General features: G+C 73.6%; 21 protein-coding genes and 1 pseudogene (2 of these 22 running past the window's edge). 4 read left to right on the top strand and 18 right to left on the bottom strand.

Annotated elements, in window-relative coordinates; translation table 11 throughout:
* The 6 genes and pseudogenes from MUY22_RS28230 to MUY22_RS28205 all read right to left on the bottom strand — a co-directional run.
* Positions 1 to 349 (bottom strand): annotated as a pseudogene (locus MUY22_RS28230) (type I polyketide synthase) (its annotated part extends 10,124 nt beyond the left edge of the window); the annotation flags it as partial.
* 48 nt (positions 350 to 397) lie between these two features.
* Positions 398 to 5,308 carry a type I polyketide synthase gene (locus MUY22_RS28225; protein WP_371827694.1) on the bottom strand — a complete coding sequence of 1,637 codons (4,911 nt, stop codon included), beginning with the start codon at positions 5,306 to 5,308 and terminating at the stop codon, positions 398 to 400.
* Between the two features lie 168 nt (positions 5,309 to 5,476).
* Entirely contained in the window at positions 5,477 to 10,912 is a 5,436-nt protein-coding gene (locus MUY22_RS28220) for a type I polyketide synthase (RefSeq protein ID WP_247049461.1), read from the bottom strand.
* Positions 10,909 to 17,118: a type I polyketide synthase gene (locus MUY22_RS28215; RefSeq protein WP_371827693.1), complete on the bottom strand. Its 6,210-nt coding sequence runs from the start codon at positions 17,116 to 17,118 to the stop codon at positions 10,909 to 10,911. The genes MUY22_RS28220 and MUY22_RS28215 overlap by 4 nt, the downstream gene beginning before the upstream one ends.
* A gap of 74 nt (positions 17,119 to 17,192) precedes the next feature.
* The gene (locus MUY22_RS28210) at positions 17,193 to 32,639 is read right to left on the bottom strand and encodes a type I polyketide synthase (RefSeq protein ID WP_247049457.1); all 15,447 of its coding nucleotides are present in this window, start codon (positions 32,637 to 32,639) and stop codon (positions 17,193 to 17,195) included.
* Positions 32,640 to 32,915: 276 nt separating this feature from the next.
* Positions 32,916 to 33,485: a YceI family protein gene (locus tag MUY22_RS28205; protein ID WP_247049455.1), complete on the bottom strand. Its 570-nt coding sequence runs from the start codon at positions 33,483 to 33,485 to the stop codon at positions 32,916 to 32,918.
* 354 nt (positions 33,486 to 33,839) lie between these two features.
* Here MUY22_RS28205 and MUY22_RS28200 point away from each other — a divergent pair, with 354 nt between their 5' ends.
* Positions 33,840 to 34,685, top strand: a complete 846-nt coding sequence (locus MUY22_RS28200) for a hypothetical protein (protein WP_247049453.1) — start codon at positions 33,840 to 33,842, stop codon at positions 34,683 to 34,685.
* Here the strand turns inward: MUY22_RS28200 and MUY22_RS28195 are convergent.
* Positions 34,621 to 36,270, bottom strand: coding sequence for a bifunctional 3-(3-hydroxy-phenyl)propionate/3-hydroxycinnamic acid hydroxylase (locus MUY22_RS28195; RefSeq protein ID WP_247049451.1), 1,650 nt, complete (start codon positions 36,268 to 36,270; stop codon positions 34,621 to 34,623). The two genes, MUY22_RS28200 and MUY22_RS28195, sit on opposite strands and share 65 nt — an antisense overlap.
* Positions 36,248 to 39,193, bottom strand: a complete 2,946-nt coding sequence (locus MUY22_RS28190) for an AMP-binding protein (RefSeq protein ID WP_247049449.1) — start codon at positions 39,191 to 39,193, stop codon at positions 36,248 to 36,250. The genes MUY22_RS28195 and MUY22_RS28190 overlap by 23 nt, the downstream gene beginning before the upstream one ends.
* Positions 39,194 to 39,355: 162 nt before the next feature.
* Here MUY22_RS28190 and MUY22_RS28185 point away from each other — a divergent pair, with 162 nt between their 5' ends.
* A complete protein-coding gene (locus tag MUY22_RS28185; RefSeq protein WP_247049447.1) occupies positions 39,356 to 40,378 on the top strand; it encodes a 3-dehydroquinate synthase in 1,023 nt (340 codons plus the stop codon).
* 43 nt (positions 40,379 to 40,421) lie between these two features.
* On the opposite strand, the gene MUY22_RS28180 is transcribed toward MUY22_RS28185, so the two are convergent.
* The 4 genes from MUY22_RS28180 to MUY22_RS28165 all read right to left on the bottom strand — a co-directional run bounded on the left by MUY22_RS28180 (position 40,422) and on the right by MUY22_RS28165 (position 44,459).
* Positions 40,422 to 41,399: a bifunctional 2-polyprenyl-6-hydroxyphenol methylase/3-demethylubiquinol 3-O-methyltransferase UbiG gene (locus MUY22_RS28180; RefSeq protein ID WP_247049445.1), complete on the bottom strand. Its 978-nt coding sequence runs from the start codon at positions 41,397 to 41,399 to the stop codon at positions 40,422 to 40,424.
* Positions 41,400 to 41,461: 62 nt separating this feature from the next.
* Positions 41,462 to 42,175, bottom strand: a complete 714-nt coding sequence (locus tag MUY22_RS28175) for an HAD-IA family hydrolase (protein ID WP_247049443.1) — start codon at positions 42,173 to 42,175, stop codon at positions 41,462 to 41,464.
* A gap of 14 nt (positions 42,176 to 42,189) precedes the next feature.
* Positions 42,190 to 43,299 (bottom strand): Gfo/Idh/MocA family protein, encoded by a 1,110-nt coding sequence (locus tag MUY22_RS28170; protein WP_247049441.1) that lies wholly within the window; start codon positions 43,297 to 43,299, stop codon positions 42,190 to 42,192.
* Complete coding sequence (locus MUY22_RS28165; protein WP_247049439.1) at positions 43,296 to 44,459, bottom strand: DegT/DnrJ/EryC1/StrS family aminotransferase; 1,164 nt, start codon at positions 44,457 to 44,459, stop codon at positions 43,296 to 43,298. Before MUY22_RS28165 ends, MUY22_RS28170 begins: the two co-directional genes overlap by 4 nt.
* A 236-nt stretch (positions 44,460 to 44,695) precedes the next feature.
* Between MUY22_RS28165 and MUY22_RS28160 the strand changes: the two genes are divergently transcribed.
* Positions 44,696 to 45,130 carry a type II 3-dehydroquinate dehydratase gene (locus MUY22_RS28160; protein ID WP_247049436.1) on the top strand — a complete coding sequence of 145 codons (435 nt, stop codon included), beginning with the start codon at positions 44,696 to 44,698 and terminating at the stop codon, positions 45,128 to 45,130.
* Here the strand turns inward: MUY22_RS28160 and MUY22_RS28155 are convergent.
* From MUY22_RS28155 to MUY22_RS28135, 5 genes are all read right to left on the bottom strand, one after another.
* Positions 45,085 to 46,008, bottom strand: coding sequence for an ROK family protein (locus MUY22_RS28155; protein WP_247049435.1), 924 nt, complete (start codon positions 46,006 to 46,008; stop codon positions 45,085 to 45,087). The two genes, MUY22_RS28160 and MUY22_RS28155, sit on opposite strands and share 46 nt — an antisense overlap.
* 21 nt (positions 46,009 to 46,029) lie before the next feature.
* A complete protein-coding gene (locus MUY22_RS28150; protein ID WP_247049433.1) occupies positions 46,030 to 46,353 on the bottom strand; it encodes an O-linked N-acetylglucosamine transferase in 324 nt (107 codons plus the stop codon).
* Between the two features lie 47 nt (positions 46,354 to 46,400).
* Positions 46,401 to 48,350, bottom strand: coding sequence for a carbamoyltransferase C-terminal domain-containing protein (locus tag MUY22_RS28145; RefSeq protein WP_247049431.1), 1,950 nt, complete (start codon positions 48,348 to 48,350; stop codon positions 46,401 to 46,403).
* A gap of 242 nt (positions 48,351 to 48,592) precedes the next feature.
* Complete coding sequence (locus tag MUY22_RS28140; protein WP_247049429.1) at positions 48,593 to 51,295, bottom strand: AAA family ATPase; 2,703 nt, start codon at positions 51,293 to 51,295, stop codon at positions 48,593 to 48,595.
* A gap of 915 nt (positions 51,296 to 52,210) precedes the next feature.
* Positions 52,211 to 55,228, bottom strand: a complete 3,018-nt coding sequence (locus MUY22_RS28135) for a BTAD domain-containing putative transcriptional regulator (protein WP_247049427.1) — start codon at positions 55,226 to 55,228, stop codon at positions 52,211 to 52,213.
* Positions 55,229 to 55,403: 175 nt separating this feature from the next.
* On the opposite strand from MUY22_RS28135, the gene MUY22_RS28130 reads away from it, so the two are divergent.
* Positions 55,404 to 56,372 (top strand): DUF5937 family protein, encoded by a 969-nt coding sequence (locus tag MUY22_RS28130; RefSeq protein ID WP_247049425.1) that lies wholly within the window; start codon positions 55,404 to 55,406, stop codon positions 56,370 to 56,372.
* An 18-nt stretch (positions 56,373 to 56,390) separates the two neighbouring features.
* On the opposite strand, the gene MUY22_RS28125 is transcribed toward MUY22_RS28130, so the two are convergent.
* Positions 56,391 to 57,671 carry the 3' portion of a KamA family radical SAM protein gene (locus MUY22_RS28125; RefSeq protein WP_247049423.1) on the bottom strand. Its footprint extends 60 nt past the window's final position, so only the last 1,281 of its 1,341 coding nucleotides appear in the window; the start codon falls outside the window, past its right edge; the stop codon is at positions 56,391 to 56,393.

Below are 57,671 nucleotides of genomic sequence, written 5' to 3'. Positions count from 1 at the left end.
TCGCCAGCGCTTCGCGCGGGCTGATCCCGAAGAAGGCCGCGTCGAAGTCCGCCATGTCGTGCAGGAAAGCGCTTTCGCGCACGTACGACGCGCCGTCGCGGTCCGGGTCCGGATCGCCCAGCGCGGCCAGGTCCCAGCCGCGGTTGCCGGGGAACGCGCCGACGGTGTCGACGCCGTCGGCGACCACCCGCCAGAGGTCTTCGGGCGAGGCGACCCCGCCGGGGTAGCGGCAGCCCATTCCCACGATGGCGATGGGCTCCGACTCGATCTCCCGCAGGCGCTTCTGGGTCCGGCGGGCGTCGGCGACCACGCGCTTGAGGTAGTCGCGCAGCTTGTCGTCATCTGCCATGGCAGGAAGGCTCCTTAAGAGTGGCTCGCTCGAGTCGGCCCGGCTTCGTCACGCGGTGCCGAACTCGTTGTCGATCAGCTCGAACATCTGGTCGTCGGTCGCCAGGTCGAAGTCCAGGTCTTCGCCGTCGGCCGGGTCGCCCGCGCTCTCCCACACGGCGGTGAGCGCCCGCATCCGGGCGACGACCTGCGTCCGCACCCCGCGGTCCGCGGCCGCCGCCTGGTAGGCCGTCTCCAGCCGGGCCAGCTCCGCCAGGATCGACGGCGCCGCGCCGTCGCCGAGCGCGGACAGCTCGCCGCGGAGGAACTCCGCCACCGCGGCCGGGGTCGGGTGGTCGAACACCAGGGCCGCCGGCAGCCGCACCCCGGTGACGGCGCTCAGGCGGTTGCGCAGGTCGACCGCCGTCAGCGAGTCGAACCCGACCTCGCGGAAGGCCTGGCCGGAGCCGATGCCGTCCGCGGACAGCCCGAGCACGGTCACGGCCTCGGTGCGCACCACGTCCGTCAGCGCGCGCACCCGGTCCTCTTCGGACAGTCCACTGAGCTGCTGCAGCAGCTGCGAAAGCGTTTCTTCACCGCCGCCGTCCGCGCTGTCCTCGTCGCCGCGCAGGGCCTTCCGCACCTGCGCGAGCTCACCGAGCAGCGGGCTGGGCCGGCGGGCCGTGAAGCCGGGGGCGAACCGTTCCCAGTCGACGTCGGTGATCACGACGTAGGGCTCCCGCCGCGCGACCGCCTGCTCGAGCGCGAGCAGCGCCGGTTCGACGTCCATGGTGCGCAGGCCGGTCCGCCGCAGCTGGTCCTCGACCTCGGCCGAGTCCGACGACATCCCGCCGCCGCCCCACGCACCCCAGGCGATCGACGTCGCCGCCAGACCGCGGGAGTGCCGCTGCGCGGCGAGTGCGTCGAGGTAGGCGTTGGCGGCGGCGTACGCGCCCTGGCCGCCGCTTCCCCACAGGGCGGCGTTGGACGAGAACAGCACGAAGGCGTCCAACGGCCGGTCGCCGAGGAGCTCGTCCAGGTTTGCCGCGCCCGCGACCTTGCCGGACAGCACCGCCGCGAACCCGGCCAGGGTGGTGTCCTGCACCGCGGCGGTGGTCGCCACCCCGGCGGCGTGCACGACCGCGGTCAGCGGCGCGTCCGCGGGCACGCCGTCGAGCAGCCGCCGCAGGCTGTCGCGGTCCGCGACGTCGCATTCCGCGATGGTGACCCGGGTGCCCGTCGCCTCGATCTCGGCGGCCAGCTCCGGGGCTCCCGGGGTGCCCGGCCCGCGCCGGGCGGCCAGGATCAGGTGGTCGGCGCCGGTGGCGGCCAGCCGGCGCGCCACCTGGGCGCCGACGCCGCTGAGCCCGCCGGTCACCAGCACCGTGCCGTGCGGCTCCCACGGCCGCACCGCGGGGGCGTCGGCGAGCGGGGCCGGCACCAGCCGCCGCACCAGCACACCGGACGGCCGCACCGCGAGCTGATCCTCCTCACCCGCGCCGGCGAGCACGGCCAGGACGCGCCGGACCGCGTCCCCGTCCACGACGGCGGGCAGGTCGACCAGCCCGGCCCAGCGCTCGGGCTGCTCCAGGGCCGCCACCCGGCCGAGGCCCCACACCATCGCCTGGGCGGGGTCGCCCGGCGGGTCGGCGGCGCCGGCCGACACGGCCCCCTGGGTGAGGACCCACAGGGGCGCGTCCAGCTCGGCGTCACCGAGCGCCTGCACCAGCGTCACGGCGGCGGCGACACCGGCCGGCAGCACCGGGAGCCCCGGGTGCGCGCCCCGCGTCGCGCCGAGGAACGACACCACGCCCCGCACGTCGCCGATCCCGGTGGCGATCTCCCGCAGCCGGTCGGCCACGACGAGGCGGTCGACGTCGGCCGGGCCGAGGACCAGCCGGGCCACCCAGGCGCCCTGGGCGGTCAGCCCGTCGGTCACCGCGATGACCTGCTCCTGGTCGAGGGCGTCCTCGGGCAGCACGGCGATCCAGGTTCCCGGGAGGGCGCGCGGCTCGGGTTCGGCGAGCGGCCGCCAGCCGACGCCGTAGCGCCAGCCGTCCACAACGGACTCACTGCGGCGCTGCCGGTACCAGGAGGACAGCACCGGCGCCAGCACGTGCAGCGACGACTGTTCTTCGGACGACTCCAGCTCCAGCAGGCGGGCCAGGCCGTCGAAGTCGCGCTGCTCCATCGCGGTCCAGAGGTCCGCGTCGAACCCGGTCCCGCTCCCGCTGGTCTCGCCGGCCGGAGCGTCCAGTTCTTCGAGCCAGTAGCGCTCGCGCTGGAAGGCGTAGGTGGGCAGGTCGAGGTGCGCCGCGGGCCGGTGGGTGGTCCAGGTGACGGGGACGCCCCGGACGTGGACTTCGGCGAGGCTGGTCAGCAGCCGCCGGATCCCGCCGTCGTCGCGGCGGAGGGTGCCGGCGACGACGGTGGGGACCTGCTCACGCGCGTCGAGGACGTCCTGGACGCCGGTGGTCAGCACCGGGTGCGAGCTGACTTCGATGAACGCGCGATGTCCTTGGTCCAGCAGGGTTTCGACCGCGGGGCCGAAGCCGACCTGGTGCCGGAGGTTGCGGTACCAGTACCCGGCGTCCAGCTCCGCGCCCTGAACCCACTCCTGGGTGACGGTCGACCACATCGGGATCTCGGCCGGGGCGGGCTCGATACCGGCCAGCGTCCGCAGCAGCCGCTCCTGGAGGACTTCGACGTGGCGGGTGTGAGAGGCGTAGTCGACCGGGATCATCCGGGCCCGTACTCCGGCACTCTCACACCCGACCTGCACCTCGGCCAGCGCGCCGGGATCACCGGCGACCACCACCGAGGCGGGACCGTTGACCGCCGCGATCTCCACCCGCCCGTCCCAGGCCAGCAGCCGTTCGGCGGCCTGTTCGACCGGCAGCGCCAGCGACAGCATGCCGCCGCGGCCGGCCAGCTCGGTCGCGATGGCCTGGCTGCGCAGGGCGACCACCTTGGCCGCGTCCTCCAGGGAGAGCACGCCGGCCACGCACGCCGCGGCGATCTCGCCCTGGGAGTGTCCGACGACCGCGTCCGGCACGACACCCCAGGATCGCCAGACTGCGGCCAGGCCCAGCATCACGGTGAACGACGCGGGCTGCACGACGTCGACCCGGTCCAGCTCCGGTGCGCCCGGCGCGCCCTGCAGGACTTCGGTCACCGACCAGTCCAGCCAGGGCGCCAGCGCCTTCTCGCACTCCGCGACCACGGCGGCGAACACCGGCGACACCGCCAGCAGCTCCCGGCCCATGCCCGGCCACTGCGCGCCCTGGCCGGGGAAGACGAACACCCGCTTGCCTTCGACGTCCGCCACACCCGAGACCGTCGCGGCGCCGTCGGCCAGTGCGCGCAGCCCGGCCACCGCTTCCGCGTCGTCGGCCGCCAGGACCACCGCGCGGTCGGGCAGCATCGCCCGGGTCGTCGCCAGGGACGTCCCGACGTCCGCCAGCGACACCGCGTTCTCGTCCACAAAGGACGCCAGTTGCGCGGCCTGGGCACGCAGCCCGCCGGCCCCGCGGCCCGAGACCACCAGCGGCACCACGCCTCCCGCGAACGGCGCCGGTCCTTCGGCGACGGGGTGCTCGGGTGCTTGTTCGAGGACGAGGTGGGCGTTGGTGCCACTGATCCCGAACGACGACACCGCCGCCCGGCGGGGACGGTCCACGCCGGGCCAGTCACGGGCCTGCGTCAGCAACCGCACCCCGCCGGCGGACCAGTCCACATTCGGGGTCGGCTCGTCCACGTGCAACGTCGCCGGCAACACGCCGTGGCGCATCGCCTCGACCATCTTGATCACGCCCGCCACGCCCGCCGCACCCTGCGTGTGCCCGATGTTGGACTTCACCGAACCCAGCCACAACGGCTCGACCCGATCCTGACCATAAGTCGCCAGCAACGCCTGCGCCTCGATCGGATCACCCAGCGACGTCCCGGTACCGTGCGCCTCGACGACGTCCACATCGGACGCGGACAGGCCCGCACTGGCCAGCGCCGCCCGGATCACCCGCTGCTGCGACGGACCGTTCGGCGCCGTCAAACCATTCGACGCACCATCCTGGTTCACCGCCGAACCACGCACCACCGCCAGCACCCGGTGCCCCGCGGCCTGCGCCACCGAAAGCCGCTCCAGCAACACCAATCCGACACCCTCGCCCCAGCCGGCACCGTCGGCCGACGCGGCGAAGGACTTGCAGCGGCCGTCCGGGGACAACGCACCCTGACGGCTGAACTCGACGAACGTGCCGGCCGCCGACAGGATGGTCACCCCGCCGGCGAGCGCCATCGAACACTCGTCGCGGCGCAACGCCTGTGCCGCAAGGTGGATCGCCACCAGCGACGACGAACACGCCGTGTCCACCGTCAGCGCCGGGCCCTCGAAACCCAGCGAATAGGCCACCCGGCCCGTCGCGATGCTGCCGGCGCTGCCCGCACCGAGATAGCCCTCGTACTCGTCGGCGACGCGGTTCAGCCGCATCGCGTAGTCGTGGTAGGCCATGCCCGCGAAGACGCCGACACCGGCGCCACGCAAGGACAACGGGTCGATGCCGGCCCGTTCGAAGGTCTCCCACGACGTCTCCAGCAGCAACCGCTGCTGCGGGTCCATCGTCACGGCCTCGCGGGGACTGATCCCGAAGAACGCGGCGTCGAAGTCCGCGGCGTCGTGCACGAAACCGCCCTCGCGGACGTAGGACTTCCCGTAGCGGGCGCGATCCGGGTCGAACAGGTTCCGCACGTCCCAGCCGCGGTCCTCGGGGAACGGCGAGATCGCGTCGACGCCGTCGGCGACCAGCCGCCACAGGTCCGCCGGCGACCGCACCCCGCCGGGGAACCGGCAGGCCATCCCGACGATCGCGATGGGTTCGGTCGTGGCCGCTTCGAGCTCGTCGGCCCGGCGGCGAGCCCGCTGTAGATCCGCGGTGACCCACTTGAGGTAGTCGACGAGCTTCTCTTCATCCGTCATGTCGATGCAACCTTCTCCGTAACGAACCCCGCGCGGGCCGACCGCGGCCGGACGGCGGTCACCGTGAAGTCATCGGGCCACTTCGAGTCTCGCCCGGCCGCGTCACCCCGGACCCCTTGGGCCACCCCCTACGGCTCCCCTGTCCTGCCGGGCCGGGGCGACGCGCGCCGGGGATCACTTCTCGACGCGGCCGAGCTGGTTGTCGATGAAGTCGAAGATCGCGGCCGTCGAAGCCGTCCGCAGCTCCGTCGCGGCGTCGGCGTCCCCGGCGGTCGCCGGACGCTCCTTCCACCGCGACAGCATGGCTTGCAGCCGGGCGGCCACCTCGCCTTCGAGCGCGCTGTCCAGCGGAATCGCCGACAGGGTCTCGGAAAGCCGGTCGAGGTCCGCCAGGGTCGACCGGGTGCTGTCGACGGGCCGGAACAGCTCGGCTTGCAGCAGGCGCGCCAGGGCGGCCGGGTTCGGGTGGTCGAAGATCAGCGTCGGCGGCAGGAGCACCCCGGTGACGGCCGTCAGCCGGTTGCGCAGCTGCACGGCGGTGAGCGAATCGAAGCCGAGCTCGCTGAACGCCCGCTCGGCGGACACCGCGTCGCCGGGCGCGTGCCCGAGGATCGCCGCGGCCTCTTTCCTCACCAGGTCCAGTAGTTCGCGTTCCTGGTCCGCCGGGGGCAGTCCGCCGAGCCGCTCGGCCACCGCGCCCCGGGTCGCCGCGATCGCCTGCACGACCCGCCGGCCCGGTCGCACCAGACCGCGCAGCAACGCCGGCACCGAGCCGGACATGGCTTGCGCGCGCAGTTCGGCGAAGTCCAGCTCGGCCGGCATCAGCACGGGATCGCCGTGGCCGAGCGCGGCGTCGAACAACCGCATGCCTTCCGCCGCCGTCATCGACCGGATGCCGTTGCCGGGCCGCGCCCACGCCGTCCAGGCCAGCGACACGGCGGGCAGCCCCTGCGCGCGTCGCCGCCGCGCCAGCGCGTCCAGGCAGGCGCCGGCCGCGCCGAAGGCACTGTGGCCCGGGTTCCCGGCGATGCCGGAGGCCGAGGAGAACAGGATGAAGGCCGCCAGGTCGCGCTCCCGGGTCAGTTCGTGCAGGTTCAGCGCACCGTCGACCTGGGGCCGGAGCACCGCGTCGAGGCGCTCGGCCGAGAGCTCGGTGATCCCGCAGTCGTCCGGTGTTCCCGCGATGTGCAGCACCGCGGTCAACGGGTGCTCGGCCGGGATCCCGGCCAGGAGCCGGTTCACCGCGTCGCGATCGGTGACGTCGCAGGCCTCGACCCGCACGTCCGCGCCCAGCGCCGCGAGGCCGGCCGCGCCGGCGGCGTCCGGTCCGCTCCGGCCGGCCAGCAGGAGGTGCCGCACGCCGTGTTCGGCCACCAGGTGCCGGGCGACGGTGCCGCCGACCACGCCGGTGCCGCCGGTGATCAGCACCGTGCCGGCCGGGTCCCAAGGCCGGGATGCTCCCCCGGCGCCGGCGCGCGCCAGTCGGGGCACCAGCGGCGAGCCGCCACGGATGGCGAGTTCGGGCTCTCCGGTCGCGACGGCGGCGGGCAACGCCCGCAGTGAGCGCTCGTCGTCGACGTCGACGAGGACGAACCGGCCGGGGTGCTCCCACTGCGCGGAGCGGGCCATCGCGCGGACGGCGGCGCCGGCGGCGTCCGGGACATCGGTGCCGCCGGCGGCGACCGCGCCCGTGGTCAGGACGGCCAGCCGCGCCGTGCTCCAGCGTGGCTCGGCGAGCCAGGCTTGGTAGAGCCGCAGGGCTTCGCGGGCCGCGGCGTGCACCTCGGTCGCCTCGATCTCCGCCACCACCAGGTCCGGCACCGGCCCGGCCGACTCGGCCAGGGACCGGAGGTCGGCGTGCGCGACCGCGTCGACACCGGCGGCCGCCAGGCGAGCGGCCAGCCGCGGGCTCGACACCACCGAGGGCGACGCGTCGCTCTCGGCCCCGGCGTCGGCGGGGACCCAGTCGACCCGGTACAGCGATTCCGTGACGCGCGAAGCGCCGAGTTCCGCGGGATCGAGTGGCTGGTGGGTGATGGTGCCGACGCCGAAGACCGGGGTGCCCTCGGTGTCGGTGGCATGAAGGGAGAACGTGCCCGGGCCGGTCGGGACGAGGTGGACGCGCAGCGTCGTGGCGCCCGTGGCGTGCAGGGTGACGCCGTGCCAGGCGACGGCCGACTGCGGCGTGTCCGGTGCCGCCGAGGTGACGACGTGGGCGTGCAGGGCCGCGTCGAGCAGCGCGGGGTGGAGGCCGAAACCGCCGTCCCCACCGGCGATGGGGAGCGAGACCTCGGCGTAGACGCGGTCGTCGTCGGTCCAGGCGGCGGTCAAGCCCCGGAAGGCCGGGCCGTAGTGGTGACCGCTCTCGGCGAGGGTGTCGTAGCAGCCTTCCACCTCCACCGGCCGGGCGCCCGCCGGCGGCCACGTGGGCCGGTCACCCGCTTCCGGCCGCGCCGCGGTGGGGTCGAGGACGCCGGAAGCGTGTCGGGTCCACCCGCCGCCGTCCTCGTCGTCGGCGGGTTCGGGACGGGCGTGGATGGTCAGCGCCCGGCTCCCGGTGGGGCCGGGCTCGGCGATGGACACCTGGACCTGGACCGCGTCCTGGCCGGTAAGGGTCAAGGGATGCGTCAGGACGAGTTCCTCGACCACCGGGCAGCCCACCTCGTCCCCGGCCCGCACGGCCAGCTCCACGAACAGGGTCTCCGGCACCAGCACCACCCCGGCCACCACGTGATCGGCGAGCCACGGGTGCGTCCGCACCGACAACCGGCCCGTCAGCACCACGCCGCCGCCCTCGGCCATCGCCAAGGCCGCTCCCAGCAACGGATGGCCCGGCGAGCCCAGTCCCGCCGCGGACACATCCCCCGAACCCGGCGGCGCGTCCAGCCAGAACCTCTCGTGCTGGAACGCGTACGTCGGCAGCTCCACCGGCTCACCGCCGCCGAGGTGAACGGACCAGTCCACCGGCACACCGCGCACGGACAACTCGGCCAGCGCGGTCAGCACACCGCGGGTCTCGGAGACGTTCTTCCGGGCGGTGGCCACGAACCCGACGCGGGTCTCCGGCAGCAGCGCGTCCGGGCCCATGCCGGTCAGCACCCCGGCCGGGCCTGCCTCCAGCACCGTGGACACCCCGAGGGCGGGCAGCGCCGCGAGCCCGTCACCGAACCGCACCGTGGCCCGGACGTGCTCCACCCAGTACTTCGGGTCCGACACCTGTCCCGGCTCGACGACCGCGCCGGTCACGTTCGACACCAGCGTGAGCACCGGCTCCCGCAGCGTGATCTGCTCGACCACCGCGCGGAACTCGTCCAGCATCGGCTCCATCAGCACCGAGTGGAACGCGTGCGAGACCCGCAGCCGCCGCACCCGGCAGCCCGCCTCCCGCAGCTCGTCCGTCACCGCGGTGAGCGCGTCCTGCTCGCCGGACAGCACCACGGACTCGGGGCCGTTGACCGCCGCCACCGACACCACGGCACCGGCCTGTTCCAGCACCTCCCGCACGCGCTGCTCGGTCGCACCGGCGACCGAGGCCATCGCCCCGCCCGCCGGCAACCGCTGCATCAACCCGGCCCGGGCCGCCACCAGCCGCGCCGCCCCGGCCAGGTCGAGCACGCCCGCGACGAACGCCGCGGTCACCTCGCCCAGGGAATGCCCGCCGACCACATCCACCTGCACGCCCCACGAGCGGAGCAGCCGGAACAACGCCACCTCGAAGACGAACAACGCCGGCTGTGCCCACCCGGTCTCATCGACGCTGTTTCCCCGGGCACCGTCGGCGGTACCGGTGAACATCACCGAACGCAGCGCGGTCGCATCGAGCCACCGCCCCAGCTCCGCGCACACCTCGTCGACCGCCTCCCGGAACACCGGGAACCGCTCGTACAGCTCGTGTCCCATCCCGGCGCGTTGGCTGCCCTGGCCGGAGAACATCACCGCCACGCCACCCGGACTCGCCACGCCCGAAACCACCCCGGGCGCACCTTCGGCCAGCGCGCGCAACCCCGCGACGGCCTCATCGCGGTCGGCGGCCAGGACCACGGCGCGATCCGGCAGCAGCGCCCGCGTCGTCACCAAGGACGTCGCCACGTCCGCGAGCGACACGTCGTCGTTGTCCACAAAGGACGCCAATCGGGCGGCCTGACCCCGCAGTCCCGCCGCGCCGCGGCCCGACACCACCAACGGCACCACACCGCCCGGCGCCGGTTCCCGAGCAGGAACCTCGACCTCGGGTGCCTGTTCGAGAATCACGTGGGCGTTGGTGCCGCTGATCCCGAACGACGACACCCCCGCCCGCCGCGGACGACCCACGTCCGGCCACGCACGAGCTTCGGTCAGCAACCGCACCGCACCCGCGGACCAGTCCACCTTCGGTGACGGCTCGTCGACGTGCAACGTCGCGGGCAGGACTCCCCGCCGCATCGCCTCCACCATCTTGATCACACCCGCGACACCCGCAGCACCTTGGGTGTGACCGATGTTGGACTTCACCGAACCCAGCCACAACGGCTCGACCCGATCCTGACCGTAGGTAGCCAGCAACGCCTGCGCCTCGATCGGGTCACCCAAAGACGTGCCCGTACCGTGCGCCTCAACAGCGTCCACATCGGACACCGACAGACCCGCACCGGCAAGAGCCGCCCGGATCACCCGCTGCTGCGACGGACCGTTCGGCGCCGTCAAACCATTCGACGCACCGTCCTGGTTCACCGCCGAACCCGCCACCACAGCCAACACCCGGTGCCCGGCGGCCTGCGCCACGGACAACCGTTCCAGCAGCATCAACCCGACACCCTCGCCCCAGCCCGTACCGTCCGCGGCACCCGCGAACGGCTTGCACCGGCCGTCCACCGCCAACCCACGCTGACGGCTGAACTCCACGAACGACACCGGCGACGCCATCACCGTCACACCACCAGCAAGAGCCAGCGAACACTCACCACGACGCAACGCCTGCGCCGCAAGATGAATCGCCACCAGCGACGACGAACACGCCGTGTCCACCGTCAACGCCGGACCCTCGAACCCCAGCGAATACGACACCCGGCCCGACGCCACGCTCCCGGCCGAACCCGAGCCCAGGTAGCCTTCGACGTCTTCCCGCGCGCCGCGAAAACGAGAGCCGTATTCCTGGTTGAACAAGCCCGCGAAGACCCCTACATTGCCGCCCCGCAAGGAAATCGGGTCGATTCCCGCGTTCTCGAACGTCTCCCACGACGTCTCCAGCAGCACCCGCTGCTGCGGATCCATGGCGAGGGCCTCACGGGGGCTGATGCCGAAGAACCCCGCGTCGAAGCCGGTGGCGTCGTCGAGGAAGCCCCCTTCACGGACGTACGACTTGCCCGCCCGGTCCGGGTCGGGATCGAACAGGCCGGCGAGGTCCCAGCCGCGGTCGTCCGGGAACGCCGAGACGGCGTCACTCCCGCCGGACACCAGGTCCCACAGCCCGGTCGGGGACGAGACGCCGCCGGGGAAGCGGCACGCCATGCCGACGATCGCGATCGGTTCGCCGGCCCGGGCCTCCAGGTCCCGCACTCGCCGCCGCGTCGCCAGCAGGTCGGTCGTCGCCTGCTTGAGGTAGTCGCGGAGCCTGTCTTCGCTGGTGGTCACGCGTCTCGCCTTCCCGGGGCATCGCCCAACTCGTCGAGCAGTGCGAACAGTTCGTCGTCGGTCGCCGCGCCCGGATCGATGGCCGCCGGTTCCGCCGGGCTCTCCAGCTTGCGCACGAGCTCACGCAGCCGGCCCAGCACGGTCCCGGCCTCGCCGTCGCCGAGCAGCGCGGGAATCGCCTGTTCCACCTTGTCCAGTTCGGACAGTGCCGAACCGGCGGCGGTCACGGGTGCGGGCGCGGCCTTGGCGGTGAGCTCCCGGGCCAGCTCGACCGGGGTCGGGTGGTCGAACACCAGCGTGGCCGGCAGGCGCGAGCCGGTGGCGTTGGCCAGCCGGTTGCGGAGCTCGACGGCCGTCAGCGAGTCGAAGCCCAGGTCCTTGAACTGCTGGTCCGGGTCGATGGCGTCCCGGCCGCCGTGCCCGAGCACGGCGGCGGCCTCGACGCGCACCAGGTCCAGCACGACGCGCTGCTGGTCGGCGACGCCGAGCCCGGTCAGCCGCCGGACCAGCTCGCTCGCCGGCTCGGCCGCCGCCGCGCTCTGCCGGGGTGCCTGGCGCACCAGGCCGGTCATGATCGCGGGCGCGGTGCCCGCCTGGAGCGAGCCGGTGTCCAGCACCGCGGGAACCACCACGGCGGCGGGGGTGGCGAGCGCGGAGTCGAGCCGCCGCAGCGCCTCGTCGTCGCTCATCGGCACCGCGCCACCGCGGGCGATCCGGGCGAGGTCGGTCTGCCCGAGACCGCCGCTCATCCCGCTCGCCCGGCCCCACAGGCCCCAGGCCAGCGAGACCGCCGGCAGGCCGCGGCGCCGGCGGTGCTCGGCGAGGCCGTCCAGATAGGCGTTGGCCGCCGCGTAGACGCCCTGGCCGGGACTGCCCACGACGCCGGCCAGCGACGAGAAGAGGACGAACGACGCCAGGTCGGCCTCCTGGGTGAGCAGGTGCAGGTTCCACGCGCCGAGCACCTTCGGGGCCAGCACGGCGGCCACCTGGTCCGGCCGGATCGCCGCGATCGGCGCGTCCGCCAGCACCCCCGCGGTGTGCACCACGGCCTGCAGCCGATGGCCCCGGACCACCGCGCGCAGCGCGTCGAGGTCGGTCACGTCGCACGCCGAGACGGTCACGTCGGCGCCCAGTCCGGTCAGCTCCTCGCGGAGGGCCTGCGCGCCTTCGGCGCCGGGGCCCCGGCGGCTGATCAGCAGCAGGCGCCGCACGCCCCGGTCGGCGACCAGGTGCCGGGCGACGAGGCCGCCGAGGGTGCCGGTGCCGCCGGTGACGAGGACGGTGCCGTCCGGGCCGAGCCCGGCCGGGAGGGTCAGGACGACCTTCCCGGTGTGCTTGGCCTGGCTCATGTACCGGTACGCGCCGGCGGCGTGCCGGACGTCCCACGCGGTCACCGGCAGCGGCCGCAGGTCGCAGCGGGCGAACAGCGCCAGCAGCGCTTCGAGCATCTCGGCGATGGTGTCCAGGCCCGCGTCCATCAGGTCGAACGCCCGGTACCGCAGGCCGGGGTGGTCCGCGGGGTCACGGACGTCGGTCTTGCCCATCTCGATGAACCGGCCACCCGGCTTCAGCAGGCCCAGTGACGCGTCCGCCTGCGCCCCGGCCAGCGAGTTCAGCACGACGTCGACGCCGGCGCCGGCGAACCGGCCGGCGAACTCGGTGGTCCGCGAGGAAGCGATGGCCGCTTCGTCGATCCCCAGCCCGGCCAGCACCGGCCACTTCGCCGGGTTCGCCGTCGCCAGGACCTTCGCCCCCCACAGCCGGGCGAGCTGGATCGCCGCCATCCCGACGCCGCCGGCGCCGGCGTGCACCAGCACCGTCTCCCCGGACCGCAGGCCGGCCAGCTCACGCAGCCCGTACCAGGCCGTCAGGAACACGATGGGGACCGTGGCCGCCTGGGCGAACGACCAGCCCGCCGGCACCGGGGCCACCGACCGCCGGTCGGTCACGACCACCGGGCCCGCGGCCGGCAGCAGGCCGAGGACGCGGTCCCCGGCCGCCAGGCCGGTCACGCCGGGCCCGACCTCGAGCACCACGCCGGCGCCCTCGCCGCCGAGGGCGCGCTGGTCGGCCACCATGCCCAGCGCGGTGACGACGTCGCGGAAGTTCACCCCCGCCGCGCGGACCGCGATCCGGACCTCGCCGGTCTCCAGCGGCCGCGTGCCCTCGTCCCAGGGCCGCAGCAGCAGGTCCGACACGCTGCCCGTACCGCGGGTCTCGAGCCGCCACGGGCCCGGGGGCGGCGTCAGCGGGTCGCCGGGGTGCCGCCGCACCAGCCGGGGCACCAGCGGCCGGCCGGCCCGGATCGCCACCTGGTCCGCACCGGTGCCGGCCACGCCGGGCACCGCGGCCCGCGACGCGGGGTCGTCGTCGACGTCGACCAGCACGAACCGGCCGGGGTGCTCGTTCTGCGCGGTGCGCACCAGGCCCCACACCGGCGCCAGGGCCAGGTCGACGGCGTCCCCGGACGCCGCCGCGACCGCGTGCGTCGTGGCCACCACCAGCGGGGTCTCGCGATCCCCGGTCAGCCACCGCTGGAGCACGCCGACCGTCTCGGCGACCACCGTCGCGGGATCGTGCCCGGTCACCCACACGACGTCGGTGCTCGGGGCGTCGGCTGCGGCACTCTCGGCGGAAACCGGTTGCCAGTCCACGAAGTACAGGCCGCCGGACTGCTCGCGGACGCCGTCCGCGGTGACCGGCCGCGTGGTGACGCTGTCGATCGTCGCGACCGGCGCGCCGGAGGCGTCGGCCACGTCCAGCCGGAACTCGTGCGCGCCGAGCGGCCGCCACCGGACCCGCACCGCCGTCGCCCCGGTGGCGTACACCCGTGCGCCGCGCCAGGCGAACGGCATCGCGGCGCTCGCACCGTTCGCCACCGCGTCGACCGCGCCCACGTGCATGGCGGCGTCCAGCAACGCCGGGTGGAGCGGGAAACCGGCCGCGGAGCCGGGGAGCTCCACTTCGGCGTAGCGGTCGTTGCCGAGCCGCCACGCGCGGCGCAGCCCGCGGAAACCGGGACCGTAGCCGAACCCGGCTTCCTCGAGGGTGTCGTACGCCCGCGACAGGTCGAGGCCTTGCGCGCCTTCGGGAAGCCACTCGCCGAGGGCCTCGCCGGTGACCCCGCGGGCCGTCGGCCCGGCCACCGCGGTGGCGTGGCACACCCACTCCGCGCCGTCACCGCCGGCCCGCGAATGCACGGTCACGGCCCGGTTCCCGTCCTCGCCGGGGGCCGCCACGCGCACCTGCACCTGCCGGGGCGAGCGGTCGGCCAGCACCAGCGGGGCCTCGAGGACCAGCTCCTTGATCTCCGGGCAGTCCACCTGGGCGCCGGCGTGCCAGACCCAGTCCGCGACGCCGGTGCCGGGCACCACGACCGTGCCGAACACGGTGTGCTCGGACCACCACGGCTGCAGGCCGGTGCCGACGCGGCCGGTCAGCACCAGGCCGGCGTCCTGCGTGAGGTCCACCACGGCCCCCAGCACGGGGTGAGCGGCGGTTCGCTGGCCCAGCGACGCGGCGTCGGAGACCGTCGCCGAGGTGAACCAGAACCGCTCGTGTTCGAAGGGGTAGGCCGGCAGCGGGACCCGCGGGCCCGGCCCGCCGAGCACCGCGGGCCAGTCCACCGCCAGCCCCGTGGTGAACGCGGCGGCGAGGCCGGCGAGCACCCGTTGCGGGCTGTCGTCGTCGCGGCGCAGGGTGCCGTTGACCGCGGCGTCGACCCCGGCCGCCTGCGCGGTTTCGGTGATCGCCATGGCCAGCGCGCTGTGCGGGCCGACCTCGAGGAAGTTCCGGACGCCCTGGTCGAGGGCGAACCGGACGCCCTGGTCGAACCGGACGCTTTCGCGCACCTGGCGGACCCAGTAGCCGGCATCCGGTTCGACCGGCCGTCCGGTCACCGTCGACACGACCGGGATCACCGGCTTCCGGTACATCAGCCCGCGCGCGACCCGGTCGAACTCCGCCAGCATCGGCTCCATCAACGGGGAGTGGAAGGCGTGGCTCACCCGCAGCCGGTTGACCCGCCAGCCCTGGGCGCGCAGCTCGTCCGCCAGCGCGTGCACGGCGGTGACCTCGCCGGACAGCACGGCCGAGGACGGGCTGTTCACCGCCGACACGACGACGCCGGTGCCGGCCAGCACCGACGTCAGCCGGTCGGCCGCGTCCAGTCCGGCCGGCGCGGCCACGGCCGCCATCCCGCCGCCCGGCGGGAGGGCCTGCATCAGGCTCGCCCGCGCCGAGACCAGCTTCGCGGCGTCCGGCAGGTCCAGGACGCCGGCCACGTACGCGGCGGTGATCTCCCCGACCGAATGGCCCAGCACGTAGTCCGGGCGCACGCCCGCCGCGGACAGCAGGTCCCACAGCGCCACCTCGACCGCGAACAGCATCGGCTGGGTGTAACCCGTTTCGTCGAGGGCGGCGGCGTCGCTGCGCATCACCTCCGCGAGGCCCGGGCAGTCCAGCTCGGCCACGACGGCCTCCAGGGACCGGGCGAACACCGAGTCCGCCGGCCACGACCGGCCCACGCCCGCCCATTGCGAGCCCTGGCCCGCGAAGACGATCGCCGACCGGCCCGGCAGGGCGGTGCCGCGCACGACGGCGGGCGAGGCCGCACCCGAGGCCACGGCCCGCAGGCCGGCGACGCCCGCGTCGCTGTCCGTCGCCAGGACGACCGCCCGGCGGGTCATCGCCGCCCGTCCGGTCAGCGACCCGGCCATGCCGGTGACGCCCGCGCTCGCGGCGTCGGCGAGCCGGGCCGCATGCGCGGACAGCGCCGGCTCGGTGCGCGCCGAGAGCACCCACGGGACCACACCGCCCGGGAACAGCGGCGGCGCGGGCTCTTCGCCGACGGTGTGCTCGGGTGCTTGTTCGAGGATCAGGTGGGCGTTGGTGCCGCTGATCCCGAACGACGACACCCCCGCCCGCCGCGGCCGACCTGCTTCCGGCCAGTCCCGCGACTCCGTCAGCAACCGCACCGCACCGGCGGACCAATCCACTTTGGACGTCGGCTCGTCCACGTGCAACGTCCGCGGCAACACGCCTCTGCGCATGGCTTCGATCATCTTGATCACACCCGCGACACCCGCAGCACCTTGGGTGTGACCGATGTTGGACTTCACCGAACCCAGCCACAACGGCTCGTCCCGGCCTTGCCCGTACGTCGCCAGCAACGCCTGCGCCTCGATCGGATCACCCAGCGACGTCCCGGTTCCGTGGGCCTCCACCGCATCGATGTCCACTGTGGACAGATCAGCGCTGGCCAGCGCCGCCCGGATCACCCGCTGCTGCGACGGACCGTTCGGCGCCGTCAAACCATTCGACGCACCATCCTGGTTCACCGCCGAACCACGCACCACCGCCAGCACCCGGTGCCCCGCGGCCTGCGCCACCGAAAGCCGCTCCAGCAAGACCAGCCCGACACCCTCGCTGAAACTGGTGCCATCCGCCGCACCCGCAAACGCCTTGCACCGCGCGTCACCGGCCAAACCACGCTGACGCGAGAAATCCACGAACAGACTCGGCGTCGCCATCACCGTCACACCACCAGCGAGGGCCATCGAGCACTCACCACGACGCAACGCCTGTGCCGCAAGGTGAATCGCCACCAGCGACGACGAACACGCCGTGTCCACCGTCAACGCCGGACCCTCGAACCCCAAGGAGTACGACACCCGGCCCGACGCGACGCTGCCCGCGTTCCCGGTCAGCCGGTAACCTTCGAGTTCGTCCAGCCCGGGCTGGGTGCTGACGGCGTACTCCTGGTTGATGACGCCGGCGTAGCACCCGACCGCGGTTCCCGCGAGGGTGCCCGGGTCGATTCCCGCGTCTTCGAAGGTCTCCCACGAGGCTTCCAGCAGCACCCGCTGCTGCGGGTCCATGGCGAGGGCCTCGCGCGGGCTGATCCCGAAGAACCCCGGGTCGAAACCCGCCACGTCCTCGAGGAAGCCGCCTTCCCGCACGTACGACGTGCCGGCCTTGCCGGGGTCCGGGTCGAACAGCCGGTCCAGGTCCCAGCCGCGGTCGTCCGGGAACGCGCCGATCGCGTCGACCCCACCGGCGACCAGGTCCCACAGCTGTGCGGGCGAGGAGACCCCGCCCGGGAACCGGCAAGCCATGCCGATGACGGCGATCGGCTCGGTCGCTTCGGCGAGGATTTCCGTGGTGCGCGCGCGGAGCCGTTCGTTCTCCTTCAGGGAAACACGCAGAGCGTCGACGAGTTGTTCTGGGGACGTGGCCATGTGCGTTCTCCGTACTCCGCTTCCGTTCCGGGGCTTGCCGCCTACTGGCCGGCGCTGCGCAGTGCCTGCTTCACGAGATCGCCCGCGTCCATGTCGTCGATGGCGTCGATCTCACTTGCTTCGTGCCCGCCGGTTTCGGGCTCGGCCGAGCCGGCGAGCCGGAGCAGCGTGTCCAGCACCCCGGCATCTCGGAACCGGCTCAGCGGCGTCGCGGACAGCACCCGGCGGAGTTCGTCCTCACGGGACTCGCCGGTGGTGCCGCTGGTGTCGCTCCGGTCGGGAAACAGTTCCGTGCGCAGGTGTTTCGCCAGTACCGCCGGCTTCGGGTAGTCGAAGACCACGGTCGCGGGCAGGCGCAGGCCGGTGACCCTGGTCAGCCGGTTGCGCAGTTCGACCGCGGTCAGCGAGTCGAACCCCAGCTCCTTGAACGCCGTCTCCGCGTCGAGAGTCTCCTTCGTCGTGTGGCCCAGCACGGCCGCCACGCCGGTGAGCACCAGGTCCACGAGCGCGCTTTCCTGCTCGATCGCGGTGACCTCGGCCAGCCGCCGCGCCCAGGACTCCCCGGACACCGCGGCCGACTCCGCTGTCCGCCGCGTCGCGCGGACGAGACCCCGCATGATCGCCGGGACCGTGCCGTCCGACGCGCGGACCGCGGCCGGGTCGAAGTGCATCGGCACCAGCGCGGCCTCGGTGCTCCCCAGCGCGGCGTCGAACAACGCCATCCCGTCGTCGGTGGACAGCGGCCGCACGCCGCCGCGGCCGATCCGGCCGCGATCGGTGGCGTCGAGGTGGTGGGTGAGGCCGCTGGTCTCGGCCCAGTAGCCCCAGGCCAGCGACGTGGCGGCGGTGGCGGTGGTGTCCCAGTGCTGGGCCGCGGCGTCGAGGAAGGCGTTGGCGGCGGCGTAGTTGCCTTGGCCCGGGTTGCCCAGCACGCCGGCGCCCGAGGAGAACAGCACGAACGCGGCCAGGTCGAGCCCCTGCGTCAGCTCGCGCAGGATCAGGGCCGCGTCGGCCTTGGGACGGAGCACGGTGTCGAGCCGCCGCGGGGTCAGCGCGGACACCACGCCGTCGTCGAGCGCGCCGGCGGCGTGCACGACCGCGGTCAGCGGGTGCTCGGCCGGAACCGCGGCCAGTACCGCGGCCACCGCGTCCCGGTCCGCCACGTCACACGCGACCACCCGCACCTCCGCGCCCAGCTCGGTCAGCTGCCCCACCAGGTGCCGCGCACCCGCCGCGTCGGGCCCACCGCGGCTGAGCAGCACCAGGTGCCGCACCCGGTGCTGGGCGACCAGGTGCCAGGCCAGCAGCCCGCCCAGGGTCCCGGTGCCACCGGTGATCAGGACCGTGCCGCGCGGGTCCAGCCGGCGCGGCATGCGCAGCACGACCTTGCCCACGTGCCGGGCCTGGCTCATGAACCGGAACGCCGCCGGCGCCCGCCGGACGTCCCGCACCGTGATCGGCAACGGCTCCAGCTGCCCGCTCTCGAACAGCTCCACCAGCTCCCGCAGCAGCTGCCGGATCCGGTCCGGGCCCGCCGACCGGCCCAGGTCGTAGGCCTGGTACCGCACTCCCGGGTAGGCCGCCGCGACCGCTTCGGCGTCGCGGATGTCGGTCTTGCCCAGTTCCAGGAAGCGGCCGCCCGCGGGCAGCAACCCCAGCGAGGCCTCCACGAACTCACCGGACAACGAGTTGAGCACCACGTCGACCTCGCCGAACCGGTCCGCGAAGCCGACCGTCCGCGAACTGCCGATGTGCGCGTCGTCCAGGCCTTCCTCGCGCAGTGCGGCCCACTTGGCCGGACCGGCCGTGCCGAACACCTCCGCTCCCAGGCACCGCGCCAGCCGCACCGCGGCCATCCCGACCCCGCCGGTGGCCGCGTGCACCAGCACCCGGTCCCCCGCACCGACGCCGCCGAGGTCCCGCAGCCCGTACCAGGCCGTCAAGAACGCGATCGGTACCGACGCCGCCACCTCGAACGACCAGCCGCAGGGCACGGCGACGACCAGCCGCTCGTCGACGACCACCAGCGGACCGAAGCCACCGACGGCCCCGTCGAGGATCCCCATCACGCGGTCTCCGGCGGCGAACCCGAGCACGCCGGGCCCGATCTCCGTCACGACGCCGGCGAACTCGCCACCCAGGCCTTCCTGACCGGGCACCATGCCCAGCGACACCAGCACGTCGCGGAAGTTCACCCCCGCCGCCCGCACCTCGACCCGGACCTCGCCGGCGGCGAGCGGCCGCAGCACCTCGGGCGCGGGCACCAGGGCCAGGCTTTCCAGCGTCCCGGCTCCCGTGCTCGCCAGCTGCCACGCCGGGTCACCCGGCAGCACCAGCTCCGCGTCCGCCGTCACCCGGGCCAGCCGCGGCAGCAGGACCGTTCCGCCGCGGATCGCCGCCTGCGGCTCACCGGACGCGACCACCGCCGCCACCGCCGCCCGGGACTCCGGGCCGTCCACGTCCACCAGCACGATGCGCCCCGGGTTCTCCGACTGCGCCGACCGGACCAGCCCCCACACCCCGGCCGCCGCCGGCTCGCGGACGGGCTCGCCGTCCTGGGCGGCGACCGCGCCCCGGGTCAGCACCACGAGCCGGGTGGTGCCCGTTTCCGGCCGGTCGAGCCACTGCTGCACCTCGGCCAGGACGTGCCCCACCGAGGCACGAAGACCGGCGGCGTCGAACGTCGTGCCGGGGACGTCCAGGACGTCCCACTCCGGCGGGTCGGTGACCTCGGGCAGCGCCGTCGCGGTCCAGCCGACCCGGAACAGGGAGTCGGCGACGGTGGAGGTGCTTCGCGACGGTGCCGCCGGACGCAGGGTCAGCGAGGTGACGGTGGCGACGGGTGTCCCGGCCTGGTCCGCCGCGACGAGCGACAGGCTGTCCGCGCCGGTCCGCACCGCCCGCACCCGCAGGGCCGACGCGCCCGAGGCGTGCAGGGTCACGCCGGTCCACGAGAACGGCAGGAGCTTCCGGCCGCTCGCCGGATCGGCGGACGCGGCGAAGTCGGTGCTGTGCAACGCCGCGTCGAGCAGTGCCGGGTGCAGCCCGAACCCGCCCGCGCCCGCGCCGTCGCCGGGCAACGCGACCTCGGCGAAGACCTCCTCGCCCCGCGTCCACACCTTCCGCAGCCCCCGGAACACCGGGCCGTAGCCGAAACCGGCCGCCGCCAGGCCGTCGTAGAAGCCGGTGAGATCGGCCGGTTCGGCGTCGGCCGGGGGCCACGCCGTCAGATCGAAGGCCGGGGCCGGCTCGACGGCGGTCAGCGTGCCTGCGGCGTGCCGCGTCCACCTTCCGCGGTCGTCGGTGTCGTCGCGGCTGTGGACGCGGACCGCCCGGCGCCCGGTCGCGTCGGCGTCGTCCACCACGACCTGCAGCTGAAGCGCGCCCCGCTCGGGCAGCACCAGCGGGGCCTCGACGACGAGCTCTTCGACGACCGGGCAGCCGGCCTCGTCGCCGGCCCGGATGGCCAGCTCCAGGAACGCCGTGCCCGGCAGGAGCACGACGCCGGAGACGGCGTGCCCGGCCAGCCACGGGTGCGACCGCGTGGAGATCCGCCCGCTGAGCACCACGCCGTCGCCGTCGGCCGGCCGCAGGGCCGCGCCCAGCAGCGGGTGCCCCGGGGAACGCAGGCCCGCGGTCGCCACGTCGCCGGCCGGCTCGGGGATGTCGAGCCAGTAGTGGTCGTGCTGGAAGGCGTAGGTCGGCAACTCCAGGTGCGCGCCGGGACGGGGCACCGGCCAGGTGACCGGGATCCCCCGGACGTGCAGCTCGGCGAGGCTGGTCAGCAGCCGCCGCGGTCCGCCGTCGCCGCGGCGCAGCGTGCCGGTCACGACGGTCGGGACCCGGTCGTGGGCGTCGAGCGTGTCCTGGACGCTGGTGGTCAGCACCGGATGCGGGCTCACCTCGACGAACGCGCGGTGGCCCTGCTCCAGCAGCGCCTCGATCGCGGGCGCGAACCCGACCTGGTGGCGGAGGTTGCGGTACCAGTACCCGGCGTCCAGTTCCGCGCCGTCCACCCATTCCTGGGTGACGGTCGAGAACATCGGCACCCGCGCCGGGCCGGGCCGCAGGCCGGCCAGGTCCCGCGCCAGCCGCTCGCGGAGGGTTTCGACGTGCCGGGTGTGGGAGGCGTAGTCGACCGGGATCAGCCGCGCCCGCACGCCGTCCTGCTCGCAGGCGGCCCGCAGCCGGGCCAGCGCGTCGGGGTCACCCGCGACCACCACGGACGCCGGGCCGTTGACCGCCGCGAGCTCGACCCGCCCGTCCCAGGGCCGCAGCCGCTCGGCGGCCTGCCCGGCCGGCAACGCCAGCGACAGCATGCCGCCGCGGCCGGCCAGCGAGGTGGCGATGGCCTGGCTGCGCAGCGCCACGACTTCGGCCGCGTCCGCCAAGGACAACGCGCCCGCCACACAGGCGGCGGCGATCTCACCCTGCGAATGCCCGACGACCGCGTCCGGCGTCACGCCCTGCGCGCGCCACACCTCGGCCAAGGCCACCATCACGGTGAACGACGCCGGCTGGACGACGTCCACCCGGTCCAGCTCGAGCGCGTCCCGCAGCACCTCGGTCACCGACCAGTCCACCCACGGCGACAGCGCTTTCTCGCACTCCGCCACGACCTCGGCGAACACCGGTGACACCGCGAGCAGCTCGCGACCCATCCCGACCCACTGCGCGCCCTGGCCGGGGAACACGAACACGCACTTGCCGTCGACGTCCGCCACGCCCGAGACCGCCCCGTCGCCCGCGGCCAGGGCGCGCAGTCCGGCGACCGCCTCCCGGCGGTCCGCCGCCAGGACCACCCCGCGGTCCGGCAGCGTCGCCCGCGTCGTCACCAACGCCGCGCTCACCGCCGCCGGGGAGACGTCGTTCTCGTCCACAAAGGACGCCAGCCGGGCCGCCTGGCCACGCAGTCCCGCCGCACCGCGGCCCGAGACCACCAACGGCACCAGCGCATCCGGCGCCACCACGGGTTCTTCGTCGACCGGGTGCTCGGGTGCTTGTTCGAGGATCAGGTGGGCGTTGGTGCCGCTGATCCCGAACGACGACACCCCCGCCCGACGCGGCCGACCCGCCTCCGGCCACGCACGCGACTCCGTCAGCAACCGCACCGCACCGACGGACCAGTCCACCTTCGGCGACGGCTCGTCGACGTGCAACGTCCGGGGCAGCACCCCGCGCCGGATCGCCTCGATCATCTTGATCACCCCGGCGATGCCGGCGGCGCCCTGGGTGTGCCCGATGTTGGACTTCACCGAACCCAGCCACAACGGCTCTTCCCGATCTTGCCCATACGTCGCCAGCAACGCCTGAGCCTCAATCGGATCACCCAGCGATGTGCCCGTGCCATGTGCTTCAACGGCGTCCACATCGGACACCGACAGACCGGCATTCGCCAGCGCCGCCCGGATCACCCGTTGCTGCGACGGGCCGTTCGGCGCCGTCAACCCGTTCGACGCACCGTCCTGGTTGACCGCGGAACCCGCCACCACGCCCAGCACCCGGTGCCCCGCCGCCTGCGCGACCGACAAGGGCTCCAGCAAGATCAAGCCGACGCCTTCACCCCACCCCGTACCGTCCGCGGCGCCCGCGAACGGCTTGCAGCGGCCGTCGCCGGCCAGCCCGCGCTGCCGGCTGAACTCCACGAACGGGCCGGGCAGCGCCATCATCGACGCGCCTCCCGCGAGGGCCATCGAGCATTCGCCGCGCCGCAACGCCTGCGCCGCCAGGTGAATCGCCACCAGCGACGACGAACACGCCGTGTCCACCGTCAACGCCGGCCCTTCGAGCCCCAGCGAGTACGACACGCGGCCCGACGCGACGCTGGCCGAGGTACCGGTCAGCCGGTAGCCCTCGAGGTCTCCGGGCGCCAGGTGGATCCGCACGGCGTAGTCGTGGTTGATCACCCCGGCGAACACGCCGACGTTCTGCCCGTGCAGGGAAAGCGGGTCGATGCCGGCGTTTTCGAGCGTCTCCCACGACGTCTCGAGCAGCAGCCGCTGCTGCGGATCCATCGCGAGGGCCTCACGCGGGCTGATCCCGAAGAACCCCGCGTCGAAACCGGCCGCGTCCGCCAGGAATCCCCCTTCGCGGACGTACGACTTCCCGGCCCGATCGGGGTCCGGGTCGAACAGCCCGTCGAGATCCCAGCCGCGGTCGTCCGGGAACGCGCCGATCGCGTCGACCCCGCCGGCGACCAGGTCCCACAACTCCGCGGGCGACGAGACCCCGCCCGGGAACCGGCACGACATGCCGATGACGGCGATCGGGTCGTCCGCGACCGAGGCGACGGCCACCGGAGCGGCCGGCGTCTCGTCGTCACCCAGCAGCCCGGTCCGCACGTAGCGGGCGAGAGCTTCCGGGGTGGGGTAGTCGAAGACAGCCGTGGCCGGCAGGCGCAGACCCGTGACCGCGCTGACGCGGTTGCGCAGCTCGACGGCGGTCAGCGAGTCGAAACCGGCATCCTTGAACGCTTTGGTGCTGCCGATCGCCTCGACGGTGGCGTGGCCGAGCACGATGGCCGCCTCGCCGCGGACGAGGTCGACGAGCACGCGTAAGCGCTCCGGCTCCGCCAGGTCGCGCAACCGCTGCGTCAGCCCGCCCGCGGCGGCGGTGCCCGTCGTCGCGACGCGCCTGCCCGGCCGGACCATGCCGCGCAGCAAGGGCGAAACCGGCCCCGAGGCGCTGTTCTCGCGGAGACTCGCGAGGTCGAGCTTCACCGGCACCAGCGCGGCTTCGGTGGACCTCAGTGCGGCGTCGAACAAGGCGAGGCCTTCTTCGGTGGAGAGGCCGGTGACGCCGCTTCGCCGGTGACGCGACAGGTCCGTGTCGTCGAGGTGCCCGGTGAGGCCGCTGGTCTGCGTCCAGTAGCCCCAGGCCAGCGACGTCGTGGGGGCGGTGGTCGTGTTCCACCGCTGCGCCGCGGCGTCGAGGAAGGCGTTGGCGGCGGCGTAGTTGCCCTGGCCGGGGTTGCCCAGCACGCCGGCGCCGGAGGAGAACAGCACGAACGCGGCCAGGTCGAGCCTGCGCGTCAGCTCGTGCAGGATCTCCGCCGCGTCGGCCTTCGGCCGCAGCACGGCGGCGACCCGCTCCGGGGTCAGCGCGGAGACCACCCCGTCGTCCAGCGCGCCCGCGGTGTGCACGACGGCGGTCAGCGGATGCTCGGCCGGGACCCGGGCCAGGGCCGCGGCCACCGCGTCCCGATCCGCCACGTCACACGCCAGCACCTGCACCCCGGTGCCCAGTTCGCGCACCAGCTCCGCCGCACCCGCGGCGTCGGGACCGCCGCGGCTGAGCAGCAAGAGGTGCCGCACACCGTGCTCGGTGACCAGGTGCCGGGCCAGCAAGCCGCCCAGGGTCCCGGTGCCACCGGTGATCAGGACCGTGCCGTCCGGGTCCAGGGTCCGCGGCATGCGCAGCACGACCTTGCCCACGTGCCGGGCCTGGCTCATGAACCGGAACGCCTCCGGTGCCCGCCGGACGTCCCACAGGGTCACCGGCAACGGCTCCAGCTGCCCGCTCTCGAACAGCTGCACCAGCTCCCGCAGCAGCTGCTGGATCCGGTCCGGGCCCGCGGTCCGCCCGAGGTCGTAAGCCTGGTACTCGACGCCCGGATACGCAGCCGCGACCGCCTGCGCGTCACGGATATCCGTTTTGCCCATCTCCAGGAACCGGCCACCCGCGGACAGCAGGCTCAGCGAGGCCTCCACGAACTCACCCGACAGCGAGTTCAGCACCACGTCGACGCCGTCGAAGCGGTCCGCGAACTCCACCGTCCGGGAACTGCCGATGTGCGCGTCGTCCAGCCCTTCGGCCCGCAGCACGTCCCACTTGGCCGGGCTCGCGGTCCCGAACACGGCCGCCCCGAAACAGCGGGCCAGCCGCACCGCCGCCAGCCCCACCCCGCCCGCGGCCGCGTGCACCAGCACCCGGTCGCCGGTCCCCACGCCGGCCAGGTCCCGCAGCCCGAACAGCGCCGTCAGGAACGCCACCGGAACCGACGCCGCCCGCTCGAACGACCACCCGGCGGGCACCTCGACCACCAGGCGCTCGTCCACGACCACCACCGGGCCGAAACCGCCGAACGCCCCGCCCAGGATGCCCATCACCCGGCTCCCGGTGACCACCCCGGACACTCCCGGGCCGACCTCGGTCACCACCCCGGCGAACTCGCCACCCAGGCCTTCCTGACCGGGCACCATGCCCAGCGACACCAGCACGTCGCGGAAGTTCACCCCCGCCGCCCGCACCTCGACCCGGACCTCGCCGGCGGCGAGCGGCCGCAGCACCTCGGGCGCGGGCACCAGGGCCAGGCCTTCCAGCGTGCCCGCGGCGCCGCTTTCCAGCCGCCACGCGGGCGAGCCGGCCGGCGGCGCCAGCTCCGCGCCGCCGGTCGCCCGGACCAGCCTCGGCAGCAGCACCGTGCCGCCGCGCACGGCTGCCTGCGGCTCACCCGAGGCCACCACCGCCGCGATCATCCCCCGCGACGGCTCCGAGCCGTCCACGTCCACCAGCACGATCCGGTCCGGGTGTTCCGACTGCGCCGAGCGCACCAGGCCCCACACCCCGGCCGATCCGGGCTCGACGAACACGCCCGGGTCGTCCACGGCCATCGCGTGGCGCGTCACGACGACGAGACGCTCGTCGCCGGTCCGCTCCTCCGCGAGCCACCGCTGTACCGCCTGCAGCGTGTACCCGACGGCCGCCCGGGCATCCCGCGCGTCGGCGGGTACTTCGACCAGCGTCATCGGACCGGGCTCGGCGACGGGTTCGACGGGGGTCGCGCTCCACTCGACGCGGAACAGGGAGTCCGCCGCCGCGTCGCGGGACGCGCCCAGCCGGTCGGTGGCCACCGGCCGCAGGACCAAGGAGCCGATCGACGCCACCGGCGCACCGGCCGGGTCGGTCACCTCGAGGGAAACGCCGTCGGCGCCCACGGGCACCGCCCGCACGCGCAGGGCCGAAGCCCCGGACGCGTGCAGGGCGACGCCGTTCCAGGCGAAGGGAAGCGGGGTCTGCCCGGGGGCCGGCTGCTGACCCGCGCAGAAGGTGCTCGCGTGCAGCGCGGCGTCGAGCAGGGCCGGGTGCAGGCCGAACCCGGCCGCCTCCGCACCGTCGCCTGGCAGCGCCACCTCGGCGAAGACCTCGTCGCCCCGCGTCCACACCTTCCGCAGGCCCTGGAACACCGGGCCGTACTCGTACCCGGCGGCGAACTGCCGCGGGTAGAAGCCGTCGACGTCGACCGCCACCGCACCGGCCGGCGGCCAGCCGGCGAGATCGGCGGACGGCGCTTTCGCGTCCGGTACAAGGACACCGCTCGCGTGCCGGACCCAGCCCGGGGCGGAACCGGCTGTGGAGTAGACGCCGAACCGCCGTCGCCCGTCCTCGTCCGGCTCCTCGACCTGGAGCTGGATCCGGACCGCGTCCCGCGGGGGCAGTACCAGGGGCGTTTCGATGATCAGCTCGTCGACGACCGGGCAGCCGACCTCGTCACCACCCCGGATCGCCAGCTCCACGAACACCGTTCCCGGCACCAGCACCACACCCGAGACCGCGTGATCGGCCAGCCACGGATGCGTCCGCACCGACAACCGGCCCGTGAACAACACGCCTTCACCGGCGGCCACGCTCGTCGAGGCGCCCAGCAACGGGTGTTCCGGGGACACCAGGCCCGCACCCGAGACGTCTCCCGACGCCGACGTCGCGTGCAGCCAGAAGCGCTCACGCTGGAACGCGTACGTCGGCAGCTCCACCCGCCGGCCACCGGTCCCGGCGAACCGGCCCGGCCAATCGACGTTCACGCCACGCACGAACAGCTCCGCCGCACTCGCCAGCAACCGCCGCAGGCCGCCGTCGTCGCGGCGCACCGTCCCCGTGACCACGGCCGGGCTTCCGTCCTGGGTGTCGAGGATGTCCTGGATGCCGGCGGTCAGCACCGGATGCGGGCTGACCTCGACGAACGCGCGGTGTCCCTGCGCCGCGAGCGTCTCGATCGCGGCGGCGAACCCGACCGGGTGCCGCAGGTTGCGGTACCAGTACCCGGCGTCCAGCTCCGCGCCCTGAACCCATTCCTGGGTGACGGTCGACCACATCGGGATCCGGGTCGCGGTGGGCTCGATGCCGGCCAAGTCCTGGGCCAGCCGCTGCCGCAGGGCTTCGACGTGCCGGGTGTGGGAGGCGTAGTCCACCGGGATCATCCGGGCCCGCACACCGTCGCCGTCGCAGGCCGCTCGCACCTCGGCCAGCGCGTCCGGATCACCGGCGACCACCACCGAGGCGGGACCGTTGACCGCCGCGATCTCCACCCGACCGTCCCAGGCCAGCACGCGTTCCGCGGCCCGCTCGACCGGTAAGGCCAGCGACAGCATCCCGCCGCGGCCGGCCAGCTCGGTCGCGATGGCCTGGCTGCGGAGCGCGACCACCTTCGCCGCGTCCTCCAGGGACAGCCCGCCCGCCACGCACGCGGCCGCGATCTCGCCCTGGGAGTGCCCGACGACCGCGTCCGGCGTCACGCCCCACGACCGCCACACCGCGGCCAGGCCCACCATCACCGTGAACGACGCCGGCTGCACGACGTCGACCCGGTCCAGCCCGGGAGCACCGGGCGCGCCCTGCAGGACCTCGGTCACCGACCAGTCCACCCACGGCGCCAGCGCCTTCTCACACTCCGCGACCACACCCGCGAACACCGGCGACGCCGCCAGCAGCTCCCGGCCCATGCCCGCCCACTGCGCGCCCTGGCCCGGGAAGACGAACACCCGCTTGCCTTCGACGTCCGCCACACCCGAGATCACGCCCACTCCGGACGCGCCGTCGGCCAGCGCCCGCAGCCCCGCGACGGCCTCGCCGCGGTCGGCGGCCAGGACGACGGCGCGATCGGGCAGCGTCGCCCGGGTCGTCACCAAGGCGCGCCCCACGTCGGCCGGCGACACGTCATCGTGGTCCACAAAGGTCGCCAGCCGTGCGGCCTGCCCCTGCAGCCCGGTCGTCCCGCGACCCGACACCACCAGCGGCACCACATCGAGCACCTCTACGGGCTCGTCATCAGGTGTGCTGTCGAATTCTGGCGCCTGCTCGACGATCACGTGGGCGTTGGTGCCGCTGATCCCGAACGACGACACCCCCGCCCGCCGCGGACGACCTGCCTCCGGCCACGCGCGCGACTCCGTCAACAGCCGCACGGCACCGGCGGACCAATCCACCTCCGGCGTCGGCTCGTCGACGTGCAACGTCGCGGGCAACACGCCGTGGCGCATCGCCTCGACCATCTTGATCACACCGGCAACACCCGCAGCGCCTTGCGTGTGCCCGATGTTGGACTTCACCGAACCCAGCCACAACGGCTCGACCCGATCCTGACCATAAGTCGCCAGCAACGCCTGCGCCTCGATCGGATCACCCAACGACGTCCCCGTACCGTGCGCCTCAACAGCGTCAACATCGGACACCGACAGGCCCGCGCTCGCCAGCGCAGCCCGGATCACCCGCTGCTGCGACGGACCGTTCGGCGCCGTCAAACCATTCGACGCACCGTCCTGGTTCACCGCCGAACCCGCCACCACACCCAGCACCCGATGCCCGGCCGCCCGGGCCGCCGAAAGCCGCTCCAGCAGGACCAGCCCGGCACCTTCACCCCAGCCCGTACCATCCGCGGCCCCCGCGAACGGCTTGCACCGGCCATCTGCAGCCAGACCGCGCTGCCGCGAAAACTCCACGAACGACACCGGCGTCGCCATCACCGTCACGCCACCAGCGAGGGCCATCGAGCACTCACCACGACGCAACGCCTGCGCCGCAAGGTGAATCGCCACCAGCGACGACGAACACGCCGTATCGACCGTCAACGCCGGACCCTCGAACCCCAGCGAATACGACACCCGGCCCGACGCCACGCTCCCGGCGGTCCCGGTCCCCATGTAGCCCACCAGGTCCGGCGGCACCTGGTCGTCGCCGGGGCCGTAGTCGTGGTGCATCACGCCGGCGAAGACACCGACACTGCCGCCCCGCAACGAAACCGGGTCGATGCCCGCGTTTTCGAACGTCTCCCACGAGGCTTCCAGCAGCAGCCGCTGCTGCGGATCCATGGCGAGGGCCTCACGCGGGCTGATCCCGAAGAACCCGGCGTCGAAGTCCGCGGCGTCGTGGACGAATCCGCCCTCGCGGACGTACGACTTGCCCGCCCGGTCCGGGTCCGGGTCGAACAGCCGGTCCAGGTCCCAGCCGCGGTCGTCCGGGAACGCCGAGACCGCGTCGCCCCCGGCCGCGACCAGGTCCCACAACGCGGCCGGCGACGCGACCCCGCCGGGGAGGCGGCACGCCATCCCCACGATGGCGATCGGATCGTCCACATCGGACGCGGCGGCGACCGGCGCGGCCACCGCGGCGCCGCCGCCCAGCAGCTCGGTCCGCAGGTGCCGGGCGACCGCGCCCGGGTTCGGGTAGTCGAAGGCCAGCGTGGCCGGCAGGTCCAGGCCGGTGGCGGCGCCGAGCCGGTTGCGCAGCTCGACCGCGTTCACCGAGGTGAACCCCAGCTCGCGGAAGGCGCGTTCCGCCGCCACCGAGCCGCCGCCGGGCAACCCCGTCACGTTCGCCACCTCGGCCCGCACCAGCTCCGCGAGCAAGCGGACCTGGTCGTCGCCGGACACGGCGGTCAGCCGGCGCCGCCACTCCGCGGTCGCCGCCGCTCCCGCCGGTGTGCGCTCGTCGCGCAGGCCGAGCAGGGCGCGCAGGAGTTTCGGCACCGCGCGCCGCTCGGCCACGCCACGCCAGGCCGGGAGGTCCAGGTGCAGGGCCACGAGCGAGCCGGGCCCGGCCGTGAGCGCGCCCTCGAAGATCGCGATTCCTTCGTCCACCGAAAGTGTTTCCGCCCCGGCGGTCCCCCGGCCGGCCGCCGGTTCCGCTTCCCACGCACCCCAGGAGACGGCCACGGCGGGCAGGCCGCGGACCCGGCGGTGGTGCGCCAAAGCCTCGAAGAACGCACTGGCGGCCGACGGGGCGCCGTCGGCCAGCAGCCCGGCCGCCGGAGAGGCCAGGACGAACGCCGAGACGTCGGTGCCGAGCGTCAGCTCGTGCAGGGTGGTCGCACCATCCACAACGGACGGATCGCTCGCGCCCTGGACGTGCACCACGGCGGTGACGGGGCGGCTGAGCCCGGCCAGCGCCGCCTCGAGCGCCGGGCGGTCGGCGGGCTCGGCCGCCAGCAGGGTGACGTCGGCGCCGTCGGCGGTCAGGTCCGCCCGCAGCCGCGCCGCGGTCTCGTCCGCCTCGCCTCGCGGGCTCAGCAGCAGGAGGTGCCGCACGCCCCGGGTGGCGACGAGGTGGCGGGCGATCGCTCCGGCGGGCAGCTCGGCCACGCCGGTGACCAGCACCGTGCCGGTGGCGTCGAACTCGGCGGCCGGTTCGGCGCCGGCCGCCGTCGACACCCGAGCGAGGCGCGGGACCAGGGCGGTGCCGGCGCGCACGGCCGACCGCGGCTCGCCCGCGGCGACGGCGTCGCGCAAGCCCGCACCCCACTCGTCGCCGCTCTCGCCGGGGTCCGCGAGCACCACGGACAACCGCTCCGGGTGCTCGGTCCGCGCCGCCCACAGCGGCGCGTCGGCGAGCCCGCTCACCACGTCCGAGTCTTCGGGGCCGGCCACGCCGGGGACCACGACGACGAGACGGGTACCGGCGAACCGTTCGTCGGCAAGCCATCGCGGCAGCCAGGCGGTCAGGCCGGGCCCGGCCTCGTCGGCACGGTCCTCGCACCGGACGACGACGACGTCCGGAACCGGTTCGCCGCGGTCCACCGCCTCGTGGAAGCCGGCCGGGCCGTCGTACGTCGTCACCCGGGCGCCGGGCGCGCCGGCCAGGCCGGGGCCGACGACCGCCCAGCTCTCGTCCGAAGTGGACGGTGACGGCGCGGCCGGTACCCAGCTGGTGCGGAACAGGTTCTCGTGGTGCCCGCCGCCGACGGCCCGCAGCCGGGCCGGCGCGTCGAGCAGGGCGTGGCGCTTGACCTTCCCGGAAGCGGTCCGCGGGATCCCGTCGATCTGGTAGACGGCCTCGGGGACCTTGAAGTAGGACAGGCGTTCGCGGCACGCAGCCAGCACGTCGGCGGGATCGAAACCCCCGAGGCCCGGCACCACGAAGACCAGCGGGACCTCGCCCAGCACCTCGTGCGGCCGCCCCGCCACCGCGACGTCCGCCACACCCGTGACGTCCCGGACGACCTCTTCGACCTCACCCGGATGGATGTTCTCACCGGCCCGGATGATCAGTTCCTTGATCCGGCCCGTGATCGTCAGGAACCCCGACTCGTCACGACGGGCCAGATCCCCCGTCCGCAACCAGCCGTCCACCACCGCCTCGGCGGTCGCCGCCGGCTGGTTGTAGTACCCCAGCATCACGTTCGGACCCCGGACCCACACCTCGCCCTCGGCTCCGGCCGTTACGTCCGAACCCGACTCCACGCCCACCAACCGCAGCGCCAGCCCCTCCACCGGCAACCCGCACGACCCCTCGACCCGGCCGCCCCGCATGCCGTTCACCGTGATGGCACCACACGCTTCCGTGCTCCCGTACGCATCCACCAGGGGAACACCGAACAGATCCTCGAAAGACCGCCGCAACCCGGCCGACAGCACCGCGCCGCCCACCAGGCCCACCCGCGCGCCCGGCATCCCGACACCGCCGCCGGCCGACACCAGGTGGTGGTACACCGTCGGCACGCCGGCCAGCACGGTCGGCGAAAACTCCGCCACCGCACCCAGGACGTCCTCCGCCGAAAAGCCCGGCAGCACCCGGGCCGACGCGCCCACCGCCGCCACGCCCAGCACACAAACGATGTGCGACAACGAATGGAACAACGGCAACGGCCACAACACCCGGTCGGCCGGCGACAGCTCCAGAGCCGGCGCGTAGCTCGCCGCCGCCGACCACAGGCAGCTCCGCTGGGTCGACACCACGCCCTTGGGGCGGCCCGTCGTCCCCGACGTGTACAACACCCACGCCGGCTCGTCCAAGCCCAGGTCGTCACGCGCGGCCGCGACCGGGTCCGTTGTGGACAGTCGGTCGAACAGGACCGTGCCGGCCGGCGCCGCGTCACCGGTCACGAGGACGGCCAGCGGCACGCGGTCCGCCAGCACCCGCCGGACCTGGTCGAGGTGCTGGGGATCGGTGATCACCACGGCGGCGCCGCTGTCCGACAGGAAGTGCCGCAGCTCGGCGTCCGCGGACTGCGGGTTCAGGGGGACGCCGATCGCGCTCGCCCGCGTGATCGCGAAGTAGCTCTCCACGGCCTCGACGCAGTTGCCGAGGTAGATCGCCACCCGGTCGCCGCGACGCAGGCCCAGGTCGGCCAGGTGCCCGGCCAGCCGCCGCGTCCGCAGTTCCAGTTCCGCGTAGCTCACGCCACGCCGCGCGTCGGAGTAGGCGGTCTTGTCCCCGAACTCCTCCGCGTGCGCACGCAGCAGCTCGGGCAGAGGACGGATCAGCTCGGTACGCAGCATGCCGCAAACATCCCTCGGTCGAGTGAGACATCCTGACGCGGTCGGCGAACCACCGGGCCGCCGCACATCAGCGTGACGCCAGAAACCATTCGGACGGCGGACTCCCGCGAATCGGCCGTCCACCCCAGTCTCGCCGCTGATCCGGGTGAGGGGCCCCCTAGCCGCCCCCTGCACATCCCCAGGTTCGCCGCGCGCCGCCCGGCTCCCGGACGCGCACACGAAGACAGCCACGTTCCTGCCTGTGCGGCGGAAACGCGGCTGCCGGTAACGAAACGGTCAGTCCTTGACCGCCGACACGTCCAGCTCGAGGACGATCTTGTCGGACACCAGGAACCCACCGGCCTCCAGCGGCATGTTGAACTCCATGCCGAAGTCCGAGCGGGCGATCTCCGCCTTGCCCTCGAAACCGCTGCGGAGACTGCCCGTCAGGTCCTTGACGGTGCCGCCGTACTCCCAGTCGATGTCGACCGGCCGGGTGACACCGCGGATGGTCAGGTCACCGGTCATCCGGAACCGCGTGTCACCGGTCTGCTCGACGGCGGTGCTGGTGAACGTGAGCTGCGGGAAGGTGTCGGCGTCGAGGAGGTCGCCCGTGCGCAGGTGGTCGTCGCGGAGCTTGCTGCGGGTGTCGACGCTGGCGGCCTGGACCGACAGGGCCGCGCTCGACTCGGCCGGCTTCTCCGCGTTCAGGATCAGGGTGCCCTCGAACTCGTTGAAGTTGCCGCGCACCTTCGTCACCATCGCGTGCCGGGCGACGAAGCCGATGCGGGAGTGCAGGGGATCCAGCTGGTACGAACCACTCACCTCGGGATCGATGGGCGAGAACGGCACTGCGGCATTACTCATGGTTCGTCGGACCTCTCGTGTTCGGACCGGATCTCTTCATTGCGCGACGCTAGCGGCGCGGAGCACCACGCCTCCCCCCTGACCACCCCCCTTGCCGCCGCACGATTCCCGGGACCCCAAGGGGGGTCGGCTTTCCCCGGCGGCCGGCTCGCCCCGGCGCGGTAGGGTCGTTCCGATTCGCCCGCGCACGCGCACACCCCGGTGGCCCCCCCTAAGGCATCCCAGACTTCCGCGCGGCCGGAGCCGCGGCCGGGCTCCGGTGGTAGGAATCGGTCGTCACCGCTTTCCGCGGAACGACCTGCGGCCGAACGGGCCGAGTGAGCACCGGTAGCCGGCGAATCGAAAGTCGAGTTCATGACCGACGAATGGTTTTCCCTCCACCTCCGCGACGAGAACCACCTTTCCGGACCGAACCCCACGGCGTGGGCCACGTGGAGCGCGGAGCTCGAGACGATCCGGGAGCCGCACGCGGAACCCGGGGCCGCGCACTGGTTCTTCGACCCGCTGGACGACGGTTTCGCGCTGTGGGTGCACACCGGTGCCTGGCATCGCCACGAAATCGTCCGGCGGTTCCAGCACGCCGCGGCGCGCCGCGGCTGGCGCCTGGCCCAGCGGGCGGGTGACCCGCCGACCGGGCAGTTCGCGGACCCGCTGGGGCGGCGCCGCGCCGAGGAACTGGCGACGGTGTCCAGCGAACTGGCCCTCGACCTGTGCCTGGCGGGCGAACCCACCGAAGGCTCCGGCCTGCCGACGGCGGTGCTGCACCTGTGGTCGCTGCTCGGAGCGGTGAGCGACGCCGCCCGCGCGTCGTTCCTGTTCTCCTGCTGGGAACACTGGACGCGCGGGATGCGCCCGGGCCGGCGGGTCGCGCTGGCCGGGCTGGCCGTCCAGGCGGCGGACTCGGCGCTGGCACGGGCCGGGGACCTGCGCGCCGACGGGCGGTTCCGCGACGCGTGGCACCGCCAGCTGCACCTCGTCGAGCGGGTCGCGCGCGACGAGGCGTCCACCGGGGCCACGCCGGTGCACTACCTGATGTTCGAGCACGCCAAGAGCAGCGCGCCCCGGCTCGGCCTGCCGCGCGACACCCTGGCCCTGGCGGCTTCCCTGCTGCGCACGGCGTTGCGGGACGGCACGGTCAGCGGGCGCCTGGCGGCACCGGTTCCGCCGGGATCCGGCCGGTCGGTGCCCGCGACGCGGTGAGCCGGCCGGCGGCGTCCCGCACCAGCCGTCGCAGGCCGTCCTCGTCCTCCGCGACGCCGAAGAGGTAGAAGTCCGGACGCACCAGCGCCGCCACCGCACCCAGACCGGCCAGGTACGGCAGGTAGACGTCGTCGACGTCGACGACGTCGTGCTCGGCGAGGTCGCCCGCCGCGGTGCCGGCCGGGCGCACCCGGACCGGCCGGGCGCCGATCGCGGCCAGCGAGCCCGCGTCGGGCACCGAGGCCACGTCCAGGGTGCTGATCAGCACGAAGCCCAGGCCGACGATCTCGTCGAACAGACCCGTGCGGCCACCGGCGGCCACCCGCGCCTGCGGGGTGGAGTCACCCGCGTGCGCGGCCGGGAGGCCGTCGGCACCGTGGTGCAGGAAACCGGTCACCAGCGCCTTGACCGCGGTCCGCTCCCGCGCCGGCGGGCCGATGTTCCGGCTGCGCGCGGTGAGCATGGCGCCGTCCCGGTCGGCGGCCGCGGCCGGGTTCACCACGCACACCACCTTGCCGAGCTCGACCGACATGGTCACCGCGTGCCGCACGTGGGCCCGGCGCTCGGCGGTGTAGGTGTCGAGCAGCGCCGCGTCCGCCACGCCGGCCAGCACGAAGTCGAGCTTCCACGCGAGGTTGGCCGCGTCCCGGAAGCCCGAACACATGCCCTGCCCGGCGAAGGGCGGCATGAGGTGGGCCGCGTCCCCCGCGATGAGCAGCCGGCCGGACTGCCAGTGATCCGCCCAGCTCGCCCGGAAGGTGTACACGGCGTGGCGGTCCAGCCGCGCGTTCTCGGGGGTGACGTCGACGAGGCGGAGCAGGCGCCAGGCGTTCCCGGCGTCGCCGAAGCCGCTCACCCGCTCCCCCGGCAGGCGCATGAACTCCCAGCGGCGGTGCCCGGGGCCCGCCGACACCGCGGTCCGCGGCCGGGCCGGATCGCAGATCTGCAGGTTGTTCGGCCGGAACTCGCGGGGCTCGCGCAGGGTCACGTCGCAGATCAGCCAGTCGTGGGCGAAGCCGAGATCCGTGCTGGTGGTCCCGATGCGGTCCCGGACGAAGCTGTTGGCCCCGTCGCACCCGATCACCCAGCTCGCGCGGAAGCTCCGGCGGGCGCCGCCGGATGTCTCGGCGGTCAGGTCGACCCCGTCGTCGCGCTCCGCCGTGTCCACCAGGGTGTGGCCGCGTAGCACCCGCAGGTTGGGCATGCTCGCACCGCGGGCGATCAACGCGGCTTCCAGTGCGGGCTGGTAGAACGACGTCGAATCCGGCCATGCGCAGTGGCCCCGTTCGGCGACGTCGAACTCGATCAGCGTCTGCCCGCGGGCGTTGCGCCAGGCGTACTCCCGTGACGGCTCGCCGAACTCGGCGAACGCGTCGCCGATCCCGGCCGCGGCGAGCAGGCGCGCGGCCTCGCTGTCGAACCCCACCGCGCGCGGCAGCGAGAAGGGCTCCGGCCACCGCTCCAGCACGACGACCCGCCACCCCCGTTGCGCGAGCAGGACCGACAGCAGCTGGCCCACCGGGCCGTAGCCCACGACGACCACGTCCGCGGCGGACTCTCCCTCAGCGGGCGACGTAAGCACCATCACTCTCCTCTTCCTGCCGGGGTGTCACGCGGCGATCACCCGCGGTCGGGTTCGCCGGGGCCAGGTCGATCAGGTCGTGCAGCACCACCGAGGCGTGGTCCGGGACCGGCCGCGCGCGCACGTTCGCGGGGTCGACCCGCAGCACGCACAGGGATCCCTGGCCGGCCGCGAGCGCCGCGTCGACCATGGCGAGTCCGTCCGAAGTGGACATCGGGCCGGCGCCGGGGAACCGGGACCGGCCCTCCTCCGCCAGCGGCCCCCACGCCAGCGCCAGCCCGGGCAGGCCGCGGCGCCGCCGGCGCAGGACGAGCGCCTCGCCGAAGGCGTCCACCGCGGCCTGCTCCGCCCGGCCCGCACCGCCGAGCGGACCGCAGGCGGACGTCACGAGGACGAACAGGCCCAGCTCGTCCCGCCGGGTCAGCTCGTGCAGGTTGACGAGGCCCCGGATCGCGGCGCCCACCGGGTACCGGGTGCTCGTCTCCTCCGCGTGCACCACGCCGGTGACGGCCCGCTTCCCGCCGTCGAGCAGGGTCGCGAGCGCCGGCCGGTCGGCGGCGGTCCCGGTCCCCAGCGTGATTTCGGTGCCCACGGCCGCGAACCGCGCGGTCAGCTCGGCCGCGACCGCGTCCGGCCAGCCGTCCGCGCTGAGCAGGAGCAGGTGCCGGACGCCGTGGGCGGTCGCCAGGTGCCGGGCGATCGCGGCGCCGCGCGGCCCGTCCGCGCCGGCGACCAGGACGGTGCCCGCCGGATCGACGGCGGGCCCCCGCCCGGGCTCGGCCGGGGCCGAGACGCGGGCCAGCCGGGGCACCAGCACGACACCGCCGCGGACGGCCGACTGGGTCTCGCCCGCGAGCACCGCCCTGATCAGCGCGGCCGTCCACGGGCACGACCCGGCGTCGACGTCCACGAGGCGGACCCGGGACGGGTGCTCGGCCTGCAGTGACCGCACCGCGCCCCAGATCGGCGCGTGCCGGAGCTCCCGCACGTCTTCCTGGTCGCTGGTGACGACCGCGCCGCGGGTGAGCACCACGACCGTCGAGGCGCTCTGCCGTTCGTCGGCGAGCCAGGCGGCCACTTCGGCGGTCAAGGCCCGCACGCCGGCTTCGACCGCGTCGCCGACGTCCTCGGCGGCACCACCGGCTGCCGGCAGCAGCACCAGCAGGTCGGGCGCCCGCCCCACGATCGCGGCGCGGAGCTCGCCCGGCGAGGTGCCGACGCGGATGTCCGGGCCGGCCCGGTCCGGGGACGCGGCCAGCCGCAGGCCGGCCGCCAGCGCGTCGCCGCCCGGGCCGGCCACGGCCCAGGAGCCCGTCAGCGCGGGCGGATCGAGCAGCAGCGGGCGGGGAACCCAGTCCATGCGCAGGAGCGACTCGTACTCGTCGTCGCCGATCGCCCGCAACCGGGCCGGCAGGTCGAGCAGCGCGTGGCGCTTGATCTTCCCGGACGCCGTGCGCGGCAAGCGGGTGATCTGGTAGACGGCCTCGGGCACCTTGAACGGCGACAAGCGCTCGTGGCACGCGGCCAGGACGTCGGCGGGATCGAAACCCTCGGGGCCCGGCACCACGAAGACCACCGGCACCTCGCCCAGCACCTCGTGCGGCCGGCCCACCACGGCCACGTCCGCCACCCCCGCTACGCCCCGGACGACGTCCTCCACCTCAGCCGGATGGACGTTCTCCCCCGCCCGGATGATCAGCTCCTTGATCCGGCCCGTGATCGTCAGGAACCCCGACTCGTCACGACGGGCCAGATCCCCCGTCCGCAACCAGCCGTCCACCAGCACCTCGGCGGTCGCCGCCGGCTGGTTGTAGTACCCCAGCATCACGTTCGGACCCCGGACCCACACCTCGCCCTCGCACCCCACACCCACGTCCGATCCCGAACCCACGCCCACCAGCCGCACCGCCAGACCCAGCACCGGCAGCCCGCACGACCCCGCCACCCGGCCACCCGAAACCCAGTTCACCGCGATCGCGCCGCACGCCTCGGTCGACCCGTACGCGTCCACCAGCGGGACACCGAAGATGTCCTCGAACGACCGCCGCAACCCCGCCGGCAGCACCGCGCCACCCACCAGACCCACGCGCACCCCCGACAAATCACCACCGCCCACCGAAACCAGGTGGTGGTAAGCGGTCGGCACCCCGGCCAGCACGGTCGGCCGGAACTCCGCCACCGCGCCCAGTACGTCGTCCGCCGCGAAACCCGGCAGCAACCGAGCCGACGCGCCCACCGCCACCACGCCGAGCACGCACACGATGTGCGACAACGAATGGAACAACGGCAACGGCCACAGCACCCGATCGTCCGGGCCCAGCCCGGCCACCGGGACGTAACACGCCGCCACCGACCACAGGCAGCTCCGCTGGGTCGACACCACGCCCTTGGGGCGGCCCGTCGTCCCCGACGTGTACAACACCCACGCCGGCTCGTCCAAGCCCAGATCGTCCCGCGCCGCGGCGCGGGGTTTCCGGGCCAGCAAGGCCTCCCAGGAAACGCAGCCGGGCACCGGCGGCTCGTCGCCCACCAGCACGATCCGCAGGTCCGAGCCGGCCGAAAGCCGGAGGAACCGCTCGACGTGGGCGTGGTCGGTGATCACCAGGCGGGCGCCGCAGTTGTCCAGCAGGTAGGCCAGTTCCGCGTCCGCCGACCGCGGGTCGACGGGCACGGCCAGCGCGCTCGCCCGGAGCACCGCGTAGTAGCTCTCCACGGTCTCCACCCGGTTCCCCAGGCAGATCATCGCGCGGTCACCCGGTTGCAGGCGCAGGTCGGCCAGGTGCCCGGCCACCCGCCGCGTCCGCAGTTCGAGCTGGGCGTAGGTGACCGACCGCCGCCCGTCCGCGAAGGCGATCCGGTCGGCGTGCCGGAAGGCGTTCTCCCGCAACAGTTCGAGCAGCGGGCGAATCAGGTCGGTACGCAGCATGCCACCACACCTCTCGCTCGCGCAGGCAAGGCCAGTCTCTCCGCTGCCGCCGGGGTGCTCCCCCCTGACCGCTCCCCGCAGGCCCCCTCAATCCGGGTCCGGCCGGGCACCCGCGTACTACCCTTCCGCCGTAGCCGATCCCAGACCGAAAGGCCGGTACCCGTGCCCAGCGAGAGCAGACGCGTCACCGTCGAACTGGCCGAGCGGTCCTATCCGGTGCACATCGGTTCCGGGGTGCGGCAAGCACTTCCCGGGATCGTCGGTCGTCTCGGCGCGCGCAAGGCGGTCGTCGTCACGGCGCGGCACGAGGCCGAGGTGCCCGATCCCGGTGTGCCGTACACGGTCGTCCCGGCCCAGGACGGGGAGGCGGCCAAGACGCTGGCGACCGTCGGGGAGCTCTGCCGCCGGTTCGTGGACTCCGGCTTGACCCGGTCGGACGTCGTCGTGTCCTGCGGCGGCGGCACGACGACCGACACCGTGGGCCTGGCTGCCGCGCTGTACCACCGGGGCATCCCGGTGATCCACCTGCCGACGTCGCTGCTCGCCCAGGTCGACGCGAGCGTGGGCGGGAAGACCGCGGTGAACCTGCCGGAGGGCAAGAACCTGGTCGGCACGTACTGGCAGCCCAGCGCGGTGCTCTGCGACCTCGACTACCTGGACACGCTGCCGGAGCGGGAATGGCTCAACGGGTACGGCGAGCTCGCCCGCTGCCACTTCATCGGCGCACCCGGCCTCAACGGACGGCCGCTGCTCGACCAGATCGCCGCCAGTGTCTCGCTGAAGGCCTGGATCGTCTCGGCCGACGAGCGCGACGCCGGCGTCCGGCACCTGCTCAACTACGGCCACACCCTGGGCCACGCCCTCGAACGGGCCACCGGCTTCGCGCTGCGGCACGGGGAGGGCGTCGCCATCGGCACGGTGTTCGCGGGCCGGCTCGCCGGCGAGCTCGGCCGGATCGGCCCGGCCCGCGTCGCCGAGCACCACGACGTGGTGACGAGCTACCGGCTGCCGGCCACGCTGCCCGCCGGGGTCGACGACCGCGAGCTGATCGCCCTGATGCGGCTGGACAAGAAGGCGACCACCGGCCTGGGTTTCGTGCTGGACGGACCGGCGGGCCCCGCCCTGGTCCGCGACGTGCCCGAGCACGTCGTCGCGAGCGCGCTGGCTTCGATGCCCCGGGACTGAGCCGCTGCCGCCCCCTGGTGCGGCGGCAGCGGCTCGATCCCGGCTAGGTCAGGAGGTTGCCGCCGATGCGCGGGGTGCACCAGGACAGCGCCGTCCCGCGCCCGGCGAGCAGGTTGAACCCGGACGCGGAGACCGCGAGTTCGATGAGCGAGGAACGTTCGAGCGGGGAGAGCGCGGCGATGCTCTCCCGCAGGAGCGGAGCCTCGAACAGATCCTCGGGCGTCAGGACCGAAAGCTTGCTCGAGCCATCCGCTTCGGCACCCGACAAGTCGATGTGCGGATTGCCCCGGGAAGCCCAGACGCGGTCCATCGCCACCCAGTCGGCGAGCTGGCCGAGCACGGCGGCGACATCCTTGACGCGCATCGTCTGCACGACGGGGTTGAGGAAGGCGTCGGCGTCCAGGATGTCCTGGTAGTCCGACGATTCGGCGACCTCGCGGTAGTCACCGGCGATCCCGTAGCTGGCCGGCGAGAGCTGCAACCCCAGCGCCCGGACGATCCGGATGCCCTCCTTGCCTTCGAACCGGTTGAGCAGCTGCACCATCTCACGCTGGCGCATCCGCTCGGCCTCGCCGATACTGCCGTAGATCCACAGGTGCAACAGCGCGTTCTCCGCCAGGTGCGCACTCAGCCAGCGAATCGCTTCGGCCGGGTCCGGAATGTGGTGGACCACGCCGTAGCTGTAGATGAAATCGAATTCGGTGCCGAGTGGTTCTCCCGAGATGGAACCGTCGACGAGCTTCAGGTTGGTGACGCCGGCTCGCGAACGAAGACGTTCGGCGACCTCACGGGACGGCCCGTTCGGTTCCAGGCCGACGAAGTCGACATCCGGATAAGCGCGGGCCATCGACACCACCGTCTGCCCGGTTCCGCAGCCGGCGTCGAGAACGGTCCAGCCGCTCTTCAGCCCACCCTCGACAATCGCCGGAATGTCGTCGGGAACCAGCACGTCCGAGTTGTCGACGTTCGAAGACGGGAAAGGAAAGTGTTCGTAGACGGAAGCGGTTGCCGAGTATGCCATTAGTTCCCCTTGGTGCGGTGTCCATTGATTTCACGGGAGCAGTCGGTGCCGTGGCCGGGCCGTCACCTGCCGGAGCTCGCCAGCTCGGGCTGGTCGAGGCCCAGCCACTCCAGCAGGTCTTCCGGCTTCCGCAGGGTCACGTCCGGCTTCGCCCGCATCAGCGCGGCTTCATCCGTTTCGCCCCACAACGCGGCGACGGCGGCGACCCCGGCGTCGCGCGCGCTCTCGATGTCGGTCACGGCGTCGCCCACCATGATCACCTCGTCCGGGACCGCGCCCAGCAGGGACATCGCGCGCAGCACGATGTCCGGGGCCGGCTTGGGCCGGGCCACCTCGTCCGAGCCGATGACGTGGTCGAACAGCCGGAGCAGGTCCAGCCGCTCGAGCAGCGAACGGGCCCGCGGCCCGCTCTTGCCGGTGGCGACCGCCAGCCCGAACCCGCTGTCCCGCAACGCGGACACGACCTCGCGCGCCCCGGCGAAGACGCGGACCTCGTGGGCCAGGCGGTAGCTCTCCCGGACGAACGGCGCCTCCATCTCCAGTGGCAGCCCCATGATGCGCATGATGTCGGGGAAGTACCGGCCGAGGTGCCGGTTGTACTCGGCGAACGGCGCTTCGCCGTCGCCGACCACCTCGGCGTAGGCGAGGTCGAACGCCTGGCGCATGACGCCGAAGCTGTCCACGAGCACGCCGTCGAGGTCGAACACCACCACGCTCACCCGCCGTCCGGCCGCGACCGGCGCCGCACCGCGCTCAGGTTCCTGCTGGGTACTCATGCATCCACTCCCGGTTATCGGCTGACGCTGCTCAACGGTCGCCCGGCCTGCGCGAGCGCCGCCGACGCGTAGATCCGTTCGATGACATCGATCGCCCAGCGCGCGTCCTCCACCGCGCGGCCCCGCCCCGCCGGATCGGTGAGCAGCGCCGGCACCGCGTCGAGCTGGCGGTCGTACTCCGCGCCGATCGGTTCGGCCGGCGCTTCGGCGGGGCCGGCCACCCCGCCGACCGTGTGGGTGAGCGACGAGCCCTCGACGCGGTTCGGGCTGAAGCCGAAGGTGCACCGCAGCTCCGCGGCGCCCTCGCTGCCCTCGATCCGGAAGACGGTGCTGTCCAGTGCCTCGTGGGAGGCCCAGCTCGCCCGGAGCGCCACCGAAAGCCCGTCGGCGGTGACCATGAACCCGTGCGCGGTGTCCTCGACGTCGCCGCCGGGGCCGTCGGCCGGGTCGTCCTCGCGCCACGCCGCCCGGAAGGACCGGCCGTTGACGAAGTCGGCGGAGACGGCGCCGACCACCTGCTCGAACACCTGGCGGCCCAGCAGCAGCCGCGCAACGTCCAGCAGGTGCCAGCCGAGGTCGACCAGGGCACCGCCGCCCGCCAGCTGCCTGCTGGTGAACCAGCCGGCCCCGGCGGGCACCCCGCGGGCCCGGCGCCAGAACAGCTCGGCGTGCCGGATCTCCCCGAGCGAGGCGGTCAGCTCCCGGAGCGCGGTCACGTCGGCGCGGTAGCAGGCCGCGCTCCCGCCCAGCAGCACCGCACCGCCCGCGGCCTCCGCGGCGGCCAGCTGGTCCACCTCGGCCGAGGACAGGCACAGCGGCTTCTCCAGGAACACCGGGATGCCCGCGGCCAGCACCCGGCCGGCGACCGGCGCGTGCAGGTGGTTGGGCACCGCGACGATCGCGAGGTCGACCGAGTCCGCGGCCAGCCGGTCGGTCGACGCGTACACCGCCGTCCCCCCGGCCTCCCGGGCCACGCTCGCCCGCAGCACCGGATCCGGCTCGACCAGCGCCACCACCTCGTAGGCGCGGTGGGCACGCAACCGTTGCAGCCAGATGTTCCGGCCCGCCCAGCCGAGCCCGACCACGGCGACCCGCAGGGGCGCGGACCCCCGGCGGCCGCTCATCCGCGGCCCGCGACGTCGGCGACGGCGGCGGCCACGTCGTGCATCTGCGCCTCGGTCCCCAGCAGCAGCCGGTGGTGCAGCCACACGCAGTCCGTGGTCAGCGCCTCGGCGTTCGGGCACCGGCGGGCGAGCTCGTCGGCCGTGACGTCCGGGGCCCCGGTCTCCCAGAAGGCGTCGGTGCGGTAGACGGCCCGGAACCCGACGAAGGCCGGCAGCCCGCGCTCGATGAGGGCGTCGACGATCTCGGCGCGCCGCCGCTCGGTGACACCCGGCAGCCGGAACATCGCCATGTAGTGCGGGTTGCGGTCACACCGGTCGTCGGTCGCCTGCGGCACGACGCCGTCGATCCCCGCGAGCAGCCCGGAAAGGACCTGCCACCGCTGTTCCCGCACGGCGATCTGCTCGTCGAGCCGGGTCAGCTGGGCCCGCAGCACCGCGGCCGAGAACTCGGTCATCCGGAAGTTCGACCCGGAGGTGCGGTGGAAGTAGCCCCGGTCGGTCCGGGGCCGGCCGCAGCTGTGGCGCACGAACCCGGTCTCGTACAGCTCGGCGTCGCCGAAGAGCACGGCGCCGCCCTCGCCCGCGGTCATCAGCTTGCCGTTCTGGAAGCTGAAGGCGGCCACCGAGCCCAGCTCGCCGACCTTCCGGCCGCGCCACCGCGCGCCGTGCGCGTGCGCGGCGTCCTGCAGCAGCGGCACCCCGGAGTCGGCCGACAGCTTGGCCAGCGCGTCCATGTCGGCGAGCAGCCCCGCCATGTGCACCGGCATGATCGCGCTGGTCTTCGAGGTGATCGCCGCGGCCGCGGCGGCCACGTCGATGTTGTAGGTCCCGGGGTCGACGTCGACCGGCACGGCCACCGCCCCGAGGCGCTGGGCGGCCTGCGAAGACGAGATGAACGTGAACGCGGGGACGACGACCTCGCTGCCGGGCGTCACCCCCAGCACCTGGAGCGCGAGCTCCAGCGCGTGCGTGCCGTTGGTGACCGCCAGCGCGTGTTCGGCGTTGTGGTACTCGGCGAACTCCCGCTCGAACGTGTCGACCTCGCTGCCGCCGACGCGCCACCACTGGCCCTGCTCGAGCGCGCGGTGCAGGCCGATCCGTTCCTCGTCGCCGAACTGGGGCCAGGCCGGGAATTCAAGCTTCTGGCGCACTTCACTCATTGACTTCCGCCCCTACTTTTGCGAAACAGGCATGCAGATATCACCGACGTCGTTCACCAAACGATCGTCACGTTACCCATTCGGTTCGGACGCGACCAATCCCCTTGCCGCCCCCTAAAGTCCCCCTAGCCTCGCACGGCGACGCCGTTTCCCGGCCCGGTAGCGCAATTCTTGCTATCGTCCGGGAACCGGGCGCTCGAACCGGATGCCTGCGAAAACGAGGACGGGCGATCACCATGGACGAATTGCTGCTGCTGAACGGACCCAATCTCGGCATACTCGGCCGTCGCGAAACCGACATCTACGGACTGGCGACGCTCGACGACATCGAGAAGTCCGTCACCGCCGAGGTCGCAGAACGCGGCTGGCGGGTCACCGCGTTCCAGTCCGACGCCGAGAGCGAACTGATCCGGGTCCTCCAGAACGGCTACGGCACCGTCGGCGCGATCCTCAACCCGGGTGCGCTGATGATCGCCGGCTGGAGCCTGCGCGACGCGCTCGCGAACTACCCGCGGCCGTGGATCGAGGTGCACCTGTCGAACGTCTGGGCCCGTGAGCGGTTCCGGCACGAGTCGGTGCTGGCTCCGCTGGCCAGCGGAGCCGTCGTCGGGCTCGGCGCGCTCGGTTACCGGCTCGCGGCCCGCGCGCTGCTGGAGATCTCCGCGGACTGACCGGCACGCGTCAGGTCCCGCGCCGCGAGCACGGCACCGTGCAAAGAGGACAGTCCGCCGAGGACCGCGGGCCGCACCGGTGCCGGCTCGTGGCCCGGGCGCGCCAGCCGGCGTACCTCCTCGGCGACGAGCGGGACGAAGCCCGGGACGCCCGCGGCGAACCCGCCGCCGATCAGGACCAGCGCCGGGTCGCACAGCTCCCCGACGCTCACCACCGCGGCGGCCAGCGCCCCGGCGCTCTCGGTCACCGCCGACACCGCCCACGGCGCGCCCGCCGCGATCCCGTCCCGCAGCTGCGCGGCCGTCACCGCCGCACCCCGGGTCCGGGCCGCCCGGCGCAGCGTCGCCGGTCCGGACGCGACCGCCTGGACGCAGCCCCGCCGGCCGCAGTCGCAGCGCGTACCGGACCGGTCCACCACCACGTGCCCGAGCTCGCAGGACGCGCGGGCGAGCCCGGGCCACGGACGCCCGTCGAGCACGATCCCGCCGCCGACGCCGGTGCCGACCCCGAAGTAGACCAGGTCGGCGCAGTGCGCGGCGCGGGCCTCGGCGATCGCGGCGAGGTCCCCGTCGTCGGCGAAGCACGCCGGTACGCCCGGGAAGAGCGACCGCAGCGCCGCACCGAAGTCCACGCCGGTCCAGCTGGGCCGCCCGGGCCAGGCCACCACCCGCCCGGTCCGGTCCACAGTGGCCGGTACCGAGACGCCGACGGCCGTGATCCGCGGCGGCAGCTTCGCGACCTGCGCGCCGAGCAGCCGCAGATCCGCCGCCGCCCCGGCCGCCGGATCCGGCCAGGTGACGGAGAACTCGGTCACCTCACCGGTTTTCTCCCGCTCGGTACGGAAAGCGACCTTCGTGCCGCCGATGTCGATCCCCACGTAGCCGATGGCGCACCCGTCCTACTCCGTCACCGCGAACCGGACCGCCAGGGTGGCCGCCCGCATGGCGTGCACCGCTTCCTGCGCCCGGGGGTCCATTGTGGTGTGTTCCGCCGGCGAGTCGCCGGCCACCAGGCCGGCCACGCACTGCGCGGCCTCCAAGCAGGCGACGCACGCTTCGACCAGCGCGTCGGACTTCGCGCGGTGCTCGCCGAGCGCGGTGAGGAGCCGGAAGATGTCCGCTTGGACGCCGTCCGCGGCCGTCACCAGCGCGGCGTCGCGCCGGCCGTCGTCCGGCGGTGTCCGCGCCGGGTCGGCCACGGTCTCGTTGAGTGTCCGGTGCACGATGCCTCCACTGACATCCGCGACGGCTGCCACGTCGGCAGGGGGCTTCAGGCGGGCGTCAGGTTCAGCAGCCGCTGCTGCCAGAGGTCGTACAGTTCGTCGCGCACACCATCGGGAACTCCGCCCGCGGCCGCCACCAGTGCGCCCACCGTCGTGCGGCCGTCCACCTTGCGGAGCAGCTCGTAGAGCGGCTCGGACACCGTCGCGACCGGACCGCCGGAGTAGTCCAGGTAGATCTCCCGGGAGACGATCACGGCGGCGGGCGAACCGTCGCCGGACCGCTCGGCCAGCCTCGTCACCGGCCGGAAGCCCGGCACCAGGGGGTCGAGGTCGACCCGCGCGCCGTTCTTGCGCCGGACGAGGAAGTCTTCCACGACCAGGTAATCGAGCTCGGTGGTCAGGAACGAGGTCACGACGTCGTCGACGCTCTGCACGATCGGCTCGGCGTGGTTGTTGAAGGACGTGTTGAGCAGCACCGGAGTTCCGGTGAGCTCGCCGAACCGGGCGACCAGCCGGTGGAACCGCGCGTTGGACAGCGGGTCGACGAGCTGGACGCGGGCGGTGCCGTCGACGTGCGTGACCGCGCCGAGCTCCGGCCGGCGTTCCGCCAGCACCGGCACCACGAAGGACATGAACTCGTAGGCCGCCGCGGTGCCGGGCAGGTCGAAGTAGCTCTTGGCGTCCTCGGCGGTGACCACCGGCGCGAACGGCCGGAAGCTCTCGCGCTTCTTGACCATCGCGTTGATCCGGGTCTGGTTCGCGGCCGGCCGCGCGTCCGCGATGATGCTGCGGTGGCCGAGGGCGCGGGGGCCGAACTCCGACCGGCCCTGCGCCCAGCCCAGGACCGAGCCGTCCGCCAGCAGCCGCGCCGCGGTGTCCACGATGTCGTCCCGCCGCTCGATCTCGACCACCGAGCTCCACGCGGCGAGCCGCTCGGCGACCTGCGCCTCGGTACCCAGTGCGGGGCCCACGGCGGCGCTGCGCAGCCGCTCGCCGGGCGGGAGCCGGTGGCCGAGCTCGGCCATCGCCATGAACGCGGCGCCCTCGCCGGCGCCGGCGTCGTGGGACGCCGGGTGCACGAAGACCTCCTGGAACAGCCCGGAACCGAGGAGCACGCCGTTGAGGCTCGAGTTGTGGGCCACCCCGCCGCCGAAGCACAGTCCCGGCAGGCCGGTGGTCTCCGCCCAGTACCGGAACACGTGCATCGCGATCGTCTCGACCGCTTCCTGCAGCCCCGCGGCGAAGTCCTTGTGCTGCTGGGTGAACTGCTCGCCCTTGCGCCGGGGCCGGAACCCGTGCGCGAAGAACAGCGGGCTGACCAGGTTGGGCACCGTCATGTTGGGGTGCAGGTCGTAGGTGCCCTTGTCCCGCAACGTGTACAGCCGAGCGAAGAGGTCCCGGTAGGTCGCCGGGTCGCCGTACGGCGCGAGGCCCATCACTTTGTACTCGTCGCCGAAGCCGTAGCCCAGGAGCTGGGTGGCGTTCAGGTACAGCACGCCGAGGGAGTGCATCACCGAGTAGTCGGCCAGCTTCTCCAAGCTGCCGTCCACCGCGCGGTAGACCGTGCCGGAGTTGTCCTCCCCGCGGCCGTCCAGGACGACCACCAACGCCTCCCGCATCCCCGAGTGCATGTAGGTCGACATCGCGTGCGCGTCGTGGTGCGGGGCGTAGATCAGCTTCTCGTCGGGAAGGTCCCAGCCGAACTCCTCCCGGAGCCGCTGCTTGACGAGCTCCCGGGAGTAGCGGACCGGCACCCGCGGGTGCTCGGTGTAGAGGTGGTTGAGCACGTTGTCCATGTGCTCCTCGCGGAAGTAGTACCCCACCGCGTCGATCTCGCCGGGGGTGACACCCGCCGCGTCGAGGCACGCGCGGATCGCGTTGACCGGGAACTTGGTCGTCTTCTTGATGCGGTTGAGCCGTTCCTCCTCGACCGCGGCGATCAGTTCGCCGTCACGGACGAGGGACGCCGAAGCGTCGTGGAAGAAGAACTCGGACATCAGCGGCACGAGATCGGATTCCCCGGTCGAAAAGTTCCCGTTCAAGCCAAGCACCAACACGTTCGACCACCCATACCCTCGGCAACGGACAGAACCACGATCACTGGGCCTGGCATCTCCCGAAGCACGCGCCATGCCGCAAGTCCCACGGCCAGTCTCGCGCAAGACGGGCCGCCGTCTCCCCTAACCGGCCCCCCTGGATCCCCTGCCTTTGCCGCGGAGCCAAGGGGTGCCGGCCCGGCTCAGGCGGTCCAGAAGCCGATCCCGTCAGGCAGTTCCTCGCGCCGCTTGACGCCCAGCTTGCGGAACACCCGGGTGAGGTGCTGCTCGACCGTGCTGGCGGTCACGAAGAGCCGGCCGGCGATCTCCCGGTTGGTGTAGCCCATGGCGGCGAGCGAGGCGACCCGGTTTTCGGTGTCGGTGAGCAGCTTGACGCGGCCGGGCCGTTCGGCCGCCGCCGTCGCCTGCGCCAGCTCGTCGCTGCCCGCCGGGAGCAGCTCTTCGCACAACGGTTCCGCGTCGCACCTCTTGGCGACGTACCACGCCCGGCGCATCACCCGGCGCGCCTGCTTGTGCTCACCGATCGCGTAACAGGCGCTGCTCAGGTCCCGCAGGGCCCTGGCCAGCTCGTACTTGTCCCCCCGCTCCTCCAGCACCTCGATGGCCTCGGTGAGCAGCTGGGACCGGCGCCGCGCCGAACTGGTCTCGGCCAGCAGGCGCAACGACAACGCGCGGGACCGATCGCCGTCCGAGCCGGGCCGGGCCAGCTGCTCGTTGACGAGCCGCTTGGCCTGATCACGGTTGCCGAGCGACAGCCACGCCTCGGCCGCGCTGGTCCGCCACGGGACCAGGCCGCTGCCGTTCAGGCCCCAGCTGTCGATCAGCTCGCCGCACAGCAGGAAGTCCGCGAGGGCCGCCTGACGCCGTTCCGTCGCGAGGGAGAAGTTCCCGCGGGCGTGGAGGTAGTGCAGTCCGTACCGGTTCTGCAGGCCGGCCGCCGGGATCGACTGGTTGACGTACCTGGCCGCCTCGTCGAACTTCCCCATCCGGGTGTAGGCGAGGATCAGGCACCCGAGCGGCAACCCCACCGCTGAGCCCCACGATCCCGGGGAGAGCTCCGAGAACGCCTGGTTCGCGAGGTTCACCGCGTCCGACAGGTCCCCGCGCCGCACCGCGATCTCCGCCTTGCACGCGGAGAACAGCGCCCGCCACACGGGCAGCCGGCGGGAACCCGCTTCGCGGAGCAGGTCGTCGCACCACGCATCCGCGGCGTCCAGGTGATCGGCGTACACCAGGGCCAGCACCGCGAGCAGGCCGTCCTCCTCCTGCCCCGTCACCCGGTGCGTGACGTGCAGCTCCCGGAGCACCTCTTCGGCCCGGGGCTTGATCTCCTGGCTCTGGCCCCGGACGAGCACGTCGGCCAGCACGCCCGACGCCCGGGGCAGGCTGGCCGCCTTGGCCGCGGCGGACCCGCGATCGGCGGGCGGCCGGATCCCGCGCCGGGCGAGGACCGGGTAGGTGCACGTCAGCCACTGGTCCACCGAGTACAGCTCGTCGGCGATGTCCGGGGTCTGCCGCAGCCGCGCCAGCAGGTCCTCGGCCTCGGCCGTCCGCCCGCGCCACAGCAGCTGCCGCACCACCGCGACCGATTCGGGGACGCCGAGGTCGCCGTCGCCGGCCGCGGTGACCAGCGACCCGAGGTGCCGCGCCGCGGTGGCCGGGTCGAGCCGCCACTCGGTCTCGGCGAGCTTGGCCTCGACGCCGGCGCGCGCGTGCGGCGCGCAGGACGCCAGCGCGCGCTCGAGCAGGTCGACCGCGAAGCCGACGTTGCCGGCGATCGACGCCAGATCCGCCGCCTCCAGCAGGACGTCCTGGCTCCACGCGGCGTCGAGCGGGCCGGCGCTCATCAGGTGCCGCGCGACCGTGACCACGGGTGTTCCCGTGTCGTGCAGGAGTTCGGCCACCCGGCGGTGCAGGTCCGCGCGCACGTCGGCCGGCATCTCGGTCAGCACGCTCTGCCGGGCCGACTCGTGCCGGAAGGCTCCGCCGTGCAGGAGCCCCCCTTCGTTCATCGCGCGCAGCGCCTGGGCCACGAGCGCCGGCTCGGCGCCGGCGACCCGGGCGAGCTCGGCGTCCGAGACGTCCGAGTCGAGGACGGCGAGGGCGCGCGCCGCGGCCAGGAGGATCGGTTCGTTGCGGTACAAGCAGTTCAGGAAGGCGCGGCCGTACCCCTCGTCCCGCACGTCGCCGACCTCGCCGTAGTCCTCCAGCAAGGCCTGGAGCAGCATCGGGTTTCCGCCGGAGACCTTGCAGAAGTCGGTGACGCACCGGTCACCGGGATCGCCGTCGAACCGCTTGGCCATGATGTCGCTGACCACGTCCGGCGCCAGCGGCTCGACCTCGATCCGGCCGGATTCCGGGCGGTGCAGCAGCTCCGCGCGCAGGGGCGGGTACGACGGTCTGAGGTTGAGATCATCCCCCACCACCACCGTGATCGCGACCTGGTCGACCCGGCGGATCAGCTGGGCGAGGCAGATGGCGGAGGCCAGGTCGGCGTGGCGCAGGTCGTCGACCACGATCAGGAGCGGGGTGCGCCCGGCCGCTTCGATCAGCCTCGCGCACAGCTGGTTGCCCCAGCGCACGATCTCGGCCTCGTCCAAGCCGGGCATGCCCTCGTGCTCGTCGCCCGCGCAACCGGCCGGCGGCAGCAGGCCCGCCGTCAGGCCCGCCGCCCGGAACAGCTGCGCCACGACCCCGAACTGCAGTTCCCGCTCCGCGTGGGCACAGCTGGCGGACAGGACCGCGAAGCCGCGATCGTCCGCGATCTCGGCGATCGCCCGCAGGACGGTCGTCTTGCCACAGGCGAGCGGTCCCGTCACCAGCAGCACTCCACCACGGCCGACCGAGCCGCCGTCCAGCAGCCGGTCGGCGGCTCTCAGATCCACACCCTCCGCGATCAGCTCAACGAGATCTCGACCATAGAATGCCATCCCCATCATCTCCACAGCGAGTTAGGCCGACGTCCGCCTCGAAGTTCTCCTCGCCAGCCACCGTACCCTCAGCGAGCCGCCGATCTCCACATTCGAATGCCGGGGCCGAGAGCCGCCCCCGGTTGACCAGCGACGTTTCCCGGTTACCCGGCGACGAATTCTGCCGGAAACTTCCCGGCAACAGTGACACGCCCCGGAACTAATGTCACTTACCTGCGGAGTAAACACCCCTTCGACACTCTTCGCGCAACCGAGTCCGGTGTCCGCGGAATGAACTTCGGAAACTCTCGAGACGCAAAGCGTGCAATTGCTGGAGTCGCTCCAGCTTCGACATCCGGCCCGCTCGGACCAGTGCTCATTCGAGCAGTCATGCCGCCGGACCACGGCTTTCGCACGACTCCCCCACTCGGCTCGGTCCGGGTACGGCAATCAGCCCACACGCGCGGAGGCGAGCCGGGCACCACTCGGTAACGCCGGCGGCGGGGTTCGTGCAAGCAATGACCGCATTGCCCGAACAGTCCCGGACCATTGCCCGAAAGACCCTGCCGCCGATCGCGGATAGACGTCCGCATCGGGGAAGCCGAGCGGGTGGCTGTCGAATCCCGGTCGATGAGGAACGCCGAAGGCGACACGTCATCGCGAACGAGCATCAGCTCGGATTCGAACACCGAAACAATGAGAACCTGATATGATTCGCCCATTCTCGGACAGTGGGCGGCCGGACTCGGCAAGCGAAAGTGTAGTTGAGAGTCACACAACTATATCCTAGCCGCGGATGTGACGACCCGCAAGATTCACAACTCCGCCTCGGACGCACGGCACCGAGCCGCCGGATTGCGCCGCCGGCGAGAGCACGGCCTACGAGTTCGATCATGTTCGACGACGGGTTTCCCGGAAATCGGGAATGCGGGCGCGGACCTCCGCCGCCTTCGGGTGGGCGATCTCGTCGAAGACGACCAGCGCCGCCTCCCAGTACCGCGTTCCCTGGGCGGGGTTTCCCGTGTCGTGCAGCAGCGTGCCGATCTTCTCCAGCGTCGACGCGCGGCCCTCGGCGTCGCCGATGTCCTCCCGGATCAGCAGCGCCTGCTGGTAGGCGCGCTCGGCCTCGATGAACCGTCCGTCGCACGCCCGCGCGTAACCCAGGTTGTGCTGGACCGTCGCTTCCAGGTGACGATCACCGAGCCGCGCGGCGAAAGCCGCCGCCTCGGCCAAGCGCTGCCTGGCCTCCTCGGTGCGGCCCATCGTGGCCAGGACGAAACCGACGTTGCCCAGCACCTTCGCCTGGCCCACCACGAACCCGGCCTCGCGGCACAGCTCCAGCGACGTCTCCAGCGCGGCCAGGCCCGGAGCGGACTCGCCGGCCTCGTGCAGCACCATGCCCAGGCTGTCCAGGGCCGCGGCGCACCCGGTGGTGTCGCCCAGTTCCCGGAGCATCCGCTGGGCCTCGTCGAGGTGCTGCCGGGAGGCCGCCAGGTCGCGCAGGCCGTAGCGGTGCGCCGCGCCCAGGCTGTAGTGCATCGCGGCCTCGGCGGCCCGGTTGCCCTCCCGGCGCGCCGCGTCGAGCCCGGCCAGCGCCAGCGCGCACCACGACGACGGGTCGTAAGTGCGCCACAGGTGGCCGCGGAGCACGTCGATCAGCTGCCAGGCCACGCCTTGCGGGCCGTGGTCGGCCGCGTGCGCCACGACGGCCGCGAAGTTCGCGCGTTCGGCGGTCAGCCAGGCCCCGGGTTCGTCCCGTTCCCGCCAGGGCGACGGCGGGTACTGACGCAGCTCCGAGAGCCGCAGCATGCCCGGGTACAGCCTCGCGGTCGCCTGCGTGGCGGTCTCCAGGTAGTAGTCGAACAACCGCTCGAGCGCCGCCGTCCGGTCCGCTTCCTCGTCGGCGCGGGCGCTGCGCTGCCCGGCGAACAGGCGGAGCAGGTCGTGGGTCTGGAACCGGCCGCCCGGCCGTCGTTGCACCAGGTGCGCGGCGACCAGCCGGTCGACCATCCGCGCCGCGTCGTCCACGCCGGAGCCGGCCAGCGCGGCGATGGCCGGCATCCCGGCGTCGGCTCCGGGCAGTGAACCCAGCAGCCGGAACAGCCGGGCCGTCTCCGGCGGGAGCGCGGCGTAGGACATCTCGAAGGCCGTCAGCACCGCGGACCGGCTGTCGCCGCCCAGGGAGAGCCCGGCGAGCCGATCGCCTTCGGTGAGGACGGTCAGGTACTCCGCGACCGTCTTCCGGCCGGCGATGTTGGCGGCGGCGATCCGCAGCGCGAGCGGCAGGTGGGCGCACAGCCGGGCCAGCTCCGCCAGGGCCCCGGGCGAGGCTTCGGCCGCCTCCCGCTCGCACGACGCCCGCAGCAGCGCGACGGCTTCGCCGCGGGAGACCACGTCGAGCTCGACCAGCAGCGCGTCGACGTGCAGGGTGAGCGCGGCCAGGCTGTTGCGGCTCGTCACGAGCACCGCGCAGCGCGGGCTGGCGGCGATGAGCGGGCGCACGTGGTCGGGGCTGACGGCGTCGTCCAGCACCAGCAGCATCCGGCGGTCGGCCAGCACCGAGCGGAAGAGGGCGACCCGGGCGTCGAGGTCGACCGGGATGGTGGCGGGCGCGACGCCGAGCGAGGTGAGGAACGCGGCCACCACCTCGCCCGCCGACCGGGTGCCGACCGTGGAGAAGCCGTTGAGCCCGGCGTGCAGCTGCCCGTCCGGGAAGCGGTGGCGCATCCGGTGCGCCCACCGCACGGCCAGCGCCGACTTCCCGACGCCCGCGGTGCCGCTGAGGACCACGACGCGGGCCGAGGCGTGCGGGGCGGCGTCGAACACGAACTCGTCGAGCTGCCGCAGCTGCGCGTCCCGGCCGATGAACCGCGACGGGTCGGGCGGCAGCTCGGCGGGGATGGGCGCGGCCGGAGTCCCGGAGCGGCGGCTGAGCAGGGCCGGGGTCGGCGTGCCCGGTTCCTCGCGGATGCTGTGCAGGTAGGTGCGCTGCAGTTCGGGACCCGGCTCGAGGCCGAGGTTCTCCCGGAGCCGGCCGCGGAAGGCGAGGAAGACCCGGACCGCGGCCGCCCGCTGCCCCGAGGCGGCCAGCGCCCGCATGATCCGCTCCGTCAGCCCTTCGTGCAGCGGGTCGGCGAAGGCCGCTTCCCGCAGCCGGTCGAGGACGTCGTCGTGGTGGCCGAGCGGCACCGCGAGATCCGCGTAGTCGAGCACGGCCTTGAGGCGCTGCTGGGTGACCGCGACGACCACCGGGTGAGGGGCCGCGGGCAGCAGGACGCCGTCCAGGACCTGACCGCGCCACAGCTCCAGCGCCGACCGGTAGGACCGCACGGCCGCGGCGGAATCGCCCGCCCGGCGGTCTTCCTGGGCCTGCGCCAGGGTTTCGGCGAACTCCAGCAGATCGCTCTGCCCGGGTGCCAGGCCGAGGCGGTACCCCGGCCCGACGCGGGTCACCAGCCCGGGGTCGGCGTCCAGGCCGGCGAAGAACTTCCGCAGCCGCGAGACGTAGGTCTGGACGAGGTTCACCGACGACTCCGGGGACCGCTCGCCCCACAGGAACTCCACGACGTCCGCGCGGGACACCACCTGGTTGGCGCGCAGCGTGAGCAACCCCAGCAGGCGGGCCTGCATCACCGAGCCGAGCGGTACCTCACGGCCGTCCCGCCGCACGGCGAGCGGGCCCAGCACCTCGACGCGGAACCCGCCGGCCCGCTCGCCGGGTGCGGGACCGCTGTCCGCCAGTCCGGTGGCCTCCAGGAGCTTCGCCAGCGACCGCGCGTGCGGCCGCCGCACCTCGCCCCGCTCGATGTCCCGCAACGTCCGCACGCTGACCCCGGCGAGCCCGGCCAGCTCCTGCTGGCTGATCCCGGCTCGCCGCCGGTACGCCAGCAGCCGCTCCCCCAGCGTCATCGGCCCCCTCGCAAGTCTTCCCCTGTTCCTGCCGATCGTCGCCGGATTCTGCCGGTCGGACCGCCGAAGTTTCGACGAATTCGCTGGTAGAACGCGATACGCCCGCGTACAGCAAGCGTACAGCGTTCAGGCGTCGCCGCACCATATGGTCGGGTTGTCACCAACTGGGGGATTCATGCTTCGCATCCACTTCACCGACGCCGACCTCGTGCGCGTGCGGATCCTCGCCGAGCCCGATCCGATGTGGGAGGTCCTGCTCAGCCTGCACCTGACGACGCCGGCACCGGCCGACCTGCGCTTCCGCGGCTGGCGGCGCGGCCTGCCGGCGCGCCTCGCCCGGCCCGCCGGCGTGCTGCGCACGCTGAGCCGGCCGACCGGGTACTCCCCCGACTTCCTCACGCCGTCCGGGGACGTCGCCGACTTCGGCACCGGGCTGGACCTCGTCCTCAGCACGCCGCGCGAGCGGCTGCGCGCCGACATCGCCCAGCTCGCGTCCGGCACCCGGGTCGCGTCCTGGCCGGCGGACCTGGCCGACGGCAACGTGCCGGCCCTGAACCTGCTCGGGGACGCGCTGACGACCTACCACGACGCGGCCGTGAAGCCGCACTGGGAAACCATCCGCCGCCACATCCGCGCCGACCGCCGGAAGCGGGCGGAACTGGCCGTGACCCGGGGGTTCGAGGCCGTCCTGGCCACCCTGCACCCGTCGGCCCGCTGGCGCGCCCCGGTCCTCGAACTGGCCTACCCCGTCGAGCAGGACCTGGTCCTGGGCGGCGCCGGGCTGACGCTGGTGCCGTCGCTGTTCTGCTGGCCGGGCCCGATCACGCTGCTGCGGCAGCCGGACCGGCCCGTGCTCGTCTACCCCATCGCCCCGGAACCCGGCTGGGCGGCCGAGCCCGCCACCGGGTGCGACCGCTCGCTCAACACCCTGCTCGGCAACACCCGCGCCGAGGTCCTGCGCGTCATCGCGACCCTCCCCCGGGTGAACACCACCGAACTGGCCCGCGCGGCCGGCATCTCACTGGCCAGCGCGAGCCAGCACACGTCGGTACTGCGCGGGGCGGGCCTGGTGACGACGGGCCGATCACGCGGCTCGGCGTTCCACGAACTCTCCGAACGCGGCTCTTCCCTGCTGTGCCACTGAAGTTCCCGGGCCGGGGTGTCAGCTTCCCGCGCCGGTCATGGCCGCGTACTCCCGGCTGAAGAAGAACTCCCGCTCGCCGAAGGCCGGGCGCAGGGCGTCGAACCAGGTGGCGGCGGGGTCGAACGCCGCGAAGAACGGCTGCTGCGTCCAGCGGGGGTCGCGGGCCTGGATGAACCGCAGGACGAACACCCGCTCGCCGTGGACCTCGGCGACCCCCTGGATCTCCACCTTGCCCGGACCGCAGCTCATGCTGGGGCCGCGCGCGGTGCGGGCCAGGCCGGACACCGCGCTGACGGCGTCGGCGTAGATCCGCCACGTGCGCACCAACGGCACCTCGAAGTGGTTGCGTGCCCCGGTGTCGCGCTCGACGAACATGTAGTAGGGCACGATGCCCAGTGCCACCTGCCGTTCCCACATCCGGGACCACACCCGCGGGTCGTCGTTGACGCGCGCGAGGACCGGTGCCTGGCTGCGGATCACCGCCCCCGTCTCGCGGATCCGGCGGACGGCCTCGGCGAACAGCGGGTCCTCCATCTCCCGCCAGTGGTCGAGGTGGGCCATCACCGCGAGGTGCCGGCCGCCGGCGACGATCCGCCGGAACAGCGCCAGCAGCTCGCCGGCGTCGTCGTCCAGCACGAAGCGGTGCGGCCAGAAGGTGAGTGCCTTGGTGCCGATCCGGATGGTCCGCACGTGCTCCAGCCCCGGGTCCGCCAGGAGCGGGTCGAGGTACCCGGCCAGCCGGTGGGTCCGCATGACCATCGGGTCGCCGCCGGTCACCAGGACGTCGGACACCTCGGGGTGCACGCGCAGGTAGGCGCGCAACGCCGTGCTGTCGGGCGCGGAGAACCGGTCTTCGGCGCCGACGAACTGCGGCCAGCGGAAGCAGAACGCGCAGTACGAGTGGCACGTCTGGCCCGCCGACGGGAAGAACAGCACGGTGTTGGCGTACTTGTGCTGCATCCCGGGCAGCGCGTCGCCCTCGAGCGACGGCACGTTCAGCGTCTGCTGCCCGGCGGGGTGCGGGTTGAGCTCCTCCCGGATCTTCCGCGCCAGCGCCTGGACCTCCGCGGCCGGCGCGCCCAGCCGCACCAGCTCGGACATCGCGTCGAAGTGCTCGGGGGAAAGCATGTCCCGGTGCGGGAACAGCAGCCGGAACAGCGGGTCGGCGGGCGGGTCCGCCCAGTCGATCAGCTCGTTGAGGACGAAGTCGTTGATCCGGAAGGGCAGGATGTGCGACACGACCTCCATCTCGAAGCGCAGGTCAGCCGGCAGCTTCGCCAGCAGGTCGAGCCGGCTGGC

It is taken from the genome of Amycolatopsis sp. WQ 127309 (assembly GCF_023023025.1).
Classification (GTDB): Bacteria; Actinomycetota; Actinomycetes; order Mycobacteriales; family Pseudonocardiaceae; genus Amycolatopsis.
This window is presented reverse-complemented; position numbering and strand designations above follow the sequence as displayed.

Coding starts and splice junctions, on each gene's coding strand:
- MUY22_RS28210 (WP_247049457.1), bottom strand. CDS start 32,639: ATGCTGCGTACCGAGCTGATCCGTCCTCTGCCCGAGCTGCTGCGTGCG.
- MUY22_RS28205 (WP_247049455.1), bottom strand. CDS start 33,485: ATGAGTAATGCCGCAGTGCCGTTCTCGCCCATCGATCCCGAGGTGAGT.
- MUY22_RS28200 (WP_247049453.1), top strand. CDS start 33,840: ATGACCGACGAATGGTTTTCCCTCCACCTCCGCGACGAGAACCACCTT.
- MUY22_RS28195 (WP_247049451.1), bottom strand. CDS start 36,270: ATGGTGCTTACGTCGCCCGCTGAGGGAGAGTCCGCCGCGGACGTGGTC.
- MUY22_RS28190 (WP_247049449.1), bottom strand. CDS start 39,193: ATGCTGCGTACCGACCTGATTCGCCCGCTGCTCGAACTGTTGCGGGAG.
- MUY22_RS28180 (WP_247049445.1), bottom strand. CDS start 41,399: ATGGCATACTCGGCAACCGCTTCCGTCTACGAACACTTTCCTTTCCCG.
- MUY22_RS28175 (WP_247049443.1), bottom strand. CDS start 42,175: ATGAGTACCCAGCAGGAACCTGAGCGCGGTGCGGCGCCGGTCGCGGCC.
- MUY22_RS28170 (WP_247049441.1), bottom strand. CDS start 43,299: ATGAGCGGCCGCCGGGGGTCCGCGCCCCTGCGGGTCGCCGTGGTCGGG.
- MUY22_RS28165 (WP_247049439.1), bottom strand. CDS start 44,459: ATGAGTGAAGTGCGCCAGAAGCTTGAATTCCCGGCCTGGCCCCAGTTC.
- MUY22_RS28160 (WP_247049436.1), top strand. CDS start 44,696: ATGGACGAATTGCTGCTGCTGAACGGACCCAATCTCGGCATACTCGGC.
- MUY22_RS28145 (WP_247049431.1), bottom strand. CDS start 48,350: ATGTCCGAGTTCTTCTTCCACGACGCTTCGGCGTCCCTCGTCCGTGAC.
- MUY22_RS28135 (WP_247049427.1), bottom strand. CDS start 55,228: ATGACGCTGGGGGAGCGGCTGCTGGCGTACCGGCGGCGAGCCGGGATC.
- MUY22_RS28130 (WP_247049425.1), top strand. CDS start 55,404: ATGCTTCGCATCCACTTCACCGACGCCGACCTCGTGCGCGTGCGGATC.